The organism is Ureibacillus yapensis (assembly GCF_003515775.1).
GTDB classification, from domain to species: Bacteria; Bacillota; Bacilli; order Bacillales_A; family Planococcaceae; genus Ureibacillus; species Ureibacillus yapensis.
In genome coordinates this window covers 346,029-403,699 of record NZ_QWEI01000001.1, presented here as the reverse complement: position 1 = coordinate 403,699, position 57,671 = coordinate 346,029, and the positions used below count along the sequence as shown (strand labels likewise).

General features: G+C 41.6%; 52 protein-coding genes (2 of these 52 cut by a window edge). 51 read left to right on the top strand and 1 reads right to left on the bottom strand.

Annotation, left to right across the window (positions count from 1 at the left end; all coding sequences use genetic code 11):
- From D1B33_RS01900 to dapA, 36 genes are all read left to right on the top strand, one after another.
- Nucleotides 1-1,774, top strand: partial view of a chemotaxis protein CheA gene (locus D1B33_RS01900; RefSeq protein ID WP_118874637.1) — the 3' portion only. Its footprint begins 308 nt before the window's first position; 1,774 of the gene's 2,082 nt are visible here — the last part of the coding sequence; the start codon falls outside the window, past its left edge; the stop codon is at nucleotides 1,772-1,774.
- 22 nt (nucleotides 1,775-1,796) lie between these two features.
- Nucleotides 1,797-2,240, top strand: coding sequence for a chemotaxis protein CheW (locus tag D1B33_RS01895; RefSeq protein ID WP_118874636.1), 444 nt, complete (start codon nucleotides 1,797-1,799; stop codon nucleotides 2,238-2,240).
- Between the two features lie 161 nt (nucleotides 2,241-2,401).
- Nucleotides 2,402-3,034: a chemotaxis protein CheC gene (locus tag D1B33_RS01890; protein ID WP_118874635.1), complete on the top strand. Its 633-nt coding sequence runs from the start codon at nucleotides 2,402-2,404 to the stop codon at nucleotides 3,032-3,034.
- A 1-nt stretch (nucleotide 3,035) separates the two neighbouring features.
- Nucleotides 3,036-3,539 carry a chemotaxis protein CheD gene (locus D1B33_RS01885; RefSeq protein WP_118874634.1) on the top strand — a complete coding sequence of 168 codons (504 nt, stop codon included), beginning with the start codon at nucleotides 3,036-3,038 and terminating at the stop codon, nucleotides 3,537-3,539.
- On the top strand, nucleotides 3,539-3,895 hold the full coding sequence (locus D1B33_RS01880; protein ID WP_118874633.1) for a hypothetical protein: 357 nt from the start codon (nucleotides 3,539-3,541) through the stop codon (nucleotides 3,893-3,895). Before D1B33_RS01885 ends, D1B33_RS01880 begins: the two co-directional genes overlap by 1 nt.
- A 258-nt stretch (nucleotides 3,896-4,153) precedes the next feature.
- Nucleotides 4,154-4,915 carry a FliA/WhiG family RNA polymerase sigma factor gene (locus D1B33_RS01875; RefSeq protein ID WP_118874632.1) on the top strand — a complete coding sequence of 254 codons (762 nt, stop codon included), beginning with the start codon at nucleotides 4,154-4,156 and terminating at the stop codon, nucleotides 4,913-4,915.
- A 183-nt stretch (nucleotides 4,916-5,098) separates the two neighbouring features.
- Entirely contained in the window at nucleotides 5,099-5,401 is a 303-nt protein-coding gene (locus tag D1B33_RS01870; RefSeq protein WP_118874631.1) for an RNA polymerase subunit sigma, read from the top strand.
- 9 nt (nucleotides 5,402-5,410) lie between these two features.
- Nucleotides 5,411-5,953: a DUF6115 domain-containing protein gene (locus D1B33_RS01865; protein ID WP_118874630.1), complete on the top strand. Its 543-nt coding sequence runs from the start codon at nucleotides 5,411-5,413 to the stop codon at nucleotides 5,951-5,953.
- Between the two features lie 156 nt (nucleotides 5,954-6,109).
- Nucleotides 6,110-6,832, top strand: coding sequence for a 30S ribosomal protein S2 (gene rpsB / locus D1B33_RS01860; RefSeq protein WP_118874629.1), 723 nt, complete (start codon nucleotides 6,110-6,112; stop codon nucleotides 6,830-6,832).
- Nucleotides 6,833-7,122: 290 nt separating this feature from the next.
- The gene (gene tsf / locus D1B33_RS01855) at nucleotides 7,123-8,007 is read left to right on the top strand and encodes a translation elongation factor Ts (protein WP_118874628.1); all 885 of its coding nucleotides are present in this window, start codon (nucleotides 7,123-7,125) and stop codon (nucleotides 8,005-8,007) included.
- Nucleotides 8,008-8,395: 388 nt separating this feature from the next.
- The gene (gene pyrH, locus D1B33_RS01850; RefSeq protein WP_118874627.1) at nucleotides 8,396-9,121 is read left to right on the top strand and encodes a UMP kinase; all 726 of its coding nucleotides are present in this window, start codon (nucleotides 8,396-8,398) and stop codon (nucleotides 9,119-9,121) included.
- Nucleotides 9,121-9,678: a ribosome recycling factor gene (gene frr / locus D1B33_RS01845; protein WP_118874626.1), complete on the top strand. Its 558-nt coding sequence runs from the start codon at nucleotides 9,121-9,123 to the stop codon at nucleotides 9,676-9,678. The genes pyrH and frr overlap by 1 nt, the downstream gene beginning before the upstream one ends.
- Nucleotides 9,679-10,076: 398 nt before the next feature.
- The gene (locus tag D1B33_RS01840; protein WP_118874625.1) at nucleotides 10,077-10,868 is read left to right on the top strand and encodes an isoprenyl transferase; all 792 of its coding nucleotides are present in this window, start codon (nucleotides 10,077-10,079) and stop codon (nucleotides 10,866-10,868) included.
- The gene (locus tag D1B33_RS01835) at nucleotides 10,865-11,659 is read left to right on the top strand and encodes a phosphatidate cytidylyltransferase (RefSeq protein WP_118874624.1); all 795 of its coding nucleotides are present in this window, start codon (nucleotides 10,865-10,867) and stop codon (nucleotides 11,657-11,659) included. The genes D1B33_RS01840 and D1B33_RS01835 overlap by 4 nt, the downstream gene beginning before the upstream one ends.
- A gap of 191 nt (nucleotides 11,660-11,850) precedes the next feature.
- Nucleotides 11,851-12,996: a 1-deoxy-D-xylulose-5-phosphate reductoisomerase gene (gene dxr, locus D1B33_RS01830; RefSeq protein WP_118874623.1), complete on the top strand. Its 1,146-nt coding sequence runs from the start codon at nucleotides 11,851-11,853 to the stop codon at nucleotides 12,994-12,996.
- Nucleotides 12,997-13,044: 48 nt separating this feature from the next.
- A complete protein-coding gene (gene rseP, locus D1B33_RS01825; RefSeq protein ID WP_118874622.1) occupies nucleotides 13,045-14,304 on the top strand; it encodes an RIP metalloprotease RseP in 1,260 nt (419 codons plus the stop codon).
- Nucleotides 14,305-14,490: 186 nt separating this feature from the next.
- Nucleotides 14,491-16,194, top strand: coding sequence for a proline--tRNA ligase (locus tag D1B33_RS01820; RefSeq protein WP_118874621.1), 1,704 nt, complete (start codon nucleotides 14,491-14,493; stop codon nucleotides 16,192-16,194).
- Nucleotides 16,195-16,350: 156 nt separating this feature from the next.
- The gene (locus D1B33_RS01815) at nucleotides 16,351-20,676 is read left to right on the top strand and encodes a PolC-type DNA polymerase III (protein WP_118874620.1); all 4,326 of its coding nucleotides are present in this window, start codon (nucleotides 16,351-16,353) and stop codon (nucleotides 20,674-20,676) included.
- A gap of 493 nt (nucleotides 20,677-21,169) precedes the next feature.
- On the top strand, nucleotides 21,170-21,667 hold the full coding sequence (gene rimP / locus D1B33_RS01810; protein WP_118874619.1) for a ribosome maturation factor RimP: 498 nt from the start codon (nucleotides 21,170-21,172) through the stop codon (nucleotides 21,665-21,667).
- A gap of 223 nt (nucleotides 21,668-21,890) precedes the next feature.
- Nucleotides 21,891-23,042, top strand: coding sequence for a transcription termination factor NusA (nusA, locus tag D1B33_RS01805; RefSeq protein WP_118874618.1), 1,152 nt, complete (start codon nucleotides 21,891-21,893; stop codon nucleotides 23,040-23,042).
- Between the two features lie 50 nt (nucleotides 23,043-23,092).
- Complete coding sequence (rnpM, locus tag D1B33_RS01800; RefSeq protein ID WP_118874617.1) at nucleotides 23,093-23,371, top strand: RNase P modulator RnpM; 279 nt, start codon at nucleotides 23,093-23,095, stop codon at nucleotides 23,369-23,371.
- Nucleotides 23,368-23,673 (top strand): YlxQ family RNA-binding protein, encoded by a 306-nt coding sequence (locus D1B33_RS01795; protein WP_118874616.1) that lies wholly within the window; start codon nucleotides 23,368-23,370, stop codon nucleotides 23,671-23,673. The genes rnpM and D1B33_RS01795 overlap by 4 nt, the downstream gene beginning before the upstream one ends.
- 14 nt (nucleotides 23,674-23,687) lie before the next feature.
- A complete protein-coding gene (infB, locus tag D1B33_RS01790) occupies nucleotides 23,688-26,039 on the top strand; it encodes a translation initiation factor IF-2 (protein WP_118874615.1) in 2,352 nt (783 codons plus the stop codon).
- Entirely contained in the window at nucleotides 26,039-26,317 is a 279-nt protein-coding gene (locus D1B33_RS01785; protein ID WP_118874614.1) for a DUF503 domain-containing protein, read from the top strand. Before infB ends, D1B33_RS01785 begins: the two co-directional genes overlap by 1 nt.
- Nucleotides 26,299-26,559, top strand: a complete 261-nt coding sequence (locus D1B33_RS01780) for a hypothetical protein (RefSeq protein WP_118874613.1) — start codon at nucleotides 26,299-26,301, stop codon at nucleotides 26,557-26,559. The genes D1B33_RS01785 and D1B33_RS01780 overlap by 19 nt, the downstream gene beginning before the upstream one ends.
- 49 nt (nucleotides 26,560-26,608) lie before the next feature.
- Nucleotides 26,609-26,950 (top strand): 30S ribosome-binding factor RbfA, encoded by a 342-nt coding sequence (gene rbfA, locus D1B33_RS01775; protein WP_118874612.1) that lies wholly within the window; start codon nucleotides 26,609-26,611, stop codon nucleotides 26,948-26,950.
- Between the two features lie 347 nt (nucleotides 26,951-27,297).
- On the top strand, nucleotides 27,298-28,203 hold the full coding sequence (gene truB / locus D1B33_RS01770; protein ID WP_118874611.1) for a tRNA pseudouridine(55) synthase TruB: 906 nt from the start codon (nucleotides 27,298-27,300) through the stop codon (nucleotides 28,201-28,203).
- 20 nt (nucleotides 28,204-28,223) lie between these two features.
- On the top strand, nucleotides 28,224-29,180 hold the full coding sequence (ribF, locus tag D1B33_RS01765) for a riboflavin biosynthesis protein RibF (protein ID WP_118874610.1): 957 nt from the start codon (nucleotides 28,224-28,226) through the stop codon (nucleotides 29,178-29,180).
- A gap of 126 nt (nucleotides 29,181-29,306) precedes the next feature.
- Complete coding sequence (rpsO, locus tag D1B33_RS01760) at nucleotides 29,307-29,576, top strand: 30S ribosomal protein S15 (RefSeq protein ID WP_118874609.1); 270 nt, start codon at nucleotides 29,307-29,309, stop codon at nucleotides 29,574-29,576.
- A 391-nt stretch (nucleotides 29,577-29,967) separates the two neighbouring features.
- Nucleotides 29,968-32,088: a polyribonucleotide nucleotidyltransferase gene (gene pnp / locus D1B33_RS01755; RefSeq protein WP_118874608.1), complete on the top strand. Its 2,121-nt coding sequence runs from the start codon at nucleotides 29,968-29,970 to the stop codon at nucleotides 32,086-32,088.
- Between the two features lie 363 nt (nucleotides 32,089-32,451).
- Nucleotides 32,452-33,678, top strand: coding sequence for a M16 family metallopeptidase (locus D1B33_RS01750; RefSeq protein ID WP_118874607.1), 1,227 nt, complete (start codon nucleotides 32,452-32,454; stop codon nucleotides 33,676-33,678).
- A gap of 176 nt (nucleotides 33,679-33,854) precedes the next feature.
- Entirely contained in the window at nucleotides 33,855-34,121 is a 267-nt protein-coding gene (locus D1B33_RS01745) for a YlmC/YmxH family sporulation protein (protein WP_118874606.1), read from the top strand.
- Nucleotides 34,122-34,904: a dipicolinate synthase subunit A gene (locus D1B33_RS01740; protein ID WP_118874605.1), complete on the top strand. Its 783-nt coding sequence runs from the start codon at nucleotides 34,122-34,124 to the stop codon at nucleotides 34,902-34,904.
- Nucleotides 34,898-35,488 (top strand): dipicolinate synthase subunit B, encoded by a 591-nt coding sequence (locus tag D1B33_RS01735; protein WP_118874604.1) that lies wholly within the window; start codon nucleotides 34,898-34,900, stop codon nucleotides 35,486-35,488. The genes D1B33_RS01740 and D1B33_RS01735 overlap by 7 nt, the downstream gene beginning before the upstream one ends.
- A 79-nt stretch (nucleotides 35,489-35,567) precedes the next feature.
- Entirely contained in the window at nucleotides 35,568-36,605 is a 1,038-nt protein-coding gene (locus tag D1B33_RS01730) for an aspartate-semialdehyde dehydrogenase (RefSeq protein WP_118874603.1), read from the top strand.
- Between the two features lie 12 nt (nucleotides 36,606-36,617).
- The gene (dapA, locus tag D1B33_RS01725) at nucleotides 36,618-37,517 is read left to right on the top strand and encodes a 4-hydroxy-tetrahydrodipicolinate synthase (RefSeq protein WP_118874602.1); all 900 of its coding nucleotides are present in this window, start codon (nucleotides 36,618-36,620) and stop codon (nucleotides 37,515-37,517) included.
- A 93-nt stretch (nucleotides 37,518-37,610) separates the two neighbouring features.
- Here dapA and D1B33_RS01720 read toward each other — a convergent pair whose 3' ends face one another.
- Nucleotides 37,611-38,453: a nuclease-related domain-containing protein gene (locus D1B33_RS01720; protein WP_233549358.1), complete on the bottom strand. Its 843-nt coding sequence runs from the start codon at nucleotides 38,451-38,453 to the stop codon at nucleotides 37,611-37,613.
- Nucleotides 38,454-39,714: 1,261 nt separating this feature from the next.
- Here D1B33_RS01720 and D1B33_RS01715 point away from each other — a divergent pair.
- The 15 genes from D1B33_RS01715 to D1B33_RS01645 form a co-directional block, all read left to right on the top strand.
- The gene (locus D1B33_RS01715) at nucleotides 39,715-41,382 is read left to right on the top strand and encodes a ribonuclease J (protein WP_118874601.1); all 1,668 of its coding nucleotides are present in this window, start codon (nucleotides 39,715-39,717) and stop codon (nucleotides 41,380-41,382) included.
- Nucleotides 41,383-41,545: 163 nt separating this feature from the next.
- On the top strand, nucleotides 41,546-43,882 hold the full coding sequence (locus D1B33_RS01710; RefSeq protein ID WP_118874600.1) for a DNA translocase FtsK: 2,337 nt from the start codon (nucleotides 41,546-41,548) through the stop codon (nucleotides 43,880-43,882).
- Nucleotides 43,883-44,093: 211 nt separating this feature from the next.
- Complete coding sequence (locus D1B33_RS01705; protein ID WP_233549357.1) at nucleotides 44,094-44,825, top strand: GntR family transcriptional regulator; 732 nt, start codon at nucleotides 44,094-44,096, stop codon at nucleotides 44,823-44,825.
- 53 nt (nucleotides 44,826-44,878) lie between these two features.
- On the top strand, nucleotides 44,879-45,940 hold the full coding sequence (locus D1B33_RS01700; RefSeq protein WP_118874598.1) for a BMP family lipoprotein: 1,062 nt from the start codon (nucleotides 44,879-44,881) through the stop codon (nucleotides 45,938-45,940).
- A gap of 435 nt (nucleotides 45,941-46,375) precedes the next feature.
- Nucleotides 46,376-47,920 (top strand): ABC transporter ATP-binding protein, encoded by a 1,545-nt coding sequence (locus D1B33_RS01695; protein ID WP_118874597.1) that lies wholly within the window; start codon nucleotides 46,376-46,378, stop codon nucleotides 47,918-47,920.
- Nucleotides 47,913-48,962, top strand: coding sequence for an ABC transporter permease (locus D1B33_RS01690; protein ID WP_118874596.1), 1,050 nt, complete (start codon nucleotides 47,913-47,915; stop codon nucleotides 48,960-48,962). The genes D1B33_RS01695 and D1B33_RS01690 overlap by 8 nt, the downstream gene beginning before the upstream one ends.
- Before the next feature lies 1 nt (nucleotide 48,963).
- A complete protein-coding gene (locus D1B33_RS01685; RefSeq protein ID WP_118874595.1) occupies nucleotides 48,964-49,923 on the top strand; it encodes an ABC transporter permease in 960 nt (319 codons plus the stop codon).
- A 513-nt stretch (nucleotides 49,924-50,436) separates the two neighbouring features.
- Entirely contained in the window at nucleotides 50,437-51,699 is a 1,263-nt protein-coding gene (yfmF, locus tag D1B33_RS01680; RefSeq protein WP_118874594.1) for an EF-P 5-aminopentanol modification-associated protein YfmF, read from the top strand.
- Nucleotides 51,700-51,704: 5 nt separating this feature from the next.
- The gene (yfmH, locus tag D1B33_RS01675) at nucleotides 51,705-53,000 is read left to right on the top strand and encodes an EF-P 5-aminopentanol modification-associated protein YfmH (RefSeq protein ID WP_118874593.1); all 1,296 of its coding nucleotides are present in this window, start codon (nucleotides 51,705-51,707) and stop codon (nucleotides 52,998-53,000) included.
- A complete protein-coding gene (ymfI, locus tag D1B33_RS01670) occupies nucleotides 53,000-53,728 on the top strand; it encodes an elongation factor P 5-aminopentanone reductase (protein ID WP_118874592.1) in 729 nt (242 codons plus the stop codon). Before yfmH ends, ymfI begins: the two co-directional genes overlap by 1 nt.
- A gap of 44 nt (nucleotides 53,729-53,772) precedes the next feature.
- On the top strand, nucleotides 53,773-54,030 hold the full coding sequence (locus tag D1B33_RS01665; RefSeq protein WP_118874591.1) for a DUF3243 domain-containing protein: 258 nt from the start codon (nucleotides 53,773-53,775) through the stop codon (nucleotides 54,028-54,030).
- Between the two features lie 310 nt (nucleotides 54,031-54,340).
- The gene (locus D1B33_RS01660) at nucleotides 54,341-55,141 is read left to right on the top strand and encodes a DUF3388 domain-containing protein (RefSeq protein WP_118874590.1); all 801 of its coding nucleotides are present in this window, start codon (nucleotides 54,341-54,343) and stop codon (nucleotides 55,139-55,141) included.
- Between the two features lie 71 nt (nucleotides 55,142-55,212).
- Complete coding sequence (locus tag D1B33_RS01655) at nucleotides 55,213-56,094, top strand: helix-turn-helix domain-containing protein (protein ID WP_325049389.1); 882 nt, start codon at nucleotides 55,213-55,215, stop codon at nucleotides 56,092-56,094.
- A 341-nt stretch (nucleotides 56,095-56,435) separates the two neighbouring features.
- On the top strand, nucleotides 56,436-57,014 hold the full coding sequence (gene pgsA / locus D1B33_RS01650; protein ID WP_118874588.1) for a CDP-diacylglycerol--glycerol-3-phosphate 3-phosphatidyltransferase: 579 nt from the start codon (nucleotides 56,436-56,438) through the stop codon (nucleotides 57,012-57,014).
- Nucleotides 57,015-57,026: 12 nt separating this feature from the next.
- Nucleotides 57,027-57,671: the 5' portion of a competence/damage-inducible protein A gene (locus D1B33_RS01645; protein ID WP_118874587.1), read on the top strand. Its footprint extends 612 nt past the window's final position; 645 of the gene's 1,257 nt are visible here — the first part of the coding sequence; its start codon is at nucleotides 57,027-57,029; the stop codon falls past the right edge of the window.

Sequence of the window (57,671 nt, the reverse complement as noted above, 5' to 3'; positions counted from 1 at the left end):
TGCAGACGGCGGCGATGGAAAACGTAACGTTTCAGAAACAGTCGAGAAGTTAAAACGAATTGAGTCCGGAGAACCGGTGGCTGCATCATCAGCTTCCCAAAATCAAATAAACGAATCAGCGCCAGCCGAAAGCGCCGCTACAACCGCAGAAATTGCAATTGCGCCTGCGCTGGAATATGATGATTTCGAAAAAACGATCCTGTTGCAGTCTACAGAACAAGGGTTTAATGCCTTCGAAATAGCCGTTACTTTGAGTGCTGGGTGCCTGTTAAAAGCTGCCCGCGTTTACATGGTGTTTGATATCCTGGAGAAAAACGGAGATGTTGTAAAGTCGTCTCCTACAGTGGACAAATTGGAAGAAGAACAGTTCGATCAGGACTTTAAAGTTGCGCTTATTTCGCAAACAAGCGAAGACGAATTGCGCAGCAAAATTTTAAAAGTTTCCGAAGTAGAGAATGTGACCATCATTCCATTATCCAAAGACGTATTTGTTCAATCGGCTGTTTCAGAATCGAAAACGCCGGTAGAACAACCGGCAGCTGAAGAGGCGACGGCCGTTGCTATACCGGAACAAAAGAAAGAAGAGAATAATAGCCAAAAAGCTGCACCTGCCAAGCATGCTGCCAGCAAAACCATTCGTGTCAGCATTGAACGCCTGGATATTTTGATGAATTTATTTGAAGAATTGGTGATTGATCGTGGAAGGCTGCAATCCATTGCAACGGAAGTAAATCACTCAGAATTGAATGAAACCGTGGAACGCATGAGCCGTACAATGGGAGACTTGCAAACAATTGTCTTGACTATGCGCATGATTCCAATTGAAACAGTATTCAATCGATTCCCGAAAATGGTCCGTACATTGTCACGCGACTTAAACAAGAAAATCAACCTTGAGGTGATCGGGGCTGAAACTGAATTGGATCGTACAGTCATCGATGAAATCGGGGACCCACTGGTGCATTTAATCCGCAATTCAGTAGACCATGGTATAGAAAGTCCTGAAGTGCGTCGAGCAAACGGAAAACCGGAAGAAGGAAACGTCACATTGCGTGCGTATCACAGCGGAAACTATGTGTTTATTGAAATAGAAGATGATGGTGCCGGCATCAATCGTGAAAAAGTATTGAAAAAAGCCATTTCCAAAGGCATTGTTTCGAAAGAGGCCGCTTTGACCTTGTCGGATAGACAAATCAATGAATTAATCTTGGCGTCAGGCTTCTCCACTGCCGACAGCATTTCTGACATTTCCGGACGCGGGGTTGGACTGGACGTTGTAAAAACAACAATAGAGTCGCTGGGCGGCAGCATTTCGATTGAATCTACAGAAGGTTCAGGGTCCATCTTCTCGATTCAGCTTCCATTAACTTTATCGATTATTTCAGTTATGTTGGTGGAAATCGAACAAGAAATTTATGCGGTTCCTTTATCATCCATCATAGAAACGTCAATCATTAAAAATAGTGATATTCTCAATGCACACAACCAAAAAGTAATCGATTTCCGCGGGAAAGTGGTTCCTCTGATTTTCTTGGACGAAATTTTTGAGGTTCCTAGAAATGAAGGCAAAGAAGATGAATACCACTCGGTAGTCATTGTACGTAAAGGGGACAAACTAGCAGGATTGGTAGTCGACTCATTTATCGGACAACAGGAAATTGTCTTGAAGTCTTTAGGAAACTACTTATCTAATATTTTTGCAATTTCTGGGGCTACCATTCTAGGAAACGGTAAAGTTGCTTTGATCGTGGATTGCAATGCGCTGATGAAGTAGAACAATGAAAGAGGTGTAAAGTATGACCGTCGTAGAACAAGAATATTTAAAAGTGATCGTTTTCCAACTTGCCGATAAAGAATATGCCATTCCTGTATCGAACGTACAAGGAATTGAAAAATTAATGCATATCACGAGGGTTCCAAAAACGCCCAAGTATGTGAAAGGTGTCATCAATTTGCGCGGAGTCGTAACACCGATACTTGATTTGCGTGAACGTTTTGCCATCCCCGTCTCCAATCAGGAAGAGACAACGAGAATCATCATCATTACATTGGATGAAATGGAAGTCGGATTTATCGTGGACTCTGCCAACGACGTCATCGATATTCCGGTCGACTCGATTGAACAGCAGCCGGAAGTGGTTGGCTCGAACGAAGAAGATTTCATTTCAGGCGTGGCAAAAATTGACAACCGCTTATTAATATTATTGCATTTGGATAAAGTACTGAATCCTCAGACATAGAAAAGCGGAGGCCTACAGGATGTAGGTCAGTTAGCTGTTGACACACGATGTGTCGTTTTTAGGCTAACTTCCTAACGGTTTGATAAAACTCTCGAGGAGCAAGCTGCCGGAGCTAGACACTGTCCAGACTCCAAAAATCTTAAATAGTAGGGATGATCGTAATGATTGAAAATCAAAAGATTACATCATTGCATCTGGATATCTTAAAAGAAATAGGAAATATAGGTGCTGCGCATGCTGCGACAGCCCTTTCCAATCTGTTGAATCGAAAAATCGATATGCATGTGCCTAATGTCGAGACGGTCTCATTTAATGACATGATGGAACTTGTTGGAGGAGCGGAAACGGTTGTAGTCGGAATCTACCTGCGCATTGAAGGGGATTCACAGGGCAGCATGTTTTTTATCCTGCCGATTGAACGGGCAGACCGTTTCATTCAAAGTTTGATTCATGATGACGAATTCAGCTTTACTAATCATTTGATTTCCGAACTGGGATTATCGGCGATGCAAGAATTAGGGAATATTTTATCAGGTTCATATCTTTCGGCCTTATCGGATTTTACCGGTCTGAAAATCTACCCAACTGTCCCTGGGTTAAGTGTGGATATGTTTGGGGCCATCATTAGTACGGGGCTAATCGAAATTTCCCAAGTGAGTGATACGGTTATTGTGATCAATACATCCATTTTTGAAGACGGTTTCCAAAATAGTAATGAAGTTCACGGGCATTTCTTCTTACTACCCGATCCTGATTCCTTTACCTCTATTTTTAAGGCTTTAGGAGTTTCTTAATATGATTCAAACGCAGGCGGGTAATGTAGTCAAAGTAGGAATTGCTCAATTGGATATCGTGAAAATGCCAAATACAATACGCACTTCAGGTTTAGGCTCGTGTGTAGGGGTGGTATTGTATGATGAAACGAAAAATATAGCAGGTTTGGTTCATATCATGCTGCCTGAGTCGACTTTGTCGAGAACGCAAACGATTAACGAAGCAAAATTTGCAGATACAGGAATAAAAGCGCTTATCAATCAATTAAAATTGGCTGGTGTCCAACCATTTCGTTTAAAAGCCAAAATAGCAGGCGGAGCTCAAATGTTTAAATTCGCTTCTGACAAAGATACCATGCGCATTGGTCCCAGAAATGTAGAAGCCGTGAAAACGGAGCTGGCCAAAAATAAGATTCCGATCATTGCCGAAGATACGGGTGGCGGCAGTGGCAGAACGATCGAATTTAATCCCGCTACTTGTAAATTAAGTATTCGTACGGTCAATCAGGGAGTGAGTGAAATATAATGTTTGGTTCGATTTTTTATAACTTGTGGGGCGCTCTCCTTGGATTTACAATCTACTTTTTAAGTACACTTTCAGCTTCTGCTATTCCTTTAAATAGTATTCTAGGATCGCTGATTGCCGGCGCGGTCTCTTTTTTGCTCATGTATCCGATTCGTTTTTTGATTGGATACTGCCTTTATACGCCGGATGATCAACTGTTTCAAAACCTGGATGAGGAAAATGAAATGTTGCGCAACAATGCTGTGAGTGGACAAACAGAATCGGCGCAAAGGTCTTCCACTGTTGAATTCAGTGATGAAAATGCAGAGGAGATCGCCAAAGTTGTTCAGTCGATGATGAACCAAGAGATTCGTTAACAAATCATTCGCAATGTAGAAAAGAGTCGATACTGCGGCTCTTTTTTCAGTTTTATGTCAAATTTTAGTTGCTGATTAGTAGATAAAGAGTATCTGAGAGTGTAATTTATTGTAATCATTTGATATAATAACTTGGAGTAAGATTTGGATGCTTTCTCAGTAAAAGGCAACAAGATTCTATCGTTCTTACAGCGTAATTCCTAAAAAAATAATAAAAAAAGTTGATGATATAATTCATTTAAGTATGAGGTGACGACAATGGTACAGCTTCATGGAGATAATGAACAAGCTCTTTGGAATGGTTGGCTTAATGATCGCGATCCAGATGCAGGCAATAAGCTGTTAAATAAATATAAATCATTGGTGACTTATCATGTCCAACGCATCGGTGCCAGCGTTCCGAAAAATGTCTCCCGGGACGATTTAATGAGTTTAGGCATGATGGGCTTATTTGATGCGTTGAATAAATTTGATATAAAAAGAGATTTGAAGTTTGATACATATGCTTCCTTTCGGGTCCGAGGAGCAATCATCGACGGTCTGAGAAAGGAAGATTGGCTGCCGCGTTCGGCAAGGGAGAAATCGAAAAAGATGGAAGTGCAAATCGAACAATTGGAGCAGCGATTAATGCGTACCCCAACGCCTGAAGAATTGGCGGAACATATGAATCTGCCGGTAGAAGAAGTTTATAAAACGGTACAAGAGCATTTTTTCTCGAATGTATTATCAATCAATGAACAGCAAGATCAAGATGAATCGGATGGAAAGTCATTCGTCATACGCGACGAAAGAACAAAAACCCCCGAACAAGAAGTGGTTCAAGATGAATTGATTAAAGAACTTAGCGAAAATATTAAAAACCTAAACGAAAAAGAACAGCTGGTTTTAAGCTTATTTTATACAGAGGAGTTAACCTTGACAGAAATCGGCGAAATGCTCAATTTATCCACATCCAGAATATCTCAAATCCATTCAAAAGCATTATTGAAGTTAAGAAAGCTTCTGACAGCGGTCAATTAACTTCATTCAGCATACTTTAAAATGTGGACACACATTTTTCGGCTGTACCGAAAGCGTTAGCGACAGGTACATATTATTGGCTGTGACGAAAGCGAAGCGGCAGTCACATATGTTTTGGCTGTGACGAAAGCGAAGCGGCAGTCACAAAATTCGCCAAGGCGTATTTGAATAGGGGGATTCTAGATGAGCTTGAAGGCTTTGGAGCTGCAAATTGCCATTCCAAAAACGTTTGATGCCGGAAAAATAGCGGAGCAGCATCAACAAAATGTCATTTCACAGCAATTGAATGCACATGAGGCGTTAAAAAAGGAAACTGAGCGAAAACAATTGCAGGTAAGCGATAGTGAAAAAATCGATTTCATCAAAGATGGCGAAAAAGAAAGCCAGCAGCAAGAAGAGAATGCCAAAAAACAAAATAGCCGACAAAAAGAAGAAAAGGAAGTTCAACATCCTTTTAAAGGCAATTTTATTGATTTTAGTGGATAGGAGAAATGTATGACCGGCGTATTATTCGTGATATTAATCATCTCACAGCTCATTTGTTTTTACTTCATCGTACTTCTGAATTTAAAAATAGCAAAATTTAAAGACCTGGAAAAAAGACAGGACCAGTTAATCCGTGAAATGGATGATGCGATTGGTCTCTATTTAGTGGAGATGAAGGAAGAAAACGATCGTCTTATTAAAGAGCTTTCCAATATAGAGGGGAATGAAAAACAACATGCCCCAAAAGCTGGACTGGTAAATATAGAGGAAAACAAGACAAATGAAAAAGAGTCAGTAGAAGAAGTGAAAATAGACGCGAAGCCTTTTGTACCAAAATCGATGGCGGCAAATGCTTATAAACAACAAAAAAACGTGAGTCAACCTCCCCAAATGCTTAAGCCGCAACAAAATGAACAAGATTCGCCCATATTGCCTTCTTTTGAACAAAAGGTTTTAAATTTTTACAAAGAAGGCAAGACTATTGACGAAATTGCAAAAATCATGCAAAAAGGCAAGACGGAAATAGAATTGTTAATCAAGTTTCATGCATAAAATTGTTGCACTTCAAAATTCAGTGTGATATATTATCAATTGGTGTTAATTACACACGCATTTTGATGCAGTAAGTGGTGCTTTTTGGATAAAAAGTTGCTTGTTGCAGATGAAAAGTGCGGAGGAAAAAAACCAAAATATTAGGAGGAAACCTACATGTCAGTAATTTCAATGAAACAATTACTTGAAGCTGGTGTACATTTCGGTCACCAAACTCGCCGTTGGAACCCAAAAATGAAAAAATACATTTTTGTTGAGCGTAACGGTATCTATATTATCGATCTACAAAAAACAGTTAAAAAATTAGAAGAAGCTTACGACTTCATGCGCCAAGTTGGCCAAGACGGCGGTAAAGTACTTTTCGTAGGTACTAAAAAACAAGCGCAAGAAGCGATTAAAGAAGAAGCTGAACGTTCTGGCAACTACTACATCAACCAACGCTGGTTAGGTGGTACGTTAACAAACTTCGGTACAATCCAAAAACGTGTTGCTCGCTTAAAAGCAATCGAAAAAATGGAAGAAGACGGTACTTTCGAAGTACTTCCTAAAAAAGAAGTAATTCAACTTAAAAAAGAGCATGAGCGTCTTGTGAAATTCCTTGGCGGTATCCGTGATATGGCTGGAATTCCTGATGTAATGTTCGTAGTTGACCCACGCAAAGAGCGTATTGCTGTTGCAGAAGCTCGCAAATTAAATATTCCTATCGTAGGTATTGTTGATACAAACTGTGATCCAGATGAAATCGACTACGTAATCCCTGCAAACGACGATGCTATCCGCGCTGTTAAATTATTAACTGCTAAAATGGCAGATGCTCTAATCGAGTCAAAACAAGGTGAATCTGAAGCTCCAGCCGAAGAAGAAGTAGCTGCTGAGTAATTCGCTGATACAAAAGGTGATAAGTGGATGAACCCTCTTATCACCTTTTTTTAAAAAGAAAAGCGGAGAACGCCTGATAGCCCCGACAACAACTGGAGAAAGTCCCAAGAGGACGCTTTTTGTCCTCGCGGGGGCTTTCGAAGTTGTCGAGGGGCTGGCGTTCGCAGCTGGACATGCGAAAAGCGGAGGCGGCTAGCCGCGGCAGCTGGACACTGTTCCACAAGCTAACTTCCTTTTCTTAATAAATCCCAAAAAATTTAATAATTGATAACTCAAGGAGGAAACTTCAAATGGCAATCACTGCACAATTAGTAAAAGAACTTCGTGAAAAAACTGGCGCAGGTATGATGGACTGCAAAAAAGCTTTAGTAGAAACTGATGGGAACATCGATGCGGCAATCGACTTCTTGCGTGAAAAAGGGCTTTCATCAGCTGCTAAAAAAGCTGACCGTATCGCTGCAGAAGGAACAACTTACATCCTTGCTGAAGGAAATGAAGCAGTAATCTTGGAAGTTAACGCAGAAACTGACTTCGTTGCTAAAAACGAAAAGTTCCAAGTTTTAGTTGCTGAACTAGCAAAACTAATTTTAGCCGCAAAACCTGAATCAGTTGAAGCTGCATTAGAACTTGAGAATGCAGAAGGCGTTAAAGTTGAAGATCTAATCTCAACTGCAGTTGCAACAATCGGAGAAAAAATTACACTACGTCGTTTCGAAGTGAAAACTAAAACAGACGCAGATGCATTTGGTTCATACCTGCACATGGGTGGACGCATTGGGGTATTAGTAGTTCTTGAAGGTTCTACTGATGAAAGTGCTGCGAAAGATGTAGCAATGCACATCGCTGCCATCAACCCTAAATATGTATCTCGTGATGAAGTTTCTGAAGAAGAAGTTAATCATGAACGCAAAGTATTAACTGAACAAGCTTTAAACGAAGGTAAACCAGAAAATATCGTTGCGAAAATGGTAGAAGGCCGTCTTGGCAAATACTTCGAAGAAATTTGCTTACTAGACCAAACTTTCGTTAAAAACTCAGACCAAAAAGTACGTGACTTCGTTAAAGCAACAGGCGGCAATGTTACTTCATTCGTACGCTTTGCTGTAGGTGAAGGTATCGAAAAACGTGAAGACAACTTCGCTGAAGAAGTTATGAACCAAGTAAAAGGTAATTAATACAATCAAATAATACAGACTTTACAAAAATAGTGTGAGGATTTTCCTCACACTTCTTGTAAAGCCTTCAAACGATGCTTTTACGGGCAGTACTATCACCGAGTGTGGTATTACTGCCCATAAATGCGAAAATTGTTGATTGTATCATTTACAAATAAGTTGCCATAGGGAACACAAATGAGTGTTCCCTATTTTTCGAGTATTTTTAAGTTTGAATAATGTCTAGCGCAAGCAGTCCAGCCCTAGTCTTGAGGTGGTGGCCTGTCCTCGATCGAAAGCCAAAAAGCCTGGCAATTCGGATATAGCGCTTGAATGGCGTTTTCTTCGACGCGACGCTAATCAGGTGCTTGCGCTTTTCCAGAACAAAATTGAATTACGGAGGTTTACTATGGGTGTGCCACAATATGAACGTGTAGTGATTAAAATTAGCGGTGAGGCCTTAGCGGGAGAAGCGGGTTACGGATTATCGCCAAAGATTATTAAATCTGTTGCTGAAGATATTAAAGAAGTCGTGGAACTTGGCGTGGAAGTTGCTGTCGTCGTTGGTGGAGGCAACATTTGGCGCGGAAAAGTAGGAAGCGAAATGGGAATGGACCGTGCTTCAGCGGATTATATGGGAATGCTTGCGACTGTCATGAATTCATTGGCATTGCAAGATGCCCTTGAAAAATTGGAAATTGAAACGCGTGTTCAATCTTCCATCGTCATGACACAAGTAGCCGAGCCTTACATACGCAGAAAGGCAGTGCGTCACCTTGAAAAGAAACGCGTTGTGATTTTTGCAGCGGGAACAGGCAATCCTTTCTTCTCTACCGACACAACTGCTGCTTTACGTGCGGCTGAAATTGATGCCGATGCAATCTTGATGGCGAAAAATAACGTAGATGGTGTCTATTCTGCTGATCCAAAAACCGATTCCAACGCTATTAAATATGACACACTCACATATTTAGACGTAATTCAACAAGGATTACAAGTAATGGATTCGACTGCTTCTACTTTATGTATGGACAATGACATCCCATTAATAGTATTCTCTATTATGAATAAAGGAAATATTAAAAGAGCAGTACTCGGTGATAAAATCGGTACAGTGGTTAGGAGGAATTTATAATGCCTAAACAAACGTTAGCGCAAGCAAAAGACAAGATGGAAAAATCGATTTCCGCATTTTCTCGTGAATTAGCTTCAATTCGTGCAGGACGTGCAAATGCTTCACTTTTGGATAGAATTTCAGTGGATTATTATGGTGCACCAACACCGATCAACCAATTAGCTGGAGTTTCTGTTCCGGAAGCGCGTCTACTTGTCATTCAGCCTTATGATAAGTCCATATTGGGAGAAATCGAAAAAGCGATTATGAAATCTGATATTGGCATTACACCGACAAATGATGGAAATGTTATTCGTTTAGCGATTCCTGCATTAACAGAAGAACGCCGTAAAGAGCTTGTAAAAGTTGTGAAGAAAGAAGCCGAAGAGGCAAAAGTTGCCGTTCGCAACGTTCGCCGTGATGCAAATGATGATTTAAAAAAATTGGAAAAGAATGGCGACATTACAGAAGATGATTTGCGTGGTTACAGCGATGATATTCAAAAATTAACAGATGACTATATCGTTAAAGTTGACCAACTTGCAAAAGATAAAGAAAAAGAAATCTTATCTGTTTAGAATTTGCTGATTAAAAATCGATTATTTTAAGCATTTGCAAATTTTTTGTAAATCACATCGATTGTAGAACTAATTCAGGCATAGGGCGTCCTATCAATTAGGGCGTCTTTTTTACTTTGAAACAGAGCTTCGAAATGCCTTGCGGGCAGCAGAAGACTAAAGTGGAGCTTTGAATCTATGATAATAAAAGGCAATATTGATTAATTATCGATTTTTTATACATAAAAAATGTGTAGCATTGAAAAAAAAAGTAAATGATACGAAAGAACGTAAGACACATTCACTTGTTTTTGATATGATTAGAAAAATGTATTCTATGTAAAAAGGAAAGAATTTTTTACACATAGTTTTATAAAATGATAAAACGTCCTAAAAGTTGTCAGGTGGGGGAATTGCTAATGTTAAAAAAGCTATTTAGTAAATCAAAAGAGGAAAAGCACTCGATGGAGGTTGCACAATCTCTATTAACAAATGAATGTTTACCTTCCCATATCGCCATCATAATGGATGGCAACGGACGTTGGGCGAAAAAAAGAGCCATGCCAAGAATTGCGGGTCATCATGAAGGGATGCAAACTGTCCGAAGAATTGCCCGGATAGCGGATGACCTTGGTATTCAAGTATTAACACTATATGCTTTTTCGACGGAAAACTGGAAAAGACCCAAATCAGAAGTGGAATATCTAATGAGCCTTCCTCAAATGTTCTTGAATTCCTTTATGCCGGAGTTGATGGAACGCGATATTCGCATTGAAATGATCGGCGATATGGAGGGCCTTCCCTCTAATACGAAAAAAGCATTAAATCAAGCGATGGAAATGACGAAGAACAACAATGGGCTTATTTTGAATTTTGCCATGAATTATGGCAGCCGAGCTGAAATTGTTGCTGCCATGAAGGCAATAATGATGGAAGTAAGCAATGGAAAATTGACGATGGATGATGTGGATGAAAACATGATAAATCAATATCTGATGACCTCATCACTTCCAGAGCCCGATCTGCTCATTCGCACTAGTGGAGAAGTTCGCTTAAGCAATTTTATGCTATGGCAGCTGGCCTATACGGAATTCTGGTTTACGGACGTACTGTGGCCTGATTTCGACCAAAAAACTTTTATGCAAGCGATACAAGCCTACCAGCAGCGAAATAGACGCTATGGTGGACTGAAAGGAGAATCATCAAGTTGAAGCAAAGAATTATAACGGGGGTAACGGCAGGTGCACTATTCCTTGTATTCGTGCTGCTCGGCCAGTTGCCTTTTACGTTATTAGTATATGCGATTGCAGCAATCGGTATATACGAGCTTCTAAAAATGAAGCATATTCGAATTTTATCGATTCCGGGAATAATCGGACTATTCATCACATTTAGCATGCTGCTTCCCACATCCGTTCAGCTCAAAATGCTGTTTCACCCTACAACCTATACAAAAACCGAGTTTTTAATGATCGGTGTTGTGTTGCTGCTCATCTACTCAGTAATCGTAAAAAATAATTTTACCTTCGATGATGTAGGCTTTATTTTAATCAGTGCACTTTATGTAGGAATCGGATTTTACTATTTAATCGAGACGCGCAATGCAGGGTTGGAGTTTCTGATTTTTGCTCTGGTTATTGTATGGGCAACCGATTCAGGTGCTTATTTTATTGGCCGGAAATTTGGGAAAAAGAAGTTGTGGCCTGAAATCTCCCCAAATAAAACGATTGAAGGATTTGTAGGCGGAATACTTACTGCCGTTGTTTTTGCATGCATCTTCCAACTAATCTACCCTGTTTCACCATCTTGGATTGCGCTCATCGCGATTTCTGTAATCGCTTCAATTTTTGGGCAAATGGGGGATTTGGTAGAATCCGCTATCAAACGACATTATGCAGTAAAAGATTCCGGAAAATTGCTGCCTGGACATGGTGGAATTTTAGATCGATTTGATAGTCTTTTATTTGTATTGCCGCTACTGCACTTCTTACAATTCATCTAAACTAAAATTCATTGTTCGAGAAGAAGGATTCTTGAACAATTTTAACTTTTTCAGTAGTAGTTCAACCCCCGACTGTTTAGCCGGCCGCAGATGGTACAAATATTTACGGGAAGTTTAAAAAGGAAGTTAGCCTATAATCTGGACTCAACTACGCCAAGGCGCAATTGATCTTTTTGAAAGGAAGTTTAGCCGTGAAGAAAATTAGTTTATTAGGGGCAACAGGGTCGATCGGGATTCAAACGGTCGATATTTTGAAGAATAATCCGGAGAATTTTCATCTTGTTGCGTTCTCTTCAGGAAAAAATATAGAAAAAACACGTGAAATTATCCAACAGCTTCACCCGGAGCTTGTTTCCGTACAAGAGGAAAAAGATGCGAGGGAACTTTCCAAAGAGTTTCCAAAAATCCAATTCACCTATGGAACAAAAGGATTGGTGGAGGTAGCAACACACCCTGATTCAACCGTTCTGGTAAATGCAGTGTTAGGCAGCGTTGGCTTGGAGTCCACTTTGGCAGCCATCCGAATGGGGAAAACAATCGCGATTGCCAACAAAGAAACATTAGTTACTGCAGGACATCTAGTAATGGAAGAAGCTAGAAAAAACAATGTACAGATTTTGCCTGTGGATAGTGAGCATTCCGCTATTTTCCAATCAATGAATGGTGAAAATCCGAAGAGAATTGAACGATTAATCTTGACTGCTTCTGGTGGTTCGTTCCGTGACAAAACACGCGAACAGTTAAAAAATGTGACGGTGAAAGATGCTTTAAATCATCCCAATTGGTCGATGGGCGCGAAAATTACAATAGATTCCGCGACGATGATGAACAAAGGGCTTGAAGTGATTGAAGCACATGTTTTATTTAACATGCCTTTCGAAAAAATTGATGTATTGTTACATAAAGAAAGTATTATTCACTCTTTAGTTGAGTATCATGATACAAGTGTCATTGCTCAGCTTGGAACACCTGATATGCGTGTACCAATTCAATATGCATTAAGCTATCCGGACCGCTTGCCGTTGGTGGGAGGCACTCGTTTGAATTTAGCGCAAATTGGACAACTCCACTTTAGAGAAGTCGATTTTGATCGCTACCGTGCATTGAAACTGGCATATGATGCAGGGAAAGCGGGCGGTACATTGCTGACTGCGATGAATGCAGCAAATGAAGCAGCCGTTGCTCTATTCTTGGAAGAAAAAATTACATTCCTTCAAATTGAAGAAATAATTGAACAAATTATGAACAATCATAGCAATATTCTACTTCCTGATTTAGAAACAATCTTGCATGTAGATAGTGAAACAAGAAAAACGGTCGCAAAACTGGTAAAATAAATAGAGTGAGCATAGACTAATTAAACGTCTTTTTGAAGGTGGGATGATATGCAAACTGTAATAGCGTTTATACTTGTGTTTGGTTCCCTTGTCTTTTTCCATGAACTTGGCCACTTTATATTTGCAAAACGCGCAGGCATTATGGTGCGTGAATTCGCAATAGGGATGGGTCCGAAGGTTTTTGGAATGACGAAAGGGGAAACGTTATATACAATCCGATTATTGCCTCTTGGCGGATATGTCCGCATGGCGGGTGATGAGATGGATACGGTAGACCTGCAGCCAGGTTACCGAGTAGGGTTAATATTAAATCGTGACAATGTTGCCGAAAAAATATATTTAAATCAAAAAGTACAAAACCCAAATGTTCTATTCATGGAAGTGGAACGTGCGGATCTTGAAAAAGGATTATGGGTCGAAGGGTACGATGAAGACGAACAATTTGTTCGCATCAATGTATCAAGAACAGCGAAGATTGTAGAAAATGGTACAGAAACCATCATTGCACCGTATGATCGCCAATTCAATTCAAAAACTGTTGGACAGCGATCCATGGCCATTTTTGCAGGACCTCTTTTCAATTTCATATTAGCTTTTGTTGTTTTTGCTTTTATTGCTTTGATGCAAGGTGTTCCAACTTTTGAGCCCGTCATTTATGATGTGAAGGAAGGCGAACCCGCAGCCGAAGCGGGCATGCAGGCCGGGGACTATGTAAAGGCCATTGACGGGAAACCGATTGAGGATTGGCAGGAATTATCCGGAACGATTCAGGACAAACCCGGAGAAGAATTAACGCTTCTGGTTGAAAGAAATGGACAAGAACTTGAATTAACGATGACACCAAAGGTATTGAATGAAAGCGGGAAGGAATACGGGCAAATTGGTGTGATGTACCAAAGTCCGGTAGAAAAAAATCCGCTAAAAGCACTGGTCTTTGGGGTTACGCAAACGTATGATTATACAGTTCTGATTTTAAGTCTGCTTGGAGATTTAATCACCGGACAATTTACAATCGATGCACTGTCCGGGCCTGTTGGGATCTATAAAGCAACGGAAACGGTAGCCAAATATGGCGTTTATAATCTTATGAACTGGGCAGCGGTATTAAGTATCAACCTAGGCATCATGAACTTGCTTCCATTGCCTGCTTTGGACGGGGGAAGATTGTTATTCTTCGGAATCGAAGCATTGCGTGGAAAACCAGTCGACCGTCAAAAAGAAGGAATGGTTCACTTTGTGGGAATCGTCCTGCTTATGATCTTGATGGTAGTTGTCACGTGGAATGACATTCAAAGGTTCTTCTTTTAAATAGAAAAGCGGAGTGGGCTCGCTCACACCGCAGCCATACTATTCAACAGCAATTAACTAAACCTTATTCAATTATGGTAAAATTCCATAGTGAATAAGGTTTAGTTTTTTCTAAACAAAGGCTTAAAATAAATTATTATGTTATGCTTAAAATTGAATGAGTTCGAAAAGAAAAGGTGATGCGATATGAAACAGAGTGCTACGTTAATTCCAACACTACGGGAAATACCTTCCGAGATAGAAGCAAAATCGCATAAAATGCTGCTGCGTGCCGGGTTTATACGTCAAAGCACAAGCGGTGTTTATTCCTACCTGCCATTAGCTAAACGGATTTTAAATAAATTAGAGAAAATGATTCATCAGGAGATGGAAGCAATTGGCGCTGTGGAAATTGGATTGCCAACATTGCAGCCGCTATCCGTCTTGGAACATTCAAGAAATTATGATGAGTATCGAAAAGAATTGTTTCAAGTTTCCAACCGAAACAACCAAAACTTTATACTGGCACCTTCCCATGAGGAAGCAATGATCAAGTTAATTCAAGATGAAATACAATCATATAAAAGATATCCGATTACTCTTTATCAAATCCAAACCAAATATCGAGATGAAAATCGGGCGCGCAATGGACTGTTGCGAAGCAGGGAATTTTTAATGAAAGATGCCTACTCTTTCCATATAAATGATGAAACGCTTGAAGCGGTCTATAGTCAGATGACTGCTGCGTACTCAACCATTTTAAGCAAGTTAGGTCTTCATTATGAAATAATTCAAGCGGATGCTGGAGGAGCCGATGATGCAGAATCATTGGAATTTATCATCCCGGCTGACAATGGAGATACACTCATTGCTTATTCAGATGAATCCAGGTATGCTGCGAATATTGAAATTGCCGAAGTGGTCAATGAACCAACTTCTTCGAAAGAAACGCTGAATCCGATCGAGAAGGCAGAAACGCCGAATATACAAACGATTGAAGAAGTCTGTGCATTCTTTGAAATAGAAGAAACCGACTGTATCAAGGCCCTTGTCTATAAAATAGATGGTGAATTTGCCATCGTTTTAGTAAGAGGCGATCATCAAATCAATGGAGTTAAGTTAAAGAATGTTCTCCAAGCACGCACGCTTTCTTTAGCAAGCGAATCCGAAATACAAGAGCTGTTGAATTGCCAAATAGGCTATATTGGACCGATAAAGTTGCCCGTTGATGTAAAAGTAATTGCAGATCATGCCATCTCTTCCATCAGAAATGGGGTAGCCGGTGCAAATGAAGACGGTTATCATTATAAGAATGTGAATCCAAATCGCGACTTTGCCATCAATCTATATGGGGACATTCGCAATGTTAAAGAAGGAGACCCCGCTCCGGATGGAGGCACCATCTCCTTTAAAAGAGGGATTGAAGTAGGAAAGATCAGTAAATTGGGAACCAGTGTCTGCGAAAAGTTGAACGTCAATTATATGGATGAAAATGCACAACTGCAGCCTATTAGAATGGGCAGTTTCAATTTGGGAATCTCCAGAATTTTTGCGGTGATGGCCGATATCTTCCAAGATGAAAATGGATTCCTATGGCCAAAGCAATTTTCTCCTTATGATATCCATCTCATTCCGGTAAATATTCACGAAGAAAGCCATCTCAACTTAGCGGATGAATTATATAACATTTTAACGTTTTATCAATTTGATGTATTATTTGATGATCGAGATGAAAGTGTTGGCGTGAAATTTATGGATGCGGATTTAATTGGCTTGCCAGTACGCGTCACAGTCGGAAAACGAGCAAGTGAAGGAATAGTGGAAGTGAAAATTAGAAGTACGGGCGAAATGTTTGAATGGGCAAAAGAAGAGTTAATCGACCATTTGAACGAATATTTCCGTTCGAATTAAAAACGGATAAAGTAGGATTAATCGATTTTCGCACAATAAGCGAAAATCGTATTTTTAATAGAAAAGATAGATTTTAGATAAACCTGGCACAGGAAAGCAAGCTCAAATGACCGCTGCTGCTCGTCATAATTAAAGAAACTACAGGTGGTGAATACAATGGTAGAAAACCAAGAAGCGAGAGAGCGATTTTTAGCGCTTTTACAACAGCTGGAGCTGACGGAAGATGTGTATATGTCTTTTTTTGAAAAAGGAGAACTCACGCGCCTGACTGTCCATAAAAAGAATCGGGTGTGGTGTTTTGCAGTTCAATTGGAAGATATTTTGCCCTTCCAACTCTATCAACTGTTCCGAACAAGAATGGCCCAGCAGTTTTCACATATTGCCCAAACATCGATTGCAGTGGAGGCAAGAAACCCGCAAATCACGGAACAGCTGATCACGGATTATTGGTTGACTGCTGTTGAACAATTGGATGCCTCTCCGCCTTTGAAAAACCGTTTAATGACGCAAGTTCCGGAATGGACCGGAAATAAACTGGTTGTTTCGTGTATGGCGGAAATGGAACAGCTTACATTCAAATCAAAATACGGACAAAAGATTGTGGAAGTATACAGCAGTTTAGGTTTCCCTTCGTTTTCGGTGGATTTTCAGCTAGTGGAAGCAACCGAGGAAATGAAAGAGGCGCAACAACAGATGATTGAAAAACGCCAGCTGGAAGAAGCCGAACTTGCAAGAAGAGCAATGGAAGACTTCCAAAGCCGTGAAAAAGCCAAATCTGAAAATCCTGATTCCGTTGCAAGCAGCGGACCATTCCAGCTGGGTAATCTGATTAAGGAAACGGAAACGATGGAGATTCGCCGTATTCTTGATGAAGAGCGTCGGGTTGTAATCGAAGGATTTGTATTCGCAGCTGATATAAAAGAATTGAGAAGTGGCCGCTCGCTTTTGGAAATCAAAATAACGGATTACACGGATTCCATTTTAGTCAAAATGTTCTCGCGCGATAAAGAAGATGCAGAACGCATGGCGCAGCTCAAAAAAGGAATGTGGGTCAAAGTACGCGGTTCTGTTCAAAATGATACGTTCGTTCGCGATCTGGTTGTGATGGCACAGGATATTAACGAAATTTACAAAGAAACTCGAAAAGATACAGCGCCTGAAGGACAAAAGCGCGTTGAACTTCATTTACATACACCCATGAGCCAGATGGATGCAGTAACGCCGGTTGATCAATTAGTTGGACAAGCTGCAAAATGGGGACATTCCGCGATTGCCATTACCGACCATGCAGTAGCCCAAGGTTTCCCGGACGCCTATGCTGCAGGGAAAAAACATGGCATCAAAATTATTTATGGAGTCGAAGCGAATTTAGTCGATGATGGCTCGCCGATCGCTTATGCCGAACAACATATTGCGCTAGACGATGCAACGTTCGTCGTGTTTGACGTTGAAACAACGGGTTTGTCAACGGCATACGATACAATCATTGAGCTTGCCGCTGTTAAGATTAAAGAAGGCAAAGTCATTGATACGTTCGAACGCTTTGCAAATCCGCATAAACCATTAACCGCGAAAATTATCGAATTGACGCATATAACAGACGACATGCTCCGGGACGCACCGGAAGTAGACCAAGTTGTTGCGGAATTCAGGGAATTTATCGGCGATTCGATAGTCGTTGCCCATAATGCATCCTTCGATATCGGCTTCTTGTATACTGCCTACGAAAAAGCGGGGATTCATGGAGTTGTTCACCCGGTTATTGATACGTTGGAGTTATCGAGATTTTTAAATCCGACTTTAAAAAGCCACCGTTTAAATACTTTATGTAAACGTTATGGCATTGAACTAACGCAACATCACCGTGCCATCTATGATACGGAAGCAACAGGCGAGTTGATGCTGCATTTGTTGAAAGAAGCTAAAGACGCGGGAATTCAATATCATGATGAGTTTAATAGCCAAATTAATAAAAATGAAAGCTATAAACAATCTCGCCCATACCACTGCACAATCCTGGCAGTGGATAATGAAGGGTTGAAAAACTTATTCAAGCTCATTACCATAGCCCACACGCAAACCTACTACCGAGTACCGCGTATTCGACGTTCCGATTTAACAAAGCTTCGAAAAGGATTACTGGTTGGATCGGGCTGCAATAATGGCGAATTGTTCGAAACGGTCATGAACAAATCGATTGAAGAGGCTGAGAAGGTTGCAAAATTCTATGATTATATTGAAGTGCAGCCAAAACCGATTTACGCACCATTGGTTGAGGGCGGCATTATTCATGATGAATGGAACCTCGAAGATATTATCCGTAAATTGGTGAAGATTGGAAAACGATTGGACAAACCAGTGGTCGCAACCGGGAATGTTCATTATTTGCATGAAAATGATGCGGTTTTCCGTCAAATTTTAGTAGGATCCCAAGGCGGGGCAAATCCGTTGAACCGTTTTAAGCTTCCTCAGGCCCACTTCCGTACAACAAATGAAATGTTGGAGGAATTCGACTTTTTAGGGCCGGATACAGCAAAAGAGGTAGTTGTGGCAAACTCGCAAAAAGTGGCTGACATGATCGGGGATGTAAAGCCGATTAAAGATGAGCTTTATACACCTAAAATCGAAGGATCCGATGAAGAAGTAACGAACTTGACGTATGAGATGGCTCACCGCATTTATGGCGAGGAATTGCCTGAAATCGTTAAAGCGCGAATCGAAAAAGAATTAAAATCAATTCTAGGAAACGGATTCGGCGTTATTTACTTAATTTCCGCAAAGCTTGTGAAAAAGTCGTTGGCAGACGGCTATTTGGTAGGATCCCGTGGTTCCGTCGGGTCTTCGCTTGTTGCCACGTTCATGGAAATTACCGAGGTTAATCCGTTGCCGCCCCATTATGTTTGCCCGGACTGTAAAAACTCCGAGTTCTTTGATGATGGTTCCGTCGGCAGCGGGTTTGACTTGCCTAACAAAGATTGCCCAAAATGCGGCGCACGTTACAAAAAGGATGGCCATGATATACCGTTCGAAACCTTCCTTGGATTCAAAGGGGACAAAGTACCTGATATCGACTTAAACTTCTCCGGAGAATATCAGCCCCAAGCCCATAACTATACAAAAGTGCTGTTCGGGGAAGATTATGTATACCGCGCCGGGACAATCGGAACAGTTGCCGAAAAAACCGCTTACGGTTACGTGAGGGGATACTCGAATGATCATAATCTTACTTACCGAGGTGCGGAAATAGACCGTCTTGTACAAGGCTGTACCGGGGTAAAACGAACAACCGGGCAGCACCCCGGCGGTATTATTGTTGTTCCGGATTATATGGATATTTACGATTTTACACCGGTTCAATTCCCGGCTGACGCGCAGGATGCCGAGTGGAAAACAACACACTTTGACTTCCACTCCATTCATGACAATGTGTTAAAGCTTGATATTCTCGGGCACGATGATCCGACCGTCATCCGGATGCTTCAGGACTTATCGGGGATTGATCCGAAAACCATTCCGACCGATGACCCGGAAGTAATGAAAATTTTCTCGACTCCTGAATCGCTCGGCGTAACGGAAGAACAAATTGGCTGTAAAACAGGAACGCTGGGAATTCCGGAGTTTGGTACACGCTTTGTTCGTCAAATGCTGGAAGATACAAAACCTTCAACGTTTAGTGAACTTGTCCAAATTTCAGGGTTATCCCATGGAACCGATGTTTGGCTTGGGAATGCGCAGGAACTGATTCATAACGGTACATGTGTCCTATCTGAAGTAATCGGCTGTCGTGATGATATTATGGTTTATTTAATCTACCAGGGATTGGAGCCAAGTTTTGCGTTCAAGATCATGGAATCCGTACGTAAAGGGAAAGGCTTGACTGATGAAATGGAAGCCGAGATGCGCGCGCAAAGTGTGCCGGAATGGTATATCGATTCTTGCAAAAAGATTAAATATATGTTCCCGAAAGCCCACGCGGCGGCCTACGTTTTAATGGCCGTGCGTATCGCATGGTTTAAAGTGCACCATCCAATCCTGTATTACGCAGCGTATTTCACGGTGCGTGCGAGTGATTTCGACTTGATTGCCATGACGCAAGGGTCTGCCATGATTCGATCGCGCGTGGATGAAATTAATGCAAAAGGGTTAGAGGCGTCCAAAAAGGAAAAAGATTTGCTGACGGTACTGGAACTTGCGCTGGAAATGTGCGAGCGCGGAATGAGCTTCCAAAAAGTTGACTTATACCGATCCGAAGCAAGTGAATTTGTCATCGAAGGCAATACGTTGATTCCGCCGTTCGATGCCATACCGGGTCTTGGAACGAACGTAGCTAAAGCCATTGTAGCGGCAAGGCAAGATGGCGAGTTTTTATCAAAAGAGGACTTGCAGCAACGTGGCCGCGTTTCAAAGTCCTTGATCGAGTATATGGATACGCTCGGCTGCCTGGAGGGTCTGCCGGACGCAAATCAGCTTTCATTGTTTTAGATTAAGCTGTGAGGATGAAATGCATTACGAACGAGATTTTGCCCCAGAAAGCCTTTCATCGGCCGGATGAAGTGCAAAACGGGCGGAATTTAGCATCGAAAAGCCTTTCATCGCTCGAATGAAGTGCATAACCTTAAGTATTTTGCTACAAAATGCACTTCATTCCCAACAAATTCTTGGAAGTTTGCATTAAGTTTTAAACTGTGCTATTGTAATGGTAATAATTTGTTGATAGTTTTGCAGCAAAAGAGTGGGGTTTTTTTCCCGCTCTTTTCTGTTGTTACGCTTATGCAAATTTTTCTTACCAGTTCAAGCGGACTTCACCCGAATTTCACCCTGCTGTGGTGGAATTTCTGTTTTTTCAATTGATTAAGTTGTGCATATAACGGCAATTAGTATATTAAAAACATTTATCTTTCTGTAAAAGATAAAGGGTATGTTGAAAGCTTAAGCAAATAAATCATAGCAACAGACAATACGTTGGGAGGATCCTATGAGCAAAGTAACGTCGGTAATTGAAGAACTTGTAACGCCAATTTTAGAAGAGTTGGACCTTGAACTAGTCGATATTGAGTTTGTTAAAGAGGGGCGCAATTGGTTCCTTCGCGTTTATATCGACACACTCGAAGGCGGGATAGACATCGACCAATGTGCGTTAGTGAGCGAGCGTTTAAGTGAAGTTCTGGATGAAAAGGACCCAATCGAGCAAAACTACTATTTAGAAGTTTCTTCACCTGGTGCTGAACGACCATTAAAAAAAGATTCAGATTTCAAAAAAGCTTTAGGCAAATTTGTGTACGTGAAAACATACGAACCAATTAAAGATATGAAAGAATTCCAAGGTTATTTAACAGCATATACTGAAGAAGGTTTGGAGCTCGATGTTCGTATTAAAACACGGAAATTGACAGTTTTTATTGAAAAAGAAAAAATTGCGAAAGCGCGTCTTGCTATCGATTTTTCATCTGATAAGAGTAAATTGGATAGTTAAAAGGGGTCTGGCCCAAGCGATCAAGTTTTCCGTGCCGCAGATTGCCTTTCGTCAAAAAATCGCGGGTTGGACCTTCCTCTGTTATAGGATGTGCAAGTGCCGAAAAGCCTGGCGCTTTGGGGATGTTATCGGACAGGCGGATACAGCGTTTTTGCCGACGCGGGGATACACGGGGCGCCATGCGCTTTTCTCATAAAACTAGCTATTTGGGAGTGAAAATAAAATGAGTAGTGATTTATTAGAAGCTTTAACTGCTCTGGAAGTGCAAAAAGGGATTTCAAGAGAAGTCATTGTGGAAGCAATTGAAGCTGCATTAGTAACAGCGTATAAACGCAATTTTAATCAGGCGCAAAATGTACGTGTTGATTTAAACCTTGAAAATGGCTCGATGATTGTTTATTCGCGTAAAGATGTCGTGGAGGAAGTCGAGGATGATCGTCTTCAAATTTCCATTGAAGACGCAAAGGACATTAACCCTGCATATGAAATTGGCGATGTACTGGAACAAGAAGTCACTCCACGAAACTTTGGCCGTATTGCTGCGCAAACAGCAAAACAGGTTGTGACGCAACGAGTTCGTGAAGCGGAGCGTGGAATCGTTTACGAGGAATACGTAGACCGTACAGATGATATCGTCAACGGTACCATTGAACGCCAAGATGCACGCAACATCTATATAAGTTTAGGCAAAGTGGAAGCGGCATTGCCGGTTAATGAACAAATTCCGGGTGAAGCATATAGACCACAAAGCCGTATTCGCGTCTATATTACAAAAGTGGAACGTACAACACGCGGTCCTCAGGTCATTGTGTCACGTACGCATCCTGGCTTGCTTCGTCGACTTTTTGAAATGGAAGTTCCTGAAATATTTGAAGGTATTGTTGAAATCAAATCAATTGCCCGTGAAGCGGGAGACCGCTCCAAGATTTCCGTTCATGCAAATAACGAAGAAATTGATGCAGTCGGCGCTTGCGTAGGTGCAAAAGGTGCCCGCGTTCAAACTATCGTAAATGAGTTGAACGGGGAAAAAATTGATATAGTAGAATGGTCGGAGGATCCAATCGTGTTTGTTGCAAACGCCTTAAGTCCTTCAAAAGTATTGGACGTCATTGTCGATGAAGAGGAAAAATCAACAACTGTTGTCGTTCCTGACTATCAATTATCTTTGGCAATCGGTAAACGCGGTCAAAATGCCCGTCTTGCAGCTAAATTAACGGGCTGGAAAATTGATATAAAAAGTGAAACGGATGCGCGTGAGCTTGGGATTTACCCGAACCAATCAAGCCGTTTTAATGAAACCGAAGATGAAAACGATGGCGAAGACTTCTATAATGAAGATGTAGCGTACGATCTTTATCAAGACGATGAAGAATAAGCAATGTGCTTATAAAAACATGGTAAGTGCTTAAGGGAAGGTGAATTCTCATGGCAACACAAAGAAAGGTCCCTTTACGGAAATGTGTCGTAACCGGGGAAAGCTTGCCTAAAAAATCGATGTTCCGAGTTGTTCGTTCAAAAGAAGGCGAAGTATCGGTTGATGTCACTGGAAAAAAATCCGGCAGGGGCGCCTATATTTCGAAATCGGAAGAAGCAGTAGAGACTGCCCGAAAAAAGAACATATTGGAACGCCAACTGGAAGTGAAGATTCCGGATGAAGTCTATGATGAATTGATTAGGCTGATTCGCAGGGAGTCGATTTTATGAGTGAGAGACTGCTCCAATTATTGGGGTTAGCCGCTAGGGCGAGAAAAATAGTCTCCGGGGAAGAGCTAGTAGTGAAAGAAATACGTACAAATAAAGCAAAGCTGGTACTACTAGCAACTGATGCCTCAAAAAATTCTAGCAAGAAAATTCAGGATAAATGTACGTATTATAACGTTGAGTATCATGTGTTTGGTGATCGCTACCAGCTAGGGACTGCAATTGGTAAAGAAGCACGTGTCGCAATCGCTATAACCGATAGCGGATTTGCGAAAAAGATGTCTAGTCTACTCAACGAAAATTAATCGGGGGTGAGCAGATGACCAAATTAAGAGTTCATGAATATGCGAGAAAAGTAAATAAATCAAGTAGAGAAGTAGTAGAAGAACTGCAAAAGCTGAATGTTCCAGTTACAAATCATATGTCGATGCTAGAAAGTGATGCTGTATCCAAGTTGGATTCTATTTACAAACGTTCGACTGCAGGCAGTACAGGCGCACAGCAAGAGAAACGACAACCGTCATCGAATAATAGACAAAATGAGAACAGTAGACCGAAACGTCCAGCAAGCGGTTCATCGAATAGACCATCAAACAACAGCAATGGTTCATCGAATAGACCATCAAACAACAGCAATGGTCCATCGAATCGACCGTCAAACAACAATGGTCCTTCAAATCGACCATCAAACAATTCATCAAATGACCAAAAATCATCGCCTCAACAACATGGCGAAAAACATAAAAAAGGTAACCAAAATCGAAATATGTCCCAAAACAACAATAACAATAACTATAACAACAAAAATAAAGGCGGCTTTAACAACAACCAACGCAAAAAGCCGGGAATTCACGGAGGCAAACGCCGTCATCCAAAAACTCACCAACCAACGATTCCACAAACTCCAAAAGAGTTGCCGGAAAAAATTACGTTCTATGAGTCATTATCAGTAGCGGAACTGGCGAAAAAACTTCATAGAGAACCATCTGAAATCATTAAAAAATTATTCATGTTAGGCGTTATGGCAACGATCAACCAAGAATTGGATAAAGATGCAATCGAGCTGATCTGTGCCGACTATGGCGTTGAAGTGGAAGAAGAAGTACGCATCGATAAAACAGACTTGGATACTTACTTCGAACAAGAAGAAATAGCAGAAGGTGATTTGGAAGTAAGACCACCTGCTGTTACAATCATGGGGCACGTTGACCACGGTAAAACAACCCTGCTTGACTCGATTCGCCATACAAAAGTAACAGCTGGTGAAGCCGGCGGGATTACACAGCATATCGGTGCATACCAAGTAAACATCGATGGCAAGAAAATTACGTTCCTGGATACTCCTGGGCATGCTGCGTTTACAACGATGCGTGCACGTGGAGCAAGTATTACCGACCTTGCTATCATCGTAGTGGCTGCAGATGACGGCGTAATGCCTCAAACTGTTGAGGCCATTAACCACGCTAAAGCAGCGGAAGTACCTATTATTGTCGCTGTGAACAAAATGGATAAGCCTACAGCGAACCCGGATCGTGTGATGCAGGAATTAACGGAACATGGATTGGTACCTGAAGATTGGGGCGGCGATACAATTTTCGTTCCAATATCTGCCTTAAAAGGTGAAGGTATTGATACGCTTTTAGAGATGATACTATTAGTAGCGGAAGTACAAGAATTAAAAGCGAATCCAAATCGACCAGCAATCGGTACGGTCATCGAAGCGCAATTGGATAAAGGCCGCGGTTCAGTAGCGACATTATTGGTTCAAGATGGTACGCTGCGTGTCGGGGATCCAATTGTTGTTGGTCACGCATATGGACGCGTCCGTGCAATGGTAAACGATCTTGGCCGTCGTGTGAAAGAAGCAGGTCCTGCTACACCGGTTGAAATTACGGGTATTAACGAAGTACCGCAAGCCGGCGACCGCTTTGTTGTCTTTGAAGATGAGAAAACTGCTCGTCAAGTGGGTGAATCTCGTTCAATGACGGCTATTCAAGCGAGCCGTTCCGAAAAACAACGCGTCACTTTAGACAACTTATTCGAACAAATGTCACAAGGTGATGTGAAAGAACTGAATTTAATCGTAAAAGCGGACGTTCAGGGTACTGTGGAAGCGATGGCTGCATCATTAATGAAAATTGATGTAGAAGGCGTAAACGTGAAAATTATTCACACTGGCGCTGGTGCAATCACAGAATCGGATGTTACACTGGCTTCTGCTTCGAATGCAATCATCATCGGGTTCAACGTACGCCCAGATGTGAATGCAAAACGTGCTGCGGATGAAGAAGGCGTTGATATTCGACTACACCGTATCATTTACAAAGTAATCGAAGAAATCGAAGCAGCGATGAAAGGGATGCTTGATCCTGAATTTGAAGAAAAAATTGTTGGTCAAGCGGAAGTTCGTCAAACAATTAAAGTATCAAAAGTGGGTACAATTGCTGGTTCTTACGTAACGGAAGGTAAAATTGTTCGTGATGCAGGCGTTCGTGTCATTCGAGAAGGCATCGTTGTATTCGAAGGTGAATTGGATTCGCTAAAACGCTTCAAAGATGACGCAAAAGAAGTAGCAAGAGGCTACGAGTGCGGTATCACGATCAAAAATTACAATGACATAAAAGAAGGCGACATTATCGAAGCCTTTGTGATGGAAGAAATTAAACGATAATGATCGTTTATGCGGAAGTCGAGTTTCTCATTTCCGATTCCCATTCGTTAAAAGAAAAACGTGCAGTTCTCCAGCGAATGATTACCCGAACAAAACAAAAGTTTAATGTGTCGGTGGCAGAAATTGACCATCAAAATGTGTGGCAGCGTACAAGAATCGCTCTTGTGTGTGTGTCCTCATCCAAAATGAGTGCTGAGCGAGAAATCAATCATGCACTGGGCTTCCTTAACTCAAACCCTCAGTGGGAACAACTGGAAGTTTGGAAAGAAGATTTATAAGAAAAGCGCAAGCGCCCCGCTTTGCCCCGACAGATGTTTTATGTATCGAAAGCGAAGCGGCAGATACAAGCGCTGGAAGGCCCGAATCGAAAGCATCTTTTCAGCTTTCGACCGAGGGCAGACCGCGACCTCAGATCGGGCTGGGCGCTGGAGCTAGACACTATTCCAGCCGGGTTTTTTGCCCGGCAAAAGATGACTTGAAAATATTTAAGGTAGGAAAATTGTTCTCTTATGGCACTTAGCCATAGGAGGCAATGATTTTATCTTAAGAACAAAGAGGTGGCACTAATTATGTCATTACGTTCAAATCGAATTGCAGAACAAATGAAAAAAGAGCTTGGCGATATTATTACACGCAAATTGAAAGATCCACGAGTAGGATTTGTAACAGTTACGGATGTAGAGGTTACAGGCGACTTGCAACAAGCCGTTGTCTATATTTCAGCTTTGGGCAATGACCGCGAACGTGAAGATACACTGAAGGGCTTGCAAAAAGCTTCAGGCTTCATTCGTACAGAAATTGGTCATCGTATTCGTTTGCGCCGTACGCCTGAAATCTCATTTGAATTTGATTCATCTGTAGAATATGGCAACAAAATCGACGCACTGCTGCGTTCACTGAATGACGAATAATCAACAAAAAGCAAAGCCTACATCTGCATAAAAACGTGCAAATGTAGGCTTTTTTTATATAGAAAAGCGGAGAACGCCGTTTAGCCCCGCGTCGACGAAAGCGCAACGTCGTGTTGCATCGCCGACATGACTCACTTCGTGTGAGCCCCAAGCGTTGGAGACTCCGACTAGAAGGCGCTTTTTGCCTCGTAGGAGGAGTTGAAACGCTCGAGGGGCTGGCGTTCGCAGCTAGACACTGACTAGTTCGCATTGGCGGATAAAACTCATAAAGTGGCGGTTATCCTAAAGAAAGCGGCGAATATCCATCCACCCTAACAAACATAAATGATTTTAAAAGGAGAACAACAATGAACGGCATTCTACCGCTCTGGAAAGAACGCGGCATGACAAGTCATGATTGCGTCTTCAAACTAAGAAAAATTTTAAAGACTAAAAAAGTTGGCCATACAGGAACGCTGGATCCGGCAGTGGAGGGAGTTCTTCCAATCTGTATCGGTCAAGCAACACGGCTTGCGGAATACCTGACAGATGCCGGTAAGACGTATGAGGCGGTTGTTTCGATCGGCAAATCCACAACCACTGAAGATGCAGAAGGTGAAACGGTAGAACAGGATTCTTCCCACAAATCGATATCCCGTAATCAATTGCTGGAAGCGCTGTCTCAATTAACCGGGGAAATCGAACAAACGCCTCCTATGTACTCTGCGGTTAAGGTGAATGGGAAAAAACTATATGAATACGCGCGTAAAGGGGAAACAGTTGAGCGTCCAACTCGAAAAGTAACGATTTATTCGTTGGAACTGCTTGACGAGGCGCAAACTTATGAAGGCGAGGAAATTACGTTCAGCATCCGCATTGCATGCAGCAAAGGGACCTATATCCGAACGCTTGCTGTTCAAATTGGCGAAAAGCTTGGTTTTCCGGCACATATGGCTTCGCTTGTACGCACGGCTTCCGGCACTTTTATAAAAGAAAATTGTGTAACATTGCAGAAAGTCGACGAAATTATGTCGGAAGGCAAAATCGATGAAATCCTTCTTCCTGTTGAATATGCGCTATCATCATACCCTTATATTGAAATCGATGAATCGAACGAAAAACAAATTTTGAATGGACAAGTACTTCCAAAGCATGCATTATTAAAAGAAAATGATAAAATTGTTTTTGGCAAACAACAAAAAGCGTTCGCTGTATATAGTGCACATCCAACAAAACAAGGGTTCATGAAGCCGGAAAAAATGTTCCCGCAATAATCAAGGAGGCAAGATTTAAGATGAAGGTTGTTCATTTAAGGTATCCTCATGAGCTAAATCTAGCAAATGAAACAACTGCCTATTCTTTAGCTGTAGGATTCTTTGATGGCGTACATAAAGGACACCAAGCAGTCATCCGAAAGGCGAAAGAAATGGCGGAGCAGTTGAATATTGAAAGCGCCGTGATGACATTTGACCCACATCCATCCATTGTTTTGGGTGGACGAAAAGAAAAGGTTTTTTACATAACGCCGCTTCCGCAAAAACTTGAGGTTCTGGAAGAATACGGAGTTGAAAATGTTTTTGTTGTCCACTTTACTTCCGATTTTGCAAAACTCTCGCCGGAAGATTTTATTCAATATTTTATTCGCGACTTAAATGTAAAACACGTGACGGCAGGTTTTGATTATTCTTTTGGACAGTTTGGGAAAGGAAATATGGAGACGATGAAAGAGCTAAGCAATGGCGATTATGGCGTAACGGTGATTGACAAGCAAAGCGATGAGGAAGAAAAAATCAGTTCCACTCGAATTCGGAGATATTTGCAAGATGGCGATATGGAAAGCGCCGGACAGCTTCTTGGGCGTGCCTTTGAAGTACCGGGCATTGTCATCCATGGCGATAAGAGGGGGCGCACAATCGGTTTCCCGACTGCCAACATTCAGTCGATGGAAGGAAGCTTCATTCCCGCGACAGGTGTTTATGCCGTAAGAATTCTCGTGCAAAACAAATGGTATGACGGCGTTTGCAATGTTGGCTATAAACCTACCTTCAAGAACCCGGATGAAAAGCAATTATCCATTGAAGTACATATTTTCGATTTTAATAAGAATATTTACGGTGAAGAAGTTAAAGTAGGCTGGTACAAGCGCATCCGCAGCGAGCAAAAATTCAACGGCATCGAGGCATTGAAAGCACAGATCGAAAAAGATAAAAACGAATCCATTGAATTTTTTGCAAGGCTGCGTAATAGTTGAACGGTACAGGAAAATATGTTATGATTTTTTAAGTGCAATTATGCACGTTGCCTTTGCTCGGCTTTTCGACTCTCCAACGATTGCTGTGCAACAGGTGAAAAATTTATTTTAGGAGGTCCATTTACAATGGCAATTACAAAAGAACGCAAAAACGAAATTATCGCTGAGTACCGCACTCACGAGGGAGACACTGGTTCTCCAGAAGTACAAATCGCAGTATTAACTGCTGAAATCAATGCTTTAAACAGCCACTTAGGAACACATAAAAAAGATTTCCACTCTCAACGTGGTCTTCTTAAAAAAATCGGTCGTCGTCGTCACTTATTAAAATATCTTCGTGAAAATGACGTTCAACGTTACCGTGAATTAATCCAACGTTTAGGTTTACGTCGATAATCAGAAGGCTTATACCGGAGTTCTAGGCTCTTTGCCACATCAAAGTGCAAAAGAGCCTTTTCTTCTTAAGCCCGATATTGCATTTATGAAAAGCGGGAAGATTCCCGCTTTTTATTTTGCTTAAAGTAAATGGTCAATTATAGTAATTGAAAGTATGTATTTGAAAAATTTGGGCAAGTTAAAAGTGAGAATATTTCACAAACTAAATCGTAAATAGATAATTAGTTTGGAGAATAATCATGGAATTCGACCAAATTCCAAGATAATTGTAAAAAATATACGAAATAGACATAATTATATTGAAAATATTTAGCATAGAGATTGCTTTTTTGATACACTAATCTTGATTATATTCGTGAGCAGTGTGTTTTAAGAGAAAGGGGTTCATTAAATGACCGAAAAGAAAGTCTATTCTTATGAATGGGCTGGCCGAAAACTTGTAGTAGAAGTTGGGCAGCTAGCAAAACAAGCAAACGGTGCCGCTTTAGTTCGTTACGGCGAATCTGCGGTGCTTTCAACAGCAACAATGTCAAAACATCCTAAACCATTAGATTTCTTCCCATTAACAGTAAATTACGAAGAACGTCTATATGCGGCAGGTAAAATCCCGGGTGGATTCATTAAACGTGAAGGGCGTCCTTCAGAGCATGCGATTCTAGTTTCACGTTTAATCGACCGTCCAATCCGACCAATGTTCCCAGATGGCTTCCGTAATGAAGTACAAGTCATTTCAATGGTCATGTCTTCAGATCCTGACTGTCCGACAGATGTATCTGCTATGTTCGGTTCATCTTTAGCTTTGGCTATTTCGGACATTCCATTTGATGGACCGATTGCGGGTGTTCACGTTGGCTATATTAATGGTGAATTCGTCCTTAACCCAACAGCGGAACAAACTGAAAAAAGCACGGTTCATCTAACAGTGGCCGGCAATAAAGATGCCATCAATATGGTAGAAGCGGGCGCGTTGGAAGTTCCGGAAGAAATCATGCTGGAAGCCATTATGTTCGGGCATGAGGAAATCAAGAAACTAATTGCTTTCCAGGAACAAATTGTAGCTGAATTTGGAAAAGAAAAAATTGCGGTTGAATTATATGAAGTAAATCCAGAACTTCAAGCACAGGTGAAAGAAATGTGCGAAGAAGATATGAACGCTGCGATTCAAACAGTGGAAAAGCATGCACGCGAAGAAGCAATCAATGCTGTTAAAGAACGTGTCATGGCAAGCTTCGAAGAACAAGAAGCCGATGATGAAACAATTAAACAAGTCAAAACGATTCTGGACAAAATGGTGAAAGAAGAAGTTCGCCGCCTGATCACGGAAGAAAAAATCCGCCCTGATGGCCGTAAACTTGACGAAATCCGTCCACTTTCTTCTGAAGTTGGAATCTTGGAACGTACACACGGTTCAGGCCTGTTCACTCGTGGACAAACTCAAGCCCTATCGATTTGTACATTGGGACCACTTGGCGATGTTCAAATTATTGATGGTCTTGGACTGGAAGAGTCAAAACGCTTCATGCATCACTATAATTTCCCGCAATTCTCTGTTGGGGAAACAGGACCAATCCGCGGACCGGGCCGTCGTGAAATCGGACATGGTGCCTTGGGCGAACGCGCATTGCTTGCCGTAATTCCGGATGAAAAAGACTTCCCTTATGCAATTCGTTGTGTGTCTGAGGTATTGGAATCCAATGGTTCCACTTCTCAAGCATCGATTTGTGCTTCAACACTCGCAATGATGGATGCCGGTGTACCAATCAAGGCTCCAGTTGCAGGGATTGCGATGGGTCTTGTGAAAAAAGGTGAACATTACTCGGTATTAACGGATATTCAAGGGATGGAAGACCATCTTGGAGATATGGACTTTAAAGTGGCAGGTACGGCTAAAGGCGTTACCGCGCTTCAAATGGACATCAAGATTGACGGATTATCCCGCAACATCCTTGAAGAAGCATTGCAACAAGCGAGAGCAGGACGTATGATCATTTTGGATTCTATGCTAGCAACGCTTGCAGAATCACGCAAATCTCTATCTAAATACGCGCCAAAAATCGAAGTAATTCAAATCAACCCAGATAAAATTCGTGATGTAATTGGTTCAGGCGGTAAAACAATCAATAAAATCATCGATGAAACAGGCGTAAAAATTGATACAGAACAAGATGGTACAATCTACATCTCTTCAGCAAACGAAGAAATGAATAAGCGTGCGAAAGAAATCATAGAATCCATCGTTCGCGAAGCTAAAGTAGGCGAGTACTACATGGCAACGGTAAAACGAATCGAGAAATTTGGTGCATTCTGTGAAATCTTCCCAGGCAAAGATGGCTTGCTGCACATTTCGGAAATTCAAGAAGAACGTACGAACAAAGTGGAAGACGTACTAAAACTTGGCGATCAATTGATGGTGAAAGTAATCGAAATCGACAACCAAGGCCGCGTCAACCTTTCGCGCAAAGTAGTCATCAAAGAAGAAAAAGAACGCGCTGAACAAGCGGAACAACAATAACAGCAGAAAAACACGATTTTCGCAAGTCTTCTCCTAGCGAAAATCGATGTTTTCAAGCATTGAAACTGCATAGCGGTAAATAAATGAAGGAATAAAGCAATGGCTTTGTTCTTTTTTATTTTTTTGAGTGATTGGGGAAGTCGTAAGGCAATACAGGACCAGTAAATGCATGTTTGTAAGTGAAACTTTAATTGAAGGGAATATAAGGCACTTGTAAATGCCCGTTTGTAAGAAAAAGCCTCCAAAAGGGTTACTTAACAACCTAAAACATTTATACATAAAGCAAACTTTCAAAGTTGAAGGTTGGGACAGATTAGCATATATTATTAGAAGCATCATTTTTTAGATAAGCGAGGGGAAAAGTTGGTAACAGTATATACATGTCAAAACGGTGTGCGCATCGTTTCAGAAGAGATTCCGCATGTCCGCTCCATTTCGGTGGGGATTTGGGTAGGGGCTGGATCGCGATTTGAATCACCCGAAGAAAATGGAATAACGCATTTTATTGAACATATGTTGTTCAAAGGAACGAAAACGCGGACTGCCCGGCAAATTGCAGAAGAATTTGACCGTATCGGCGGGGAAATTAACGCTTTTACTTCAAAAGAAAATACATGCTACTATGCCAAAGTACTGGATCATCACGGGGAATTGGCCGTTTCAATTTTAGCTGATATGTTCTTTAATTCGACTTTTGATGCAAACGAAATCGACAAAGAACGACAAGTTGTATTGGAAGAAATATTAATGAGTGAAGATGCGCCAGATGATGATGTTCATGAGCAGTTGTGGCAAGTGATGTATCCCACTGATGCTCTGGGATTGCCGATTTTAGGGACAAACACGACGCTTCCTACTTTTACGGGCGATACGATTCGCCGCTATATGGAAAAGCATTATTCCCCAGAAAATATTGTAATATCAATTGCAGGCAATATAACGAAACAATTACTTTTACATATCGAAAAACTGTTTGGCGGATACGAACGTTCCGATTATGCCGTAAAATCAACATTATCCTATCCGGAATTCCATTCAGGGAAAATTGTAAAGCAACGGGAAGTGGAACAATCACATCTGGCCATTTCTTATCCTGGTATAGGGGTGAAAGATCCGAAGTTAAGCAGTTTTATTGCCTTGAATAATGTCATTGGAGGCAATATGTCTTCCCGATTGTTCCAGGAAATCAGAGAAGAGCGCGGCTTGGCCTACACCATCTACTCTTATCAATCGTGCTACGAAGATGTTGGGGCATTCACAATATATGGAAGTACGAATAATCAACAATTGACTCACATGCACGACACCATCAACGAAACGCTGCAAAATATTGCAGCAGAGGGCATTTCCGAAACGGAGCTCAGCAATACCAAGGAGCAGCTCAAAGGCAGCTTTGTATTAGGTTTGGAAAGCACTACTTCCCGGATGAGCCGAAATGGGAGAAATGAATTAATTCATAATCGCCAAATATCGATGGATGAAATCCTCGCAAACATTGATGAGGTTTCAATGCATACGGTAAATGAACTAATTGAGTCGATTTTTACAGCAGACCCCGCCATCTCCATTATTGGGCAAGGGGTAAAATAAGCATGATTGTCTTCTATGAAAATAGGGGACAATCATTTTTTTATTTAGGCATAAAGTGCAGGCAACTCTAAGTAAAGTAATCTATAGGAACGCTTTGTTCAAGCGCTTCAAAAAATGGGTGACCATCACTTCTTGGGTTGCATATAGTAACAATAAGCTCATGGAGGAGGGAAAACATGCTGCTATCGGAGCTTGCGGAAAAGGAATTAATCGAAATGGAAAATGGTGTGAGATACGGCTATTTATCGGAAACGGAATGCTTATTTGATCCAAAAACAGGGCAGATTATTGGCTTTGAATTGTATGAACAATCATCTAAAATGCCATTCCAGAAGAAAAAAGCAACCGCACCATTATTTATTCCTTGGGAAGAGATTCATCTGATCGGCGAAGATCGAATTTTATTCCACCGAACATCATCAAAAAGAAAGCAGTTAGACTAAATGACAGAAGAAAAGTGGCTCGTTGTTGGGACAGATACGCGAATGAAGTTCTTGGCAAAAAATTTAAGCAATGGCAATCGTACAGTTTATTATAAAAATGTAGCGGTTTGGGATGAGGAACTTAACAAAACGGTTCTTGAATTTCATCCTAATTTCATTGTGCTGCCCATTCACCCGCTGCCGGTTGAAGTGCCGATGGTTTGTGCACTTTCAAATAGCGTCATTTTTTCAGGTAAGTTGAATGAAGAATGGAAAGACATCTTAAAGCGCAATGAAATCTATTATTATTTGGAAGATGAAGGATTTATTTGGCATAATGCAGCGTTAACTGCAGAAGCGTTTGTCTCCCACTTCTACAATACCAAACGGGCAATTCAAGGCAAAAAGTTCATTGTTACCGGGTTTGGAAGAGTGGCCAAAATGGTTGCTCACATATTAAGAAGCATTGGGGCGGATGTAAGCATTGCCGTGCGTTCCAATGTGCAGCTGAATGAAGCCAAAGCATTCCGTTATAGAGCGGTAGATTTGGAAAACGCAAGCAATCTAGAAGGAGATTTTTTCATCAATACCATTCCGGCAAAATGGCTGGATGAAGCGTTTAATGAAAAAATCAATATGCCCATTTACGATCTAGCCTCCTATCCAGGGTGTTTACAAGATGATGTTATTCGAAATTCATATGAACTGTTGCCGGCGATGCCAGGAAAGTTTTTCCCGGAAGATGCCGGAAACATCCTATACCAATCAATTGTTGAACAATTAAGGAGGAGACACACTTGCTAGAGGGTAAAAGAATAGGGCTGGGAATTACAGCATCCCATTGTACCTATGAAGACGTGATTCCGAAAATCGAGAACTTTACCAAAGCGGGCGCAACGGTGGTACCGATTATTACTCATTCCGTGTTAACTGCCGCTACTAGATTTGGTACTGGGGAAGAATGGATTCAAAAAATCGAAGAAGCTACAGGACAAAAAGTGGTCTCTTCAATTGTTGAGGCAGAGCCGTTTGGACCTAGAAATCCTTTAGATTGCATGGTGATTGCACCGATGACAGGCAATTCCATCAGCAAATTTGCCAATGCTTCAACAGACAGCCCGGTTCTTATGGCAGCAAAAGCAACGCTTCGCAATGGGTCACCGGTCGTACTGGGAATTTCCACAAACGATGCGCTCGGTTTGAACGGAGTAAACATCATGAGATTACTGAACTCCAAGAACATTTATTTCATTCCATTTGGCCAAGACGATCCTCATAACAAACCAAATTCATTGATTTCCGACTTCACGAAAATGGTAGAAACCGTCGAAACAGCGATTTACCAACATCGACAATTACAGCCTTTATTCATCCAATATTCAAAATAACTAAAAATTCTAACACAACTCCTCCTTTTTATGATACAATTTTCAACATTATGTTATTAGATTTGAGGAGAGATGAAGGATGGCAAAAGAATTGACAGTTGCAATCGTTGGTGCAACAGGTGCAGTAGGAACGAAAATGAAAGAACAACTAATAAAACGAAATTTCCCGATTAAACATATAAAATTTTTGGCTTCAGCTCGTTCAGCAGGTACTGAAATTGAATTTAACGGCAACACATATACAATCGAAGAAGCAACTCCTGAAAGCTTTGAAGGGGTAGACGTTGCCTTATTTTCAGCAGGAGGTTCGGTATCGGCAAAATTGGCTCCAGAAGCTGCAAAACGCGGAGCGATCGTTATTGACAATACAAGCCACTTCCGTATGCATCCGGAAGTACCGCTAGTAGTACCTGAGGTAAACAGAGAAGATTTGGCGAAACACAACGGCATTATCGCCAACCCGAACTGTTCGACGATTCAAATGGTTGTTGCATTGCAGCCAATCCGTGAAAAGTTTGGTTTAACAAACGTAATTGTGTCAACTTACCAAGCCGTGTCAGGTTCCGGTGTCTCAGCAATCGAAGAATTACGCGCGCAAAGTGCGGATTGGGAAGCTGGGAAAAACGTGGAAGCGAATATCCTGCCAGCCAAATCAGATAAAAAACATTATCCGATTGCTCGTAATGTCATTCCGCAAATTGATGTATTTACGGAGAATGGCTTTACATACGAAGAAATGAAAATGATCAACGAAACGAAAAAAATCATGCATTCACCGGACCTGCCAGTAGCGGCAACTTGTGTACGTGTGCCGGTAGTATCAGGCCACTCGGAGTCTGTTTATATTGAAGTGGAAAAAGAAGCGAGTGTTCAAGATATCTTTGATGTGTTAAGAAATGCTCCTGGCATTGTGCTTCAAGACGATATTTCAACACAGGACTATCCAATGCCGATTTATGTTGAAGGTGAAGATCCGGTTTATGTAGGACGCATTCGCCAAGACTTATCAAACAAAAAAGGATTCCATCTGTGGGTCGTATCAGATAACTTATTAAAAGGTGCAGCCTTAAACTCAATACAAATTGCCGAGAGCCTATTAGAAGATAACCTACTATAAGGGGTGTATAGGGTGGATTTAGGTCGCATTGCTACGGCGATGATTACCCCATTTGACTCAAATGGCGAAATCGATTATGAAGTAGCAGAAAAAGTAATCGAGCACTTAATCGCAAATGGTACGGATGCACTGGTCGTATGTGGAACAACAGGTGAAACGCCTACACTGACAATCCCCGAAAAACGTGAATTGATTCATTTTACGATTAAAAAAGTCAATAAACGCATTCCCGTGATTGCCGGGGTAGGCTTGAATGACACAGCCTATACCATTGAAGCCACAAAAGTGGTGGAGGATTTCGGGGCGGACGGCATCATGGTGGTGGCGCCATTTTACAACAAGCCAAATCAACGAGGCATTTATGCCCACTTTGAAGCGGTGGCAAGTGTTACCCATCTGCCAGTAATGATATACAATGTTCCTGGGCGAACGGGCGTCAATATTTCAGCCGAAACGACCATCGCATTAAGCAAAATCCCGAATATCCGCATCGTAAAAGAAGCAAGCGGGAATTTGGACCAAATGACCGAAATTCTCGGAAACGTTTCGCCCGACACCTTCGTATACAGCGGGGACGATGCCTTAACGCTGCCGCTTGTAGCCATCGGGGGAAGAGGCGTAGTGTCCGTTGCTTCCCATGTCATCGGAAACGAAATGCAGGCCATGCTCCAAGCATTTGAAGAAGGCCGGCATGACGTGGCTGCCAAATACCATCAAGCGATGCTGCCATTGATTAAACAATTATTCAAAGATCCAAATCCAGTCCCGGTAAAATACGCACTCAGCAAACTCGGCTTCCCGGTCGAAAAAGTCCGCCTGCCCATGGTAGAAATGCTGGACGAAGACAAAACCAAATACGACCGCATCTGGGAAGAATTTCAGGAACAAGTGAAAGTCATTAAAACCTTATAAAATCGATAACGCAGGAATGTTGGTGGTTGTGCAGCATTCTTGCGTTTTTTGTTTTTGGGGAGCGAATGGTAGCACAGCTTACAATGCAAGAGGTTATTCGTAGTATGTCCATCGACGTTTACTAACCTTTTGATAATTATTGTCAAGCACACGGCGTAACTGTTTTTTGGAAGTTATGATTCGACACCAATCCATTATTTTAGGTAATGTTATTTTTTCATTTGGGAAAAGGAGGCTGTATTCATTGGCATTTCTTATTAATGCGGAATCTATAGACTCTTCATTCTTACAAGTTGTACAAATGGACTTCTTATTTTGTATAGTAATAGTTAACGATTGGCAAGCACCGCAGGACATCCCCGTTTGTAATTGATCGTTATTATAAGATGGGCGTTTTTGGTGGGGATGCTGTTGCATATGTAAAGAGGATAACTTTTCTGCCATCTTCTTATGTTGCATGTCTAATGTTGATTTGTGTGAATTGATTTTTTGGAAGAAAGTTTTAAGTTGGGTTGGCAAGATAAAGGGTTTATCTAGAGGAGCGAGATACAAAGTAAAGGCTTCATTTATAAAAATAACCATAGATTGTACAGGTATCGAAAAGCCTAGCTTATGTAATAATTGGCGAAGTAATAATTCGGATCGTTGCAATTGATTGAGGGGGTTAGATACTTCATTATCGTTTTTCTGAAATAACCGGTCATTTTTAAAGTAAAAATCGCCAAAGTAATTTTTGATTTCGAAGATATATACCAAATTGTTCGTTACTAGTAAAGTATCAAGCTGGAAAGTTTGGTTGCTTGAACTCAATAATAAATCGTTTAAGACGAGTACATCACATTCCAGCTTCTCTAAAAATGTATCAAAAAGCTTTTCCCCTTCGTACCCCTTTTTTAGATTGAAAAAATTTAGTTGATCTTCCTTAGATAATTCCATTCGATGTGCCAACAATTTTAGAATAGTCAACTCGGTCGGTTCAGTTCTATGTTTGAATATCAGAATACTCACCCTTTCAATGATAAGTTAGTTATAGTTTAGGTTAAATGTGAGTGTTACTAAAGGTAAATTGGAAAATAAATATTTACATTAGAAAAATCAACTATAAATGCTTTTTGAAAAGAATTAGCTGTTTGAAAGGGAATATAGAGGTGTTGTAAATGCTCTTTGTGGAAGAACTTGAGTTAGAAAGGGAATATAGAGCCGTTGTAAATACCCTTTGGCGATGAACTTGAGATTGAAAAGGAATATAGAGCCGTTGTAAATGCCCTTTGGCTATGGACTTGAGATTGAAAGGGAAAATAGAGCTGTTGTAAATGCTCTTTGGCTATGGACTTGAGATTGAAAGGAAATATAGAGCTGTTGAAAATGCCCTTTGGCGAAGAATTCGAGATTGAAAGGGAATATAGAGGTGTTGTAAATGCCCTTTTGCGATAAACTTGAGATTGCAAGGGAATATAGAGCCCTTGTAAATCCCCTTTGTCGAAGAACTTGAGATTGCAAAGGAATATAGAGCCGTTGTAAATGCCCTTTGGCGATGAACTTGAGTTTGAAAAGGAATATAGAGCCGTTGTATATGCTCTTTAGTGATGAACTTGAGTTTGAAAAGGTATATAGAGGTGTTGTAAATGTCCTTTGATATGAACTTGAGTTTGAAAAGGAATATAGAGCCGTTGTAAATGCCCTTTGTCGATGAGCTTGAGTGGGAAAAGGAATATAGAGCCGTCGTAAATGCCCTTTGGCAATGAACTTGAGATTGAAAGGGGATATAGAGCAGCTGTAAATACCCTTTGGTGATTAACTTGAGTTAGAAAAGGAATATAGAGCCGTCGTAAATACCCTTTGTCGAAGCACTTGAGTTGGAAAGGGAATATAGAGCAGCTGTAAATACCCCTTGGCGCAGAACCTGAGTTCAAAAGGATACATAGAAGTAATGTGAAATTCCTCTGGCAAACAAAACGTGTATTTGAAAGCATTATAGATAGTTAAATAAGCACTATAATACATAGCGCGAAAGAAACAGAGAATAATAATAAATCAAATTTAACTCTAGCCAAGTCTTTTACACGAAAATAATCAAGTGCACCCATCCCACCCCCACTTTCCAAAAAATATCGCTTTTTTATTTGTGCTTCATGGATGGACACCGTATAATGAGGTATAAGTGGTTGCGTTCGGGATAATATTAGGAGGAAATCAAGTGACGAAAACGAAAAACGAAGTAATCCGGGTCATCCCACTTGGCGGAGTGGGAGAAATCGGGAAATCGATGTATGTAATCGAAATTGATGAAGAGCTCTTCATCGTAGACAGTGGGTTAATGTTCCCTGAAGATGAAATGCTTGGAATTGATATTGTCATCCCAGACATTACATACCTGGAAGAAAACAAAGAGCGTGTAAAAGGGATTTTCCTGACACATGGTCATGAAGATGCAATTGGCTCGATTGCGTATGTGCTTCAAAAAATCAAGGCGCCTGTTTATGGTTCAAAATTAACAGTTGCGCTTGCAAAAGAGCATTTAAAGGATTTGCCGGCTCCGCACCCGGTGAAATTTTTCGAAGTAACAAATAAAAGCCGGATGAATTTTAATTCAACTTACGTAACGTTCTTCCATACGACACATAGCATTCCGGATTCATTGGGGATTGTTTTCCATACATCGGAAGGTGCCATTGTGCATACGGGGGAATTTAAATTTGACCAGTCGGCAAAAGGTAAATTCAAGCCGGACATTGCCAAAATGGCGCAGCTTGGAGAAGAAGGAGTATTTATCTTGCTTTCTGAATCCACGGAAGCGGAACGGCCAGGTTATACAACAAGTGAAGTCGTAATCGAAGAAAAGCTGGCAAAATACTTCCATGCTGCACCGGCGCGCATCATTGTTGCGGTGTATGCATCGAACTTTATCCGCATTCAGCAAGTGTTCAACCATGCGCAGGAAAATGGGCGTAAAGTGGCGGTCGTTGGGAAAAGCCTTGAAAAAGTGATTGATCTCGGCGTGAATCTGGGCTACTTGACGATTGACGAAGATACGCTTATTCCAGTAAACACGATCCAAAAATATAACGATGATGAAATTATCATTCTGGTGACAAGCAATCAAGGGGAACCGCTTGAAGCGATTGATAAAATTGTGCGCAAACAGCATCGTGATGTACGCATTAAAGATACAGATACCGTGCTGATCACATTTACCCCATCTCCGGGGATGGAAGTGCAAATGGCTGGCGCAATGAACAGTCTTGCAAAAGCTGGGGCAAATGTTTTGGCGGCTGACAAGAAAATTCACGTTTCCGGCCATGGTTCCCAGGAAGATCTGAAATTAATGCTGAATCTAATGAAACCAAAATACTTTATCCCGATGCAAGGCGAGTATAGAATGCTGATTGCCCATTCGAAGCTTGCACAATCAGTAGGAATGAAAAAATCACAAATTTTTATTGCCGACAAAGGTGATATTGTTGAATACAAAAACGGTAAAATGCGGATGAGTGGCCGTGTTCCAGCGGGCAACGTCTTAATTGACGGAATCGGTGTTGGAGATGTTGGAAATATCGTATTGAGAGACCGTAAATTATTATCTCAAGATGGCATTTTCATCGTCGTGGTCACGTTGAATCGTGCGCAAAAAAGAATTGCGTCCGGTCCGGAAATTTTATCGCGCGGATTTGTTTATGTACGCGAGTCAGAAGAATTGATTCTTGAAGCGACTGAACTGGCACGTACAGTTATTGAAAAGTATGTTAATAAAGATACGTTTGAATGGACAAACATTAAACAAGAAATCCGTGAAACACTAAATGCTTATTTATTCCAAAAAACAAAGCGCCGCCCAATGATTATCCCAATAATTATGGAATACTAAGCCTCTTTTAGTAGGGCGTGGCGGGCAAAAATAGGTCTGTCGCAACAAAAAAGGATTTTCTTAACCGATACCGGTCAAGGAAATCCTTTTTCGCTTCAATTTAATCAAACGCATGTTCTTTTAAACAAAAGTCATCATTTTCAAGAAAAAGTAGGTGAAGGAAATGGCAGTGAGGAAAAAAACGAAAGCCAAAAAAGGATTGCATCCATTGGCCTATGAAGTAATCGGATTATTGTTGATCGCTTTGGCGATCATTATCTTTTTTGAATATGGGGTCGTTGGTCGAACAGTTCAAACGATGTCCATGTTCTTATTCGGTAACTTGCATGTGGTCGTGCCATTTTTTACAGTATTGATTGCTGTTTTGCTTATGGTGCAAAGACAAGGAATTGCCTTTATGGACCGTGTGGTGCAGGGAGCGATTTTAATCGTCTGCAGTTTGGCGATTTTCAGCCACAGTGTATTATTTGAAGAATTATATAAGAGCAATAAACTATTAACAAATTCGGTCATCCGTGAAACCTGGCGTTTGTTAATTGACATGGAAGGCATCCAAAATCGCAGCACGGCCTTAGGCGGAGGAATGCTGGGTGCTTTGCTGTTCAGTATGTTCCATATTTTATTTGATTCGACGGGCGCCAAAATTGCCGCATGGTTTCTTTTCTTTGTCGGACTAATTTTATTAACCGGGAAAGCGCTCGTCCCTTATTTAATGGAGAATGCTCCTAAAATGAAAAAGAAATTTGCCTTCTCAAGACGCCGGGGCAAACCTGTTGTCAAAGACGAGAAAAAACAAAGACGCTCAAAAACAAAAGAGGACAAACCATCCAATGAAATTGCCGCAACGACGGCAGAAACTGGGCGCGGAAGGAAAAAGCGCAAAGCAAAAGAAGAACTAGTGGTGCAAGAGTATGTGGAAGATGAAGAGGACTACGATGAAGAGCCAATCATTTCAGCCTTCACACAAAATATTCACCATGAACCGCCCGCACAAATTACCATCAAGGAAGAGCCGGTAGAAGACAAGGGGAATATTGAAGAGGTTATTCAAAAAGCGGTGGAAACCAACATTGAAAATGCGGACTATCAACTTCCTTCCATGAGTTTGCTGCAGCTTCCCCCAACCTATGACCAAAGCGGGGAGTATACGGTCATTCAAGCGAATGCAAAAAAACTGGAGCAAACTTTCCTTAGCTTCGGTGTAAAAGCGAAAGTAACGCAAGTGCATCTGGGACCTGCGGTGACAAAATACGAAGTCATGCCGGATGTGGGAGTGAAGGTAAGCAAGATTGTCAGTTTGCAAGATGACTTGGCGTTGGCGCTTGCAGCAAAAGATATCCGCATGGAAGCACCGATTCCCGGAAAATCCGCCATTGGGATTGAAGTGCCGAATAGCGAAGTGGCGATGGTTACATTGCGTGAAGTGCTGGAAGCGAAAGAAAACAACAAGCCGGATTCGAAGCTTCTGATTGGCTTTGGACGTGATATTACAGGACAAGCCATTTTGGCGGAGTTGAATAAAATGCCGCACTTGCTTGTTGCTGGGTCGACAGGGAGCGGGAAATCGGTCTGCATCAACGGCATTATTGTATCCATTTTAATGCGCGCGGCTCCGCATGAAGTGAAGATGATGTTAATTGACCCGAAAATGGTCGAGTTAAATGTGTATAATGGCATTCCGCACCTTCTGGCACCTGTAGTGACGGATGCTCGTAAAGCGTCGCAGGCGTTGCAAAAAGTAGTATCCGAAATGGAACGCAGATATGATTTGTTTTCCCATACCGGAACCCGCAATATCAAAGGCTATAACGAGCATGTTGAACGTTTTAACTCGGAAAATGAAGAAAAACATCCAAAACTTCCATATATCGTCGTGATTATCGATGAGTTGGCAGACTTGATGATGGTTGCTTCGCATGATGTCGAAGATTCGATTACACGGTTGGCACAAATGGCGCGTGCTGCAGGCATTCACTTGATTATTGCCACACAGCGTCCTTCCGTTGATGTCATTACCGGTGTCATTAAAGCAAATATCCCTTCGCGTATCGCATTCGCTGTATCATCCGCCATTGATTCGCGCACAATACTGGATATGGGTGGTGCTGAAAGATTGCTGGGGAGAGGTGATATGTTATTCTTGCCGGCTGGCTCGTCCAAACCGGTTCGTGTACAAGGCTCATTTCTGTCTGATGAAGAGGTAGAAGCGGTAGTGGACTTTGTTATAGAACAACAAAAAGCGAACTATGATGAAACGATGATTCCGACTGATGAACCGGAAAAAAGCTTTGAAGAAGAAACCGATGAGTTATATGATGAGGCGGTACAGCTTGTCACCGAAATGCAAACGGCTTCCGTGTCCATGTTGCAAAGAAGGTTCCGCATCGGGTACTCGAGAGCGGCGCGAATCGTGGACCAAATGGAGCTTAGAGGGGTTGTGGGGCCACCGGATGGCAGTCGCCCTAGACAGGTATTAATCGACAAAGCGAGCGTTGAATAAAAGGCAGGAAAGTAACTTTCTGCCAATAAATTTAATGTTTATGTCGCAAATGTCATAAAATTGTCCTAATTTCTGAAAACTTCACATCTATTACACAACAGTTTTTGATTTTCCTATTTTCTTTAATCGAGAAAAATGTTATATTATGAAACGATTAGTAGGAATGTTCAACATCAGATGTCTGATCTTGAGTTGTGTGGTGGTGATGAAATTGTCGACAATAAAAGCAGATCATCGTCATTTATATCTCCAAGTCATTGATCGATTAAAATCGGATATCGAAAAAGGCGTTTATCGTGAAAATGAAAAACTGCCATCGGAATTCGAATTATCGAAAAGACTTGGAGTAAGTCGGGCTACCTTGAGAGAGGCACTTCGACTATTGGAAGAAGAAAATATTATCATCCGGCGTCATGGAGTAGGGACATTTGTTAACCCGAAACCAGTTTTCACATCAGGAATCGAGCAATTATCAAGTATTTCTTCCATGATTGAAAAAGCTGGCATGATGCCGGGGACAATCTTCATGAAAGCTACGGAGAGTTGTCCCACAGATGGTGATAGAGAGCGCTTTCAATGTGGCGAAAATGACCAAGTATTTACAATCGAACGTGTCAGAACAGCTGATGGAGAGCCTGTTGTCTATTGTGTGGACAAGGTATTGGCCAAACATCTTCCAACTGATTATGTTCAAAACAATGAACTATCCATTTTCTCATCGCTTGAACAAAACGGTGACATTCATGTAGCGTATGCGGTGACGTTTATCGACCCGGTAGGCTATCATGAACAAGTGTCGCCAATCTTGAACTGCGGACGGGAAACAGCATTACTCGTATTAAAACAGCTCCATTATGATCAAAATGATCGAGTTGTTTTGTATTCAAAGAACTATTTTAGAGCTGATAAATTCAGCTTCCATGTAATCCGGAAACGGGTGTAGAACATTTATTCAAAAAATTCCTGCTAATTACAAATCTCTGGGGGGTAACACTAATGAAAAAACGCAAATTTGGTTTGGCTCTTGCTTCAATCTTTGCGGCTGGCTCCATTCTTGCTGCTTGTGGCGGTGGAGAAGAAACTGAAAAGAAAGAAAGCTCCGAAGATACGTTCTCTGTAGCAATGATTACAGATACTGGCGGTGTGGATGACAAATCATTCAACCAATCAACTTGGGAAGGTATCCAAGAATTCGGTAAAGAAAATGGCCTTGAAAAAGGCGATGGCGGGTTCGATTACCTGCAATCGTCAGCAGAATCTGAGTATGTAACAAACTTGAATAACTTAATCCGTCGTGATTTCGACCTAATCTTCGCAGTTGGTTTTGCATTGCACAATGCAGTAGCGGAAGTAGCTGACCAACAGCCTGAAGCGCAAATTGCGATTATTGATGAAGTAGTGCCAGACAAAGAAAACGTCGCTTCGATCATGTTCCGTGCAAACGAAGCATCTTACCTTGCTGGAGTAGCAGCAGCTCAAGAATCAAAATCCGGTAAAATCGGTTTCATCGGCGGTATGACTGGTGAAATCATTGGTGGATTTGAAGCTGGTTATGTAGCTGGTGCAAAAGCAGCGAACCCTGATATTGAAATCGACATTGAGTATGCTGAAAGTTTCACTGATGCAGCAAAAGGCCAACAAATTGCAAAAAGAATGTATGATTCCGGCGCAGACATTATCTTCCACGCAGCTGGTAATGCAGGTAACGGTTTATTCACTGAAGCAAAAGAACGTAAACAAAAAGATCCAGATGCAAACGTATGGGTAATCGGTGTAGACCGTGACCAATATGATGAAGGTAAAGTAGATGACTCTACAAACGTTGTATTAACATCTGTTTTAAAACGTGTAGACGTGGCAGCGAAAGAAGTTGCGAACCAAGCAAAAGAAGGAAATTTCCCTGGTGGAGAACTAATCACTTATGGGTTGGCTGATGAAGGAGTTGGCTTAGCTGATCCTCGCGGTGCAGTTTCTGAAGAAACAGTTGCTGCTGTTGAAGACGCTCGTCAAAAAATCATCGATGGTGAAATCACGGTTCCAGAACAACCGGGTGAATAATTTTCGATGAAAGCGAAAGTTTTGCCTAGCCCTGAATCGTGCTGGGCAGCTTTCGCTGAACAATTTGAAAATTCCATATTTCAGTCTATAACCTCATGAAGGCTAGCTCTGCTAGTCTTCATGTTTTGTGAGGAGATATTTGTGGAAATTTTAAGAATAATTGTGATTTATTGAAAACTAATAATTTCCTATTTAACAAATGGATTGCTGATCTTTCGAAAAGATAAATTTTTGGAAGCGTTTTTCCGTATGAGTACCCACGTTCGAATTAATAGATGAAAGGTTTTAAAATGGCATCGCAATCTTAAAGCCTTTCTTGTGTTAATTTTTATTCAACACTAGTAATCTCTACTGATTTTGAGAGAAATCGGTTTATCGCACAAGTATACAAACAATTTGTGCAGCAAATAAAAAGTGTCCAAGGGAGTGAACACATTGGAATATGTTATTGAAATGCTTGGAATTCGCAAGCAATTTGGAGATTTTGTTGCCAATGATAACATCACCCTTCAACTGAAAAAAGGCGAAATTCATGCGCTTCTTGGTGAAAATGGTGCAGGAAAATCGACGTTGATGAACGTACTGTTCGGGCTATACCAGCCTGAAGCGGGAACAATCCGTGTTCGAGGAAAAGAAGTAAAAATCACTGATCCAAATGTAGCCAACAAGCTCGGGATTGGCATGGTGCATCAACACTTTATGTTAGTTGAAAATTTCACGGTGACGGAAAATATCATACTCGGCAGTGAACCGACAAAAATGGGAACCATCAACATCAAAGATGCGGCTAAGAAGGTACAGGCGCTATCCGAAAAGTATAATTTGAATGTTGATCCCTATGCCAAAATCGAGGATATCTCGGTTGGTATGCAGCAGCGGGTAGAAATTTTGAAAACGCTCTATCGCGGGGCGGACATCCTCATTTTCGATGAACCGACTGCTTCATTAACGCCTCAGGAAATTACGGAACTGATGCAAATTATGAAACGATTGATTGAAGAAGGAAAATCAATCATTTTAATTACACATAAGTTAAAAGAAATTATGGAAGTATCTGACCGAGTAACAGTCATCCGAAAAGGACAAGGCATCGGTACGGTCGTTACGGCTGAATCAAGCCCAACACAACTTGCCGAGTTGATGGTAGGACGTCAGGTTGTATTCAAAACTGAAAAGATTGCACCAAATCCTAAGGAAATAGTTCTTCAAATCGATTCATTGACCGTTGCAGATAACCGCGGCGTGGACAAAGTGAAAAACCTGAACTTAACTGTCCGTGCAGGTGAAATTGTCGGGATTGCGGGTATCGATGGAAACGGCCAATCCGAGCTGATCGAAGCCATTACAGGTCTCCGTAAAGTAAAAAACGGCAAAATTACGTTAAACGGCAAAGAAATTACAAACTTAAAACCAAGAAAAATCACGGAATCCGGTGTAGGGCATATTCCCCAGGATCGCCATAAACATGGATTAGTGCTGGATTTCCCTCTTGGACACAATATTGCACTACAAACGTACTACAAACAACCAATTTCCAAAAACGGTGTCATCAATTATAAAAAAGTAAATGAAATTGCACGCAACATCATCGAGCAATATGATGTTCGTTCAGGTGAAGGCGTAATGTCGATCACTCGTTCACTTTCCGGCGGTAACCAGCAAAAAGCGATTATCGGACGTGAAGTGGAGCGTAATCCGGATTTACTGATTGCAGCGCTGCCAACACGTGGTCTGGATGTCGGAGCGATTGAATTTATCCATAGACGATTAATCGAACAGCGTGATAATGGAAAAGCGGTATTGCTAATTTCCTTTGAATTGGATGAAGTCATGAACGTTTCGGATGAGATTGCTGTAATCTACGATGGCTATATCATTGATACGGTGAAACCGCAGGAAACAACTGAAAACGAACTAGGTTTATTGATGGCAGGACAATCGCTGCAAGAGAACACGAAGGAAGGTGGCCAACATGAGTAAGCGAGCGGTTAATATTTTAGTGCCACTGATTTCCATCATTTTAGGTTTGGTCATTGGCGCGATTGTAATGGCAGTGAGTGGATTTAATCCAATCGATGGATACGTTGCATTATGGAACGGTATTTTCATGGATTCCTATACTATGGGTGAAACGATTCGCCAGATTACACCATATATTTTCTCCGGTTTGGCGGTAGCCTTTGCGTTCCGTACCGGCCTGTTCAATATCGGTGTTGAAGGTCAGCTGATTATGGGATGGCTAGCCGCCGCGTGGGTAGGGCAAGCTTTCGAATTGCCGAAAATCATCCACCTTCCACTAGCGTTGCTTGCCGCAGCAGCAGCAGGTGCGTTATGGGCATTTATCCCTGGCTTTTTGAAAGCCAAACTTCAAGTTCATGAAGTAATCGTCACAATCATGTTGAACTATACGGCCATTCATGTTGCAAATGCGTTGATTGGCGTGATTTCAGGCGGTGGGGAGCGAACAGACAAAGTCCACGAATCTGCTTCTCTTCGTGCTCATTATTTAGAAGCCATGACAGATTATTCCCGTTTGCACTGGGGTATTTTAGTGGCACTGTTGGCAGTTGTGTTTATGTGGTTCTTATTGGAAAGAACAACTCTTGGCTATGAATTGAAAGCGGTAGGGTTTAACAAAAATGCATCGGAATATGCAGGGATGAATGTAAAGAAAAACATCATCCTGGCCATGGTTATTTCCGGGGCTTTTGCCGGGCTTGGCGGAGCGATGGAAGCACTCGGAACATTCGAAAACATATCCAAGCTTCATGCTGCGACAGGCATCGGATTTGACGGAATCGCCGTTGCTCTATTGGGAGCGAACCAACCATTCGGTGTATTATTGGGAGCTATTTTATTTGGTGCCCTGAAAAACGGTGGGTTAAACATGCCAAGTGAAGCAGGCATTCCAACTGAGATCGTGTCAATTGTCATCGCGTTGATTATCTTCTTTATTGCATCGGGTTATATCATTCGTGTGGCGCTAGAACGATTCGGAAAAAAGAGAAAGGAGGAAAAATAACATGAGCTTTCTAGAAGTGCTATATTTTATTATTCCTTCTGCCATCTTCTATGCAGCGCCATTAATTTTAACAGCAATCGGTGGGGTATTCACTGAACGATCAGGGGTTGTCAACATTGGTCTGGAAGGAATCATGATAGTTGGTGCAGCAAGCAGTATTATTTTCAACTTAACTTTTGCAGATCAATTGGGCAACGCCACTCCTTGGGTTGGATTGTTGGTCGCAATGATCTTTGGTATTCTGTTATCTCTCATTTTGGCAGTGGCTGCAGTCTCGCTTCGTGCAGACCAAACGGTATCAGGGGTAGCCTTGAACATGCTGGGTCTTGCTGCTGCAGTGTTTACGGTAAAAATGATTTATGATAAGGGGCAAACGGATGCGATTTCAGAACGTTTCTCGCGATTTGATATTCCTTTGTTAAGCGATATTCCGATTCTCGGGAAAATGTTCTTCGTTGACGTTTATGCAACATCCATTTTGGCATTCGCAGTGGCATTCATCGCTTGGTATGTCATTTACAAAACACCATTTGGCCTGCGCTTGCGCTCTGTTGGGGAACATCCAATGGCAGCGGATACGATGGGTGTGAATGTCTCAAAAATGCGTTATGTCGCTGTGATGATATCCGGGGCACTAGGTGGAATCGGTGGTGCAGTTTATGCACAAGCCATCGCAGGGAACTTTGGTGCCGCGACAATCAGTGGTCAAGGGTTCATGGCCCTGGCCGCGATGATTTTCGGGAAATGGCATCCGCTTGGAGCGATGGGTGCAGCACTATTCTTCGGTTTCGCCCAAGCACTCAGTGTTGTCGGCGGATCGATTCCATATGTGCAGGATGTACCGACTATCTTCCTATTAATCTTGCCATACGTCTTGACGATTCTGGCGCTGGCTGGATTCATCGGAAAAGCAAACGCACCAAAAGCAAGTGGTGTTCCATATATTAAAGGAAAACGATAAGCTGTCGTTTTGAGCAGTGCGCCTTCTCTTTTATAGGGGAGGCGTTTTTTTGTTCTGGTTGTACTGTAGTATTGGCAGTTTTGCAATAAATCCCGCCAGTTTGTGCGAGAATCCCGCCAATTTCGTTGATAAACCCGACACTTTATGCAAAAATCCCGACAAATCAGTAATTGTGGAAAATTTCGCGTGTTTTCACCTCTTCATGCAAGAATCCCGCCACTACTAGAAATCCGCCAACTTCTCAAAAAAATCTTCCGACTCTATGAAGAAATCCGCCTAATTCATAAGATATCTGCCAATAATCTAATTAAATCCGCCAACCCAATCAACACGTATTCTTTTTAATCAGAAGGGCAAGATTAATAAATAGAAGAAAACAAATTGGATTATTTTTGCATAAACACCAATACTGCATGTATAGTAGTATTATCACTGTTTTTTATCAGTGGGTGTTCACTGATTTTTTAGGTTAGCGTTTTACTACGTTGAGAAGCTATGTCAGGAGGAATTTTTTTGTTTTTAACAACAAAGTTGGCAGAAGGTGTACATCTGCATATTCGACAAACCACACAATTCAAAACCGTGAATTTTTCAATAAAATGGAGAGCTCCGTTGAATCAGGAAACTGCGGCGCAACGTGCAGTTTTATCAAACGTTCTTCAGCATAGCAACGGGAAATTCAAAAAATCGGCGGAATTCAGAAGCTACCTGGATGATTTGTTCGGCACGGTGCTTTATTTTGATGCGTCCAAGCGCGGCAGCGAGCATACGGTTTTATTGAACGTAGAAACCGTCAATGATCAATATCTTGCTCACAATAAAGTATTCAATGAAGTGCTGGATTTGATTCATACGGCGATTTTCAACCCGAATTTCGAAAACGGGCAGTTTGTGCCTTCGATTGTTGAGCGCGAAAAGGAAATGATCTTGCACCGTATTCAATCGATTTTTGACGACAAGACGCGTTATGCACAGTATCGACTCAATCAAATTATTCGCCCGAACCACCCAGCTTCGATTTCGGCGAGCGGGACGCTTGAAACGGTAGAGCAGGTAACGCCGGAATCTTTAACAAAAGCATACGAATCGATGATCAATGAAGATCGAATCGATATTTACGTTGTCGGTGACATCGATGTGGAAGCGGTTCAAAAGAAATTGACGGAAAGCCTGCCTTTTAAAGACCGCACGCCAAAACAGCCGGAACAAACGACAAATGAGTCAAAACCGGAAAGAGAATATACAAAAGAACAGCAAGAAATGAAACAAGGGAAATTGCATATTGGCTTTAGTACGCCGGTTCGATTTGGCGATGAGGATTATCCAAAAATGCAAATCTTCAACGGCGTATTCGGTGGCTATGCGCATTCCAAGTTATTCATGAATGTTCGGGAAAGAGAAAGTTTGGCCTACTATGCGTCAAGCTCCTATAACTCCATGTATGGTCTTGTTTTCGTTGTTTCGGGCATCGAGCCGTCTAATGAAAAGAAAGCAACCGACGTGATTTACGAGCAATTGGAAGCGATTAAAAATGGGGAAATTACGGATCTTGAACTTGCGCAAACAAAAGCGATGCTGATCAATCAGTTAAAAGAGTCATTGGATCTAGCGCGCGGGCAAATCGAAATTTTCGATCAATACAAAAACTTGAACGAGCCTTTCTCGGTTGATACGTGGAATGAGCGTTGGCAAAATGTCACAAAAGAAGATGTTCAGAAAATGGCTGAACAAGTGAAATTGGAAGCCGTGTATTTCTTATGCGGGAAGGAGGCCTAATCGTCATGAAAACGATTGAGTTTAAACAACTAGATGAAACGTTATATTATAAGCAAATGCAAAATGGGCTGGATGTATATATTCTGCCGAAAAAAGGGTTTTCAAAAACCTTTGTCACGTTCACGACAAAATACGGCAGCATCGACCGTACATTCGTGCCAATCGGCGAGTCGGAACAAATCACCGTTCCGGATGGGATTGCCCACTTTTTGGAGCACAAAATGTTCGAAAAAGAAGATGGGGATGTGTTCCAGCAATTCAGCGAGTCCGGTGCTTCCGCTAACGCCTTTACTTCATTCACGCGAACTGCCTATCTTTTCTCGGCTACAGACAATATTTATAAAAGCACAGAAACGTTATTAAATTTTGTTCAAGAGCCGTATTTTACTCCGGAAACGGTTGAAAAAGAAAAGGGAATCATCGGCCAGGAAATCACGATGTATGATGACCAGGCGGACTGGCGTTTGTACTTTGGGGCGATTGAAAATATGTACCATACACACCCCGTGAAAATCGACATCGCCGGAACAATTGAGTCAATCGACAAAATTACGGCCGATCACCTGTATACGTGCTATAACACGTTTTATCATCCATCGAACATGTTATTGTTTGTCGTAGGCAACATTGACCCGACGGAAATGATGGCGTTTATTGAACAAAATCAAGGCAAAAAAGAATTTTCGGAACCAACGAAAATTCAGCGCCATTTCGATGAAGAGCCAACAGATGTAGCAGTCAAGGAACGCGAATTGAAAATGGACGTTCAAAAACCAAAAGTTTATGTAGGATTAAAAGCCAAGCAGACGGATTTAAGCGGGGAAGAAATGCTTAAACACGAGCTTTCCGTTCAAATCGCACTTGAATCTTTGTACGGCCGTGCTTCGAACTTCTATACAGAAGTCTATGAAAGCGGGTTGATTGATGAATCGTTCGCTTATGATTTTTCATTGGAAAAAGGCTATGGCTTTGCATTGATTGGATCGGATTCCCGTAACCCGGATCAACTGGCTGAAAAAATTAAAGAAGTCATCAACAATGCAGCCACTATCCTGACGGAGGATAGCATTGAGCGCGTTAAACGGAAAAAAATCGGCTTCTATTTAAGAGCCTTGAATTCCATGGAGTTCATTGCCAACCAATTCACGCGCTATAAATTCAACGACATGAATTTGTTTGATGCAGTACCGGTCATCGAAAAATTAACGCTGCAAGATGTGGTGAAAGCTTTGGAAACCATCCAGGGCGAATCCCAACAAACTGTATTTAAAGTAATGCCTTCAAGCGAGCAAGCGGAATAATGAAAAAATTCGCACTTGTGGTCGGTGCTTCCGGTGCGATTGGAAATGCAATAGCAAGGCGACTGGCGCAAGATGGTTGGTCGCTTTATTTGCATTATCATGAAGGCCGCGCCAAAGTAAGCACTTTGATTGAAGAACTTCTACAAACTTCACCGAATCAGGAATTCTTGGCCGTTAAAGCAGATTTCACGCTGGAAGATGGGGCGGATTCCTTGGCTTCGCAAATCTACTCGCTTCAAGCAGTAGTCTTTGCAAGCGGCCATGCTTTCTATGGAATGCTTGAGGAAACGCCAGTGGAAGAGATGAATAAGCTTTGGAAAGTGCATGTGCAAAATCCAATGCGCCTCATTGCCATCCTGTCGCACAAACTGCGCAAGCATGAAACGAGCTATGTGCTGTTTATCGGATCGATTTGGGGTGAAACCGGAGCAGCGCTGGAATCGGTATATAGCGCGGTGAAAGGCGCACAGCATGCCTTCGTGAAATCCTATGCAAAAGAAGTGGCCTACAATCATATTTTGGTAAATGCCATTGCACCGGGCTTCATTGATACGCAAATGAACCGCCATCTTGATGAAGAAGAGAAACAAGGATTGGTGGAAGAAATTCCCCTGGCAAGGTTGGGCCATGTGAATGATGTAGCAAATCATGTTTCGTTCTATTTAAGCGGCCAAGCTGATTATGTTACGGGACAAATTATAAGAATTAATGGCGGATGGTACATATAAAATCTCAATTTGCACATAATAAAAGTGCAAAGGAGGAGAGAAACATGGCGCTATTAGAAAACTGGGAAAGATGGACATCTTTTTTGGGTGAACAAGTAACTGATGCCAAAGAACACGGTATGTCCAAAAAGGCGATCGAGAAATCTGCCGTGCAAATCGGTGATTACTTAGCTAAAAATGTTGACCCTAAAAATGAACAAGAACGTGTCCTTGCCGACCTTTGGCAAGTAGCAGATAGCGATGAAAAACACGCGCTTGCGAACTGCATTATTAAACTTGTTTCAAATAACCGCGTACAGTAAGTGAGATTGCACTTGATGCGGCCTGGCTTATAAAGTAGCAGTTATGCATTGCTGCTTATTTTAAATCATATATCATAGAACAATCACTTTCATTTCTTCTACTCATACTTTTAAGGAGGCCTTTCTTGACCTCCTTTTCTTTTGATTTAATTCCACAAAATTCGACATTAGGAATTTCTTTCCTCGAAAAAGGAGAAATTTAATATTTTAATAGGAAAAAGCGCCATTTCTAACTTTTCAATACATATAAAATCAGATATGATGAAACTTATAGGAAAAATATTCGTTTGTGTTAGTAGGGGGACGATTTATGGGCGAGTGGTATTTTGAGTATGAAATCCAAGTGAATCGTCCGGGTTTGTTGGGTGACATTGCCTCACTCCTCGGGATGTTGCGAGTAAACATCGTTTCAATTAATGGAGTAGATGAAGGGCGACGGGGAATGCTATTAAAAACGGAGAATGATGAATCCATTCGACGTTTTATTTCCATTGTTTCGACAATAGAAAACATTAACGTGACGAAATTTCGCGAACCAAAAGTGCGCGATCGTCTCGCCGTTCGCCATGGCCATTATATCGAACGGGATGCAGACGAAAAAAATACATTCCGTTTTGTAAGAGATGAACTCGGCATGTTAGTTGATTTTATGGCAGAATTATTTAAAAAAGACGGCCACAGATTAATCGGCATACGTGGAATGCCACGAGTCGGAAAGACGGAATCGATTGTTGCCGCTAGTGTGTGTGCCAATAAGAAATGGATTTTTTTATCCTCGACGATGATTAAGCAAACCATACGTCATCAGTTAATGGGTGATGAGTTTAACGAAAACAATATTTTTATTCTGGATGGCGCCGTCACAAAAAGAAGCACCGATGAACGGCATCAACAGCTTGTGAGGGAAATGATGCGCGTCCCGGCTGTTAAAGTGGTGGAACATCCAGATTTGTTTGTACAAGATTCAGAATACAAGCTGACGGATTTTGATTATATCATTGAACTCCGTCATCACCCGGAAGAAGTGATCACGTACGAAATGATTGAGAAAAATGAAATGATGTCGAATAGCGACCATATTGGCGGATTTCACGGCGGATTTGATTTTTAGGAAATCATGGAGTCAAGGGAATTTTAAATCGTGGATGATAAGATCCCGAGTTGAAAATGATGGAAAAGTAGGTGTTATGGTTGACTGAACTCGGAGCTCGCCTTAAAGAAGCGAGATTATCTAAAGGATATAGTTTGGATGATCTTCAAGAAATTACAAAAATACAAAAACGATATCTAAATGCGATTGAAGAAGGCAATTATTCAATCATGCCAGGAACATTTTATGTTCGGGCATTTATTAAGCAATATGCAGAAGCAGTTGGACTGGATGCGGATGAATTACTGGATGAGTTCAAAAAAGAAATTCCAAATCAGCCAACAGAAGAAGTCGCGCAATCGATTTCCCAAAGCCCGACCCGTCGCAGACTGAATACACGCTCGACAAATCGAATGCTGGAATCGATGCCGAAAATAATTGTAGGTCTATTTATTATCGTTATTATTGTGGCCATTTGGTTTTTATATCAGCAAAAAATGGCGACAAACCAACCAGATGAAATGCAAAAAGAAACACAGTTGGAATATGAACAAGTTCCTCCGTCCACATCAGAGAAGCCAGCTAAGGAAGAACAACCGGCAGAGGATGAGCAGGAGCCCGCTGAAGAGGAGCCTGCAGAAGAAGAAACAGCAACTCAGGAACTCTCCCCAGGTACTCCAAATGGCGAAACAACTACTTATACACTAACGGGTACCGACAAAATGGCGCTGCGCATAGAAGTAACTGGCGAGACGTGGGTAGGCATCCGTGATGAAGCCGGTAGCGAACAGGTGGATGCTCGCGTCTACAATGCAGGAGAAGTTGTAGAGTTTGATGCAACCACAAATCAGTATGCCCGCATTCGCTTAGGAAATTCCAACAATGCAAAAGTGTTCGTCAATGATGAACCACTTAAGTATGCACAATCCGCCGTTACACAAAATATCATTATTACATTACAACCGGAAGAATAGTCATCATCGCGATGGCTTTTTTCCTATTTTCGCGGTTCGCTGAGCTTGGTGTTGGTGAATAGTGGGGATGAACTGCAAATCGTTGGAGGAAGCGGGTGCAAAAACGCTTCATAAGCCGGATGAAGTGCAAATCTAGGATGACAGTAACCGGAAAAGCGCTTCATAGGCTGAATGAACTGCAAATGGGACGGGAAAGCTACAGGAAAAGCGCTTCATAAGCAGGATGAACTGCAAAACCAGCGCGAAAGCTACTAAAAAGGCGCTTCATAGCCCGAACTCCAATAAAATATATTAAAAATCGAAGAAACAATCCAGTTTACTCGAATGAAAGGTGTTAGCAAATGAATATACCGAATAAGATTACAGTCTCAAGAATCTTCCTTATCCCAATATTTGTGATTGTAATACTATTTGATTTTGATTGGGGAACCATGAATTTTATTGGCGCAGAAATGCCCGTCAACCACTTTGTGGCAGCAATAATCTTTATCATCGCTTCTTGTACGGACTGGGTAGATGGCTATTATGCCCGAAAATATAATCTTGTCACAAATCTAGGGAAGTTCCTTGATCCATTGGCAGACAAACTTTTGGTTGCTGCTGCATTTATCGTCTTGGTGGAACTTGGAATGGCGCCATCATGGATTATTATTATCATTTTGAGCCGTGAATTTGCCGTAACAGGTTTACGGGCGATTTTGGCAGGGGAAGGTGAAGTAGTAGCAGCGAGCCAACTAGGTAAAATCAAAACATGGGCTCAGATTGTTGCGATTTCATCATTGCTCCTACACAACACGATTTTTACGTTGATCAATATCCCATTTGACACTATCGCGCTTTATGTCGCATTAATATTTACAGTATGGTCTGGTTGGGAATATTTCTATTTAAATCGTCGCGTGTTTGTGAACTCTAAATAAGGGGGAAAACACATGAATGCAGAGATTATAGCGGTAGGTTCCGAGTTGTTGCTCGGACAGATTGCCAATACGAACGCCAAGTTTATTTCCAAACAATTGTCCGAGCTGGGCATAAACGTGTATTACCATAGCGTAGTCGGCGATAATGCGGAGCGTCTGAAACAGGCAATCACCATTGCGGAAGGGCGCGCGGATTTAATTATTTTCTCTGGAGGGCTCGGACCGACAAAAGATGATTTAACCAAAGAAACGATTGCCAGCCATTTAAACTTGCCTCTGGAGTACAACGCAACGGCCTTGGCGTACATTGAGCGTTATTTTACGACGAGCGGACGCGAGATGACCGACAATAATCGCAAGCAGGCACTGGTTCTAGAAGGGTGCGAGGTTTTGGCAAATCATCATGGCATGGCTCCGGGAATGCTCCTGGAGAAAAACGGCCGTACGTACATATTGCTTCCCGGCCCACCAAAAGAACTGGAGCCAATGTTCCAATTTGAAGCGAAACCGAAGCTTGCCGCAAAATTAAGCGCCGGTGGGGTAATCCAATCCCAAGTGCTGCGCTTTTATGGCATCGGCGAGGCGGAACTGGAAGTACGTATTCAAGATATACTAGATTCTCAAACTAACCCTACCATTGCGCCTCTTGCAAGCGAT

Coding starts and splice junctions, on each gene's coding strand:
- D1B33_RS01895 (WP_118874636.1), top strand. CDS start 1,797: ATGACCGTCGTAGAACAAGAATATTTAAAAGTGATCGTTTTCCAACTT.
- D1B33_RS01890 (WP_118874635.1), top strand. CDS start 2,402: ATGATTGAAAATCAAAAGATTACATCATTGCATCTGGATATCTTAAAA.
- D1B33_RS01885 (WP_118874634.1), top strand. CDS start 3,036: ATGATTCAAACGCAGGCGGGTAATGTAGTCAAAGTAGGAATTGCTCAA.
- D1B33_RS01880 (WP_118874633.1), top strand. CDS start 3,539: ATGTTTGGTTCGATTTTTTATAACTTGTGGGGCGCTCTCCTTGGATTT.
- D1B33_RS01875 (WP_118874632.1), top strand. CDS start 4,154: ATGGTACAGCTTCATGGAGATAATGAACAAGCTCTTTGGAATGGTTGG.
- D1B33_RS01870 (WP_118874631.1), top strand. CDS start 5,099: ATGAGCTTGAAGGCTTTGGAGCTGCAAATTGCCATTCCAAAAACGTTT.
- D1B33_RS01865 (WP_118874630.1), top strand. CDS start 5,411: ATGACCGGCGTATTATTCGTGATATTAATCATCTCACAGCTCATTTGT.
- rpsB (WP_118874629.1), top strand. CDS start 6,110: ATGTCAGTAATTTCAATGAAACAATTACTTGAAGCTGGTGTACATTTC.
- tsf (WP_118874628.1), top strand. CDS start 7,123: ATGGCAATCACTGCACAATTAGTAAAAGAACTTCGTGAAAAAACTGGC.
- pyrH (WP_118874627.1), top strand. CDS start 8,396: ATGGGTGTGCCACAATATGAACGTGTAGTGATTAAAATTAGCGGTGAG.
- frr (WP_118874626.1), top strand. CDS start 9,121: ATGCCTAAACAAACGTTAGCGCAAGCAAAAGACAAGATGGAAAAATCG.
- D1B33_RS01840 (WP_118874625.1), top strand. CDS start 10,077: ATGTTAAAAAAGCTATTTAGTAAATCAAAAGAGGAAAAGCACTCGATG.
- rseP (WP_118874622.1), top strand. CDS start 13,045: ATGCAAACTGTAATAGCGTTTATACTTGTGTTTGGTTCCCTTGTCTTT.
- D1B33_RS01820 (WP_118874621.1), top strand. CDS start 14,491: ATGAAACAGAGTGCTACGTTAATTCCAACACTACGGGAAATACCTTCC.
- D1B33_RS01815 (WP_118874620.1), top strand. CDS start 16,351: ATGGTAGAAAACCAAGAAGCGAGAGAGCGATTTTTAGCGCTTTTACAA.
- rimP (WP_118874619.1), top strand. CDS start 21,170: ATGAGCAAAGTAACGTCGGTAATTGAAGAACTTGTAACGCCAATTTTA.
- nusA (WP_118874618.1), top strand. CDS start 21,891: ATGAGTAGTGATTTATTAGAAGCTTTAACTGCTCTGGAAGTGCAAAAA.
- rnpM (WP_118874617.1), top strand. CDS start 23,093: ATGGCAACACAAAGAAAGGTCCCTTTACGGAAATGTGTCGTAACCGGG.
- D1B33_RS01795 (WP_118874616.1), top strand. CDS start 23,368: ATGAGTGAGAGACTGCTCCAATTATTGGGGTTAGCCGCTAGGGCGAGA.
- infB (WP_118874615.1), top strand. CDS start 23,688: ATGACCAAATTAAGAGTTCATGAATATGCGAGAAAAGTAAATAAATCA.
- D1B33_RS01785 (WP_118874614.1), top strand. CDS start 26,039: ATGATCGTTTATGCGGAAGTCGAGTTTCTCATTTCCGATTCCCATTCG.
- rbfA (WP_118874612.1), top strand. CDS start 26,609: ATGTCATTACGTTCAAATCGAATTGCAGAACAAATGAAAAAAGAGCTT.
- truB (WP_118874611.1), top strand. CDS start 27,298: ATGAACGGCATTCTACCGCTCTGGAAAGAACGCGGCATGACAAGTCAT.
- ribF (WP_118874610.1), top strand. CDS start 28,224: ATGAAGGTTGTTCATTTAAGGTATCCTCATGAGCTAAATCTAGCAAAT.
- rpsO (WP_118874609.1), top strand. CDS start 29,307: ATGGCAATTACAAAAGAACGCAAAAACGAAATTATCGCTGAGTACCGC.
- pnp (WP_118874608.1), top strand. CDS start 29,968: ATGACCGAAAAGAAAGTCTATTCTTATGAATGGGCTGGCCGAAAACTT.
- D1B33_RS01745 (WP_118874606.1), top strand. CDS start 33,855: ATGCTGCTATCGGAGCTTGCGGAAAAGGAATTAATCGAAATGGAAAAT.
- D1B33_RS01740 (WP_118874605.1), top strand. CDS start 34,122: ATGACAGAAGAAAAGTGGCTCGTTGTTGGGACAGATACGCGAATGAAG.
- D1B33_RS01730 (WP_118874603.1), top strand. CDS start 35,568: ATGGCAAAAGAATTGACAGTTGCAATCGTTGGTGCAACAGGTGCAGTA.
- D1B33_RS01720 (WP_233549358.1), bottom strand. CDS start 38,453: ATGGAATTATCTAAGGAAGATCAACTAAATTTTTTCAATCTAAAAAAG.
- D1B33_RS01710 (WP_118874600.1), top strand. CDS start 41,546: ATGGCAGTGAGGAAAAAAACGAAAGCCAAAAAAGGATTGCATCCATTG.
- D1B33_RS01700 (WP_118874598.1), top strand. CDS start 44,879: ATGAAAAAACGCAAATTTGGTTTGGCTCTTGCTTCAATCTTTGCGGCT.
- D1B33_RS01690 (WP_118874596.1), top strand. CDS start 47,913: ATGAGTAAGCGAGCGGTTAATATTTTAGTGCCACTGATTTCCATCATT.
- D1B33_RS01685 (WP_118874595.1), top strand. CDS start 48,964: ATGAGCTTTCTAGAAGTGCTATATTTTATTATTCCTTCTGCCATCTTC.
- yfmH (WP_118874593.1), top strand. CDS start 51,705: ATGAAAACGATTGAGTTTAAACAACTAGATGAAACGTTATATTATAAG.
- ymfI (WP_118874592.1), top strand. CDS start 53,000: ATGAAAAAATTCGCACTTGTGGTCGGTGCTTCCGGTGCGATTGGAAAT.
- D1B33_RS01665 (WP_118874591.1), top strand. CDS start 53,773: ATGGCGCTATTAGAAAACTGGGAAAGATGGACATCTTTTTTGGGTGAA.
- D1B33_RS01660 (WP_118874590.1), top strand. CDS start 54,341: ATGGGCGAGTGGTATTTTGAGTATGAAATCCAAGTGAATCGTCCGGGT.
- pgsA (WP_118874588.1), top strand. CDS start 56,436: ATGAATATACCGAATAAGATTACAGTCTCAAGAATCTTCCTTATCCCA.